This is a genomic window from Streptomyces deserti, from assembly GCF_054782695.1.
In genome coordinates, this window is the sequence record NZ_BAAGRZ010000024.1 from 56285 (window position 1) to 112286 (window position 56002).

Sequence of the window (56002 nt, forward strand, 5' to 3'; positions counted from 1 at the left end):
CCTGGGACAGGTGCTCCATGAGGTCCTCGATCTTCGCCGTGGCGATCGGGTCCAGGGCCGAGCAGGGCTCGTCCATCAGGATCACCTCGGGCTTGACCGCGATGGTGCGGGCGATGCACAGCCGCTGCTGCTGACCGCCGGACAGTGCCAGCGCGGAGGTCTTCAGCTTGTCCTTGACCTCGTCCCACAGCGCCGCATGGGTGAGGGTCTCCTCGACCAGGTCATCGAGGTTGCCCTTGAAACCGCCCACCCGAGGCCCGTAGGCGATGTTGTCGTAGATCGACTTGGGGAACGGGTTGGGCTTCTGGAAGACCATGCCGATCCGGCGCCGCACCTCGATGGGGTCGACGTCCTTCCCGTAGAGGTCCTCGTCGTGGTAGCTGATCTTGCCGGCCACGCGGGCGTGCGGGATGAGGTCGTTCATGCGGTTGAAGCAGCGCAGCACGGTGGACTTGCCGCAGCCGGACGGGCCGATCATCGCGGTGATCTGCCGGTGGCCGATGGTCATGTTGACGTCGCGGACGGCCTCGTGGTCGCCGTAGAAGACCGACAGGCCGCTGACCTCGAAGACCGGGGAGACCAGGGAAGGAGCGTTGCGGAAGGTGACGTCGGGGGTCCTGGTGCCGCCGGTGGCGTCGGAGGGAGGGGTCATGGCGGTCTCCTGCGGAGAGGTTATGGCGGTGACGGGGCTGCTGGTCGTGTCGGTCATGGCGGTCACCAGCGGCGGGAGTAGCGGTTGCGGAGCCAGATCGCGGCGGCGTTCATCAGCAGCAGGATCGCCAGCAGGAGGATGATCGCGGCGGCGGCCAGGTGGTGGAACTCCTCGCGGGACTGGCTGATCCAGTTGTAGATCTGGACGGGGAGCACGGTGTACTGGCTCTGCAGACCTTCGGGGTTGAACCTGACGAAGGTGACCGCACCGAGCATGATCACGGGCGCCGCTTCACCGATGGCGCGGGACAGGGCGAGGATCGACCCGGTCGCGATACCCGGCACAGCGGCAGGAAGCACCTGGCGCCAGATCGTCTGCCACTGGGTCGCGCCCAGCGCGAGCGACGCCTGCCGGATGGACCTCGGTACGGCCCTGATCGCCTCCCTCGACGAGATGATCACCACGGGCAGCACCAGCAGGGACAGCGTCAGCGAGGCCGTCAGCACCGTCGTACCGAGCGCGAGCTGCCGGGCCAGCAGGCCGAGCCCGAGGATGCCGTAGATGATCGAGGGCACCGCGGCCAGGTTCTGGATGTTGACCTCGATCAGCCGGTTGTACCAGCGGTCCTGGTCCGCGTACTCCTCCAGGTAGATCGCCGCCATGATGCCGGTGGGCAGGCAGAACAGCGCGGTGAAGGCGATGACCCAGATCGTGCCGAAGATCGCGGACTGGGCGCCGGCGTTCTCCGGGAGGCGGATGGAGGGGAAGTTGTTCCACAGCCGGGAGTCCAGGCGCGGCCACGCCTCGACCAGGACATAGGTCAGCAGCGAGACCAGGAAGATGATGCCGATGGCGAGGCAGGCGAGCAGCAGCCAGCGGAAGATGCTCTCGCCCGGCCGCCAGCGCGGTCCGGCCAGCGCTCCGCGGCCGACCGCCGCCGGCCTGGCGTCCTTGACGGGGGCGGTCATTCGTACACCTCACGGTACTTGCGCACCAGCCGGATGCTGATCAGGTTCATCACGAAGGTCGCCAGGAACAGCAGCGCGCCCACGGCGAAGATGGTGTTGTACGAGATCGAGCCGACGGGGACGTCACCGGAGGCGGCGCGCGCGATGAACGCGGTCATCGTCTCCATCTCGCCCAGCGGACTGATCTTGAACTCGGAGCTCACACCCGCCGCGATGAGCACGATCATGGTCTCGCCGACGGCCCGGGAGATGCCGAGAACGCAGGCGGCGACGATGCCGGACAGGGCGGCGGGGACGACGACGCGGACCGAGACCGTGCGCTTGCCAGAGCCCAGCGCGAAGGCGCCCTCGCGCAGCGAATGCGGCACCGCGGATAGGGCGTCCTCGGTGAGCGAGGCGATGGTCGGCACGATCATCACGCCCATCACCAGACCCGCCGCCAGGCCGTTGCGAACAGCGATATCCCAGCTGCTGGGCAGGATGTCCTTCAGCAGCGGCGTGATGAAGGCCAGCGCGAAGAAGCCGTAGACCACGGTGGGGATCCCGGCGAGAACCTCAAGGCTGGGCTTGAGCCACTGGCGGACCCGACGGTTGGCGTACTCGCTCAGGTAGATCGCCGCACCCAGGCCGACGGGCACGGCGATCAGCAGGGCGACGCCGGTGATCACGAGGGTGGCCATCACCAGGGGCAGCACGCCGAACTTCTTGTCGGCGAACAGCGGAGTCCACTCGGTTCCGGTGAGGAACTCGGACACGCTGACCGTCCGGAAGAAGTCCACGGCCGGGGGGATCAGCGAGACGACGATCCCCACGGTGGTGGCCACCGAGACCAGGGCCGCGGTCAGCAGCAGCCCCTTGATCACGGCCTCGCCGTAGCGCGGGCGAGTCCGCCGCAGGGACCGGGAGCCGGTCCCCGCGACGGACTGAGGGGTGGAGCCGGTCACTTAGCGGCTTCCTTCAGCTTGGCCAGGTCCGCCTCAAGCTCCTTTTCCTGCTCGGCGTTGAGCGGGATGAACTTGGCGTCCTCGGCGATCTTCTTGTTGTTCTCGACGTAGTACTCGACGAAGTCGACGACCTCGGGCTTCTTCAGCGACTTGGCCGAGGGGTAGATGAACAGCTGCCGGCCCAGCGGCTTGTACGTGCCGTCCTGCACCGTCTTCACACTCGGCTCGACACAGCCGTTACCGCCGTCGATCTTGAGGACCTTCAGCTTGTCGGCGTTCTCCTCGTAGTAGGAGAAGCCGAAGTAGCCCATGCCGCCCTTGGTCCCGGACACGCCGGTCACGGTGACGTTGTCGTCCTCGCTGCCGCTGTAGTCGGTGCGGGAGGCGCCCTCCTCACCGTTGATCGCCTCGGTGAAGTAGTCGAAGGTGCCCGAGTCGGTGCCCGCCCCGAACAGCTTCAGCGGCTCGTCCGGGAACTTGGCATCGACCTGATTCCAGTTGTTCACCTTCGAGCCGGGCTCCCAGATCTTCTTCAGCTGCTCGACGGTGAGGCACTCCGCCCAGTCGTTGTCCTTGCTCACCACGACGGAGAGACCGTCGTTGGCGACCGAGAACTCCTCGTACTTGACGCCCTCGTCCGCGCAGGTCTTGACCTCCTCGTCCTTGATCGGACGCGAGGCGTTGGAGATATCGGTCTCACCGACACAGAACTTCTTGAAACCGCCACCGGTGCCCGACGTGGCGACGGTGACCCGCACCTTCGGCTGCTCCTCGGCGTAGAACTCCGAGGCGGCGCTGGTCAGCGGAGCCACGGTGCTGGAACCGTCGATCTTCACCGTGCCCGACAGCTCATCGCCACTGCCACCCGAGCCGGCGTCGCCGCCGCCACACGCGCTCGCAGCCAGCATCACAGCAGCCGTCAGGGCCAGCGGAGCCTTGGCCCGGCGCAACGAAGTGGAAATGTTCACGACTCTCGACCCTCGTGATCTGCCGGGCGTGCCGGCGATGGGGACGGGCGCGCTGTGCGCTCCGCTCTGACACCTTGGATCGAAGTCCGACTATATGAACGCAGGGTGTACGGAAGGCCCCTGCCTCATGAATGATAGCTTCCCATCTATATAGATTGATCTTGTTCAAAGTGACGGCAAAGGGGGGGCGGGTGTCTTGAGGGATTCGGGGGCTCTCGTTGACCTTCCAGGGGCTCCCGTTGACCCAAAGGGGGCAGAGTTCGATCGGAGTTCACCGTTCAGCCGCTTCGGCGCGCACGGACGAAGCCTAGCGTCATCCATCGACATCCACCTATGCACCGGTGGCCGTCGCGCTCGCACCCGAATGCGTGGAGGAACTGTGCCCGATCAGCCCGGCGCCCGTACCGGCCGACTCGCCGACCTGCCCCTGCTGCCCGCCCATCACAACACCGCGCGCTCCGCGCTGACCTGCCGCTACCGGTGCGGCGACGCCTGCTCCCACGACGCGCCCAACCGCACGCTCAACCCGTACATCGGCGACGTCATCCAGCACGCCCTCTCCCGCAGAGGCGCCCTCAAAGGCGCCGCCGTGATAGCCCTCGCGACCGGAGCCACCGGGGCGGCAACCACGTCCGCGGCAGCCAAGGGACGCCCGTCCGGTGGACGCCCTCCGCGCGGTCTGGACTTCACCCCGGTCGCCCCGAACACCGCCGACGCCGTCGTCATCCCCGACGGCTACAGCCAGCAGGTCGTCATCCGCTGGGGCGACCCGGTCCTGGCAGGCGCCCCGCGCTTCGACGCGCGTAACCAGAGCGCCAAGGCACAGACGAAGCAGCTCGGCTACAACGCCGACTACATGGCGCTGCTGGACCTGCCGCACCGGCACGGCCAGAAGCTGCTCGTGGTCAACCACGAGTACACCAGCGAGCAGATCATGTTCTACGGCTACGACCCCGACAACCCCACCCGCGAGCAGGCCGAGATCGCCTGGGCTGCACACGGGCTGACCGTCCTCGTCGTACGGGAGGACCGCCGCTCGGGCCGTCTGTGGCCGGTGGTCGGGGATGTCCTCAACCGGCGCATCACCGCCACCACACCGTTCCTGTTCACGGGCCCGGCTGCGGGCAGTGACCTGCTGAAGACCAGCGCCGACCCGACCGGCCGCACGGTGCTGGGCACGCTCAACAACTGCGGCGGCGGCATCACCCCGTGGGGCACCGTGCTGTCCGGCGAGGAGAACTTCAACCAGTACTTCGCCAACGCCGCGGCCGTCACCGACCCGACGGCGAAGGCCCGCCTGGCCCGCTACGGCCTGCCCACCGGGGCCAGCGAGCGCAAGTGGGAGAGGTTCGACGACCGCTTCGACATCGCCAAGGAGCCCAACGAGCCCAACCGGCACGGCTGGGTCGTCGAGATCGACCCGCACGACCCCACGTCTATCCCGCGCAAGCGCACCGCGCTGGGCCGCTTCAAGCACGAGGCCGCCGAGCCGCGCATCACGGCCGACGGCCGCGTCGCGCTCTACATGGGCGATGACGAACGCTTCGACTACCTTTACAAGTTCGTCTCCACGCACGCCTACAAGAAGGGCCACAGCCGCGCCGCCCGCGAGCACAACATGCGGCTGCTCGACGAAGGCACCCTGTACGTCGCGAAGTTCACCGGCGACAGCCCGGCCGCCGAGATCAACGGCACCGGAAAGCTCCCGGCGGACGGGGAGTTCGACGGCAGCGGCGAGTGGATCCCGCTGGCCACCGGCAACAAGTCCCATGTGGAGGGGATGACGGCGGCGGAGGTGTACGTCTTCACCCGCCTGGCCGCCGACAAGGTGGGCGCCACCAAGATGGACCGCCCCGAGGACGTCGAGCCGAACCCGCACACCGGGCGGGTCTACGTCGCGCTGACCAACAACAAGGACCGCGGCGCCGCCGGCAAGGCCGGCCCGGACGAGGCCAACCCGCGCACCGGAAACAAGCACGGCCACGTCCTGGAACTGGAGGAGCGCCGCTCGGACGGCGCCGCGAAGACCTTCCGCTGGAAGCTGCTGCTGGTCTGCGGCGACCCGGACGACCCCTCCACGTACTTCGCCGGCTTCGACAAGAACAAGGTCAGCCCCATCTCCTGCCCGGACAACGTCGCCTTCGACGAGCACGGCAATCTGTGGATCGCCACCGACGGCGCGGCGCTGGGCTACCACGACGGCCTCTTCGCCGTCCCACTCAAGGGCGCGCACCGCGGCCACGTGATGCAGTTCCTGACCATGCCCACGGGCGCCGAGTGCTGCGGCCCCATCATCACCCGCGACCGCATCCTCGTCGCCCCCCAGCACCCGGGCGAGATCGACGGCGCCACCGCCGAGAACCCCGGTTCCGTCTGGCCCGACGGGCCTGGCAACCTGGCCCGCCCTTCGGTCGTCACCGTGTGGGATAACCAGCGCCACGGCTGAGTCACGAACACCACTCTGCCCGACCGTCACACCAGATGGTCGGGCGGGAGTTCTATAGAAATAGAAGCAGGGGCTTTCTGCCAGCAGCGCCTTAAGACGCTTCTGATCTCCATCGCCGCGTGCTAACTCCATAACACCCGGGGCAGGGCATTTAGACGGGTTCCAATAGCCGACGCTACCGTTAAACCTACCGGAATTTTAGTTTGCCAAAAGAGCCCACATCAAAAGGGCGGACGGCTTCGGTGTCATTGGTACGTGCCGTAAACGTGCACCTCCCTGTCGTTGCTATTGCGGGGAAGCCTCACTTGGCCCTGCCGGGCACTCCAAAAGGGGCAGTCATGCTGCGACGCCGAAGCGACTCACCTCGAACTCTTCGATACGCCACTCGTAGCCGGAGTCGAAAATCTCTCCGTGCGCTTCCACGAATCCCGCCACCGCCCACTCCGCAGGCGGCCTGCCAAGGTGATGACTGAGCAGGATGTAGGAAATAAAGGTGTGCATTTGGGTGTCGCCCCAATCCACGCTGTGGCCTACGCATATCGGCGACTCGTCACCTTCACCGCTGCCATAATTGATGCGGCCGAAGCTGTTGCACCCCCGTGTCCTGGCGAAACAGAGATCCGCATAGTCTCCCGCGTAGTATCCGTTCCCGGACGGTTCGGGGAACTGCTCCCACCTTTCCTCAAAGGGAAGAGTGGTGCACTGGATTCCCGCCTTGTTTGCTCGAAGTAAGGCGGTTCGCGTGAAGCCGCTGTGACTGAATACTCGGCAGCCTTTGGCATCAACGTCGAGCATGGCCCCCAGAAGGGCGTCGACGGCGCCGACGGTTACGGGGCGCGCATGGTGCTTACATTCAACAATCTCGCCAGTATTAGGTAGCCAGATGTCTATCTGTCGCGAATACGTATCCGAACTATCCGCGATGCGTCTGTCTAATTCGAAGACTATGCCCTGGTCGCCTGACGTCAGATGGTGCATAACTTGCCACTCGTAAGTCTTTCCGCTCCGAGCTTCCACATGCTCTCCTGTACGTGCATTTGCGCCAGCACCCACTGCGCTGCGGGGTGCCGCTCGAACCCTCGGTTGAATTTTCGGCGATACCTGGCAGCGAGGATGTTCGTGAGATCGCTCGAAGGCCAACCCTGGCCGCGGCGTGTGCGGAAGGCGTCGGTGATCCGGTCCTCGTCGCTGTCACGAGCCAGAATCGCTCTCAGTCTCGCGAGATCCGCTTCCCGGTTGCGACGCAGGCGCCCACGGCTGTCCGCGTCGAGATCGGCGGGTCGGATCACCACCAGGCGCAGCCCGTGAGCGGGGATCTCGGTGTCGCGCCGGGCGTCGTACAGGGCCCGCTGTTCGCCGCGGTGGACGCCGCTGACGGTCAGCCTATCGGGCTTATCGAAGTGCGGCACCGGATGGTCGTGCTGCAATTCCCGGTACTCGACTACGAGTTGGCGCCCAGGCCAGTACGCATCGACCGGCAGCCTGGCCCGCCGCCCGGCCGCCCCCCGGCCTCCCAGCAGCCAGTCGACCTTGTGCTGTGTCAGGGCCGGCTCACCAAGCACCTGATTGCACAGATCGACGACGTACGCCTCGTCGCTCTCGTCTCTCCTGCCCATGGCCGGGCATCATGCCAGCCCTCACTGACAACGAGGGATGAGGTCGATGGCATCCTCGCCAATCGGGTAGCGTACGGTCGAACTTCGCAGGCCATGTACCACCTGGCTCAGGACTACAGGCCCGACCGAATCGCTGATCTCTATTTAAGGCGGTGTCGTGGTGGGTGCTGTAGCCCCGTCCTCCTCCTCGACGGCCCCGCTGTTCCTCGTCGACGGCTTCAACGTGCTGTGGCGCGGCCACTTCGGCTTCCCAGCTCCGATCTTTTCACGGGACAAGTAGCGGAACCTGACCGGGCTCTCCGCCTTCTTCGCCCTCTTGCGGGCGTCCCTGAGAGACGACTTGGACACGGCTCCTGCCGAGGTCTGCGTCGTCCTTGACGGCGAACACGGCAGCGCCGAGCGCAAGGGCGCTCACGCCGACTACAAGGCCAATTCGGAGAACACCCCGGCCGCACGTGAGCCCCTCCAGTTCCTTGCGCCGATGAAGGAAGCCCTCGACGCGTACGGAATTACCTGGGCGGAGATCGACGACGCTGAGGCCGACGACATCGTGGGCACGCTGGTGCACCGCTACACGGACCGCGCGATCCGCATCATGAGCGCCGACCAGGACTACTACCAGCTCCTGGTCGGCAAACGTGTCCGGATCATCAACCGCTCCCGCAAGGCGTCCAAGCGGATCATTACCGACATCGAGGGTCCGTGAGCGATACGGTGTCTCTCCTGACCAGAGGCCCGACTACCGGGCCCTGATCGGCGAAAAGTCGGACAACCTGCCCGGTGTCAAGGGCATCGGCGCCAAGACCGCCGCCCACCTGTTGGCCGGCGGCCTCACGCTCGACGATCTCCGCTCCAGCGGTCGTCTGAGGGGGCCCAAGGGCGAGGCGATCGAGGCGGCGTGGACGGATGTGCTGCGCTGGCGCGACCTGAGCCGAATGCGGCGCGACGTGCCCGTCGCATGGAAGGCGCTCGGTCAGGCGAGCCCGGCCCTCCCGAGGCCCGCGGAAGTCATTGAGATGCTGGGGCTGTGGTGACCATCTCGTCAGTAGCCGTTCCTTCGGCCACGTCGCCAGGCCCAGAGTGCACCGATGGCTGCTATGCCAAGGGCTTGGAGTGCAGCGCCTGTGCCGCCGGGTGCGCCTGCGACCTTTGACGCGGCGAGGACCCCGCAGACCATGAGGAGATACGGCAGCAGGAAGATGATGGTGCGGCCGATACGAACGGGATTCATGGGTCAAATATCCGCATTAGTCCGCCAGTTGGCCAGGGCGATTCCTTGCGTCCGCCGATTGACGGCCTGAGCCGCCAAATCGGCGTTTGGGATGGTGATGTCCTGAAGGAGCTTGACTACGTGCGGGGCGAACGCCTTGGCGTCCTCGGGCTGAAGTCGACCCCAGCAGCCGAGAGCGTTGCCGACAGCGCGGACGGTCGTGCTGTGCTGTGGCCCGAGGTGGAGGTGCCACGACCGAGCCATGAAGATCCAGATCTGCAGGCCGTAGAGGTAGTCCCGGCTGAGCCAGGCGATGTCACCGCGCACGAGGGCGACCGCCAGGGTGTACAGGTGACTGGGACCGTACTGGGTGGCCAACTCGGCGAGTAGCCGATCGGCCTCGTGGGCTGCTTCAGCGAAGCGGTTCTGGATGGCGGTTGCGCATGTGGAAGCGAGCCGTTCGCGGTAGGGCTCTGGCAGTGGCTCGTAGGGCCGGTCGGCTGGTACCGGATCCGTGGTGTGTGGCGACACGGCAGGCGCAGGCGGGGCGATCGACTGAGGCAGGTTGGGGTTGTGGGAGGCCTGCGTCTCGTCGTCCAGGGGGTGGCTAGTGCCGTCGGTATTGACCTGGATCCATGTCGTGTACTGGGCTTGCTCGTCTTGGATCACTGCGCGGATCGGTATCTCCAGCGCGGCAGCCTCCAACTGGAGGTGGGCCAAGACGGCTTCGTTGAGGGTGACGCCGGGCGGTGGGGTGAAAAACTCCTCGTCAATGAAGCAGATCCCATCAGGGGTGATCCGAACGCATACTGCATCGGGAGGTATTGCGTTCACTGCTGGCCCACCTTCTTGTCCGGGAGGAGCGGGATGGTGCTGATGCCGCCGGCGCTCGGGAAGCTCGGCTCAGCCCATCCGCGGTACCGCAGCCGCCAGGCGCCGTTCGTGAGCTCTTTCCGCGGGACGATCGCGATCTTGCCTTGGCGTGGATAGTCGTCTCCGACGTCGTTACTGGCGACCTGGTCATTGCCCAGGTAGAGGGCGACGTGCCCCGCCGATTCGCCGGTGTCGTAGAAGAGCAGCGCTCCCGGGGGCGGTGACATGTTGCCGGGGTGAGCGAGCCCTGCGTCCACGAGCCGGTTCCAGTGAACGTTGGCCGTTGCGGAACCGGAGGAGCCCCAACCATATGCCTGAGCCACGAAGTTGTCGCACATCCGATACCAGCCCGTCTTGCCCGCCTCGTTCCGGGCGCTGGCAATCGCCTGGGCAACGGTGCGCGGATTCTTGACCTTGAACTTGGTGTTGGGGTCCTTGCCGCCGGAGGCGGCTGGGTCATCGCAGCCCGCGCTGATCGAGGTGACAGCATGCGTTCCCCAGGTCTTGGCCACGAGTGCGCCGGCCGCCGACTCCCATTTGGCGTACTCGTTCTGGTACCTCTCGTCTGGGTGTTGGATGCTCGCCGCAACCTTGGTCAAGGACTTCTTCTGCCAGTTGTCGATCTTGACGAGTCGGTCGTAAAACTTCCCGGCCGCGTACACGGGGTCGGTGAGGTCACTGACTGTGCCCCATCCCTGTGATGGCCGCTGCTGGAAGAGCCCCACGCTGTCCAGGTGACCGTGGTGGACGTTGTCGAGCGTGCTCTCCTGCATGGCGACCGCCACGGCGATGACCGCCGCGCGAGGCGAAAGGTGCCGTGTGCGGGCGACGTTGGTGATCGTGCCTGCGTTGCGTACCTGTCGAGCGCTCCACTTCGCGCTGTTCTGCTTGCCTTCCGGGTGTAGAGGCACGGTCACCTGGGATTCGCTGACTTCCTGTGTGCCGTCGAACTTTGGGGCTTCCCCACCGGCGCCCGCTCCGCTTTGCCCGTCTCCCACTGGCTGGAGGCCTGTCTGGCAGGTGTTGGCGTTGGCTTCGGTTGTGGCGCCGCTGACCGTGAGAACGCAGAGCGAGAGCACCGAGACGCCTGCCGCAGCGACACCTATGGCCGTCTTCCCTAGCCCATTCATCCGATCCTCAGTCATAAACGTGTGTTGATGACATGAGGTCAGTGAACAGCACTCGCGAGGCGGGAGCTACCCGCATTGGGTTCAGAGGGTTACCCAGAGGCAGGCCTGTCGAGGGTGGACAGGAGTCACCCACTGGCGCTTGCGGCGGCCGGAAGGGGGCCACTTGAGCATGAGTCGCTCATGCGCAGATCAAGCCGAAGAGTGCCTCTAGCTGCACATTTAAGCGTCGCGGAGGGCTGTTAGGTCGGACTGAAGAGGGAGCTGGCCCCTGGAGTGCCCCCCAGTTCGGTGGCGCCATCAGGGTGCGCTCCCGGCGTCGCGCGGCAGTCTCTCAATCTGTAAACGCTTGTTGTCAAGTTTACGTGTATGTACCTTTCACCGTCACGGCCCGAGTTCGGGCCTGCCTCCGAATCGAGGGTGGAAGGGGAGTCGGGGGATGCCGCAACACCTGGTGGATCTTGCTGCGAGTGGTGACATCGGCACCCTCGTGAACGGGCTGTCCCCGGACTGGGGCCCATTCGGGCAGCTGGGGACGACCGGACGGACGGTGATCCAAGCCCTCATGGCTGGCGTCGTCCTCGTGCTGCTGGGGCGCGCGATTCTCGGCGCAGTGCACCTGAAGGTCGGTGAAGGCCAGCACGACGTGGCCCAGGTCAGCAAGGGCAAGAAGGAGATCGCCGGCAGCCTCGTCGGGGCCTTCGTTGTCGCCTCAATCGGAACAATCTTCACGATCGTCTACGGGATGGGCATATGACCCGCCAGAGCACCCCTGGCAGGGGCACCCGAGTCCTGGTCGACGAGACCCCGATGGACGCGACGGGCGGGAAGCCCTGGTGGCGGGGGATGGCCATTACTGGAGTGATCTTCCTCGCCCTGGTCATCCTCGCCGTGTTCGTGAGCCTGACCGGCGGTAGTGGCGGATCGACGTCCGGCGGCACGTCCGATGGCCAGAGCCAGACTGCACCGGCGGAGCGGAACAACACCGGAGGAGACACCAAGAGCACAGCCAAGAAGCTGGTCAGCGGTGTCCCAGTCGGCTACACCCACAACCAGGCCGGTGCTGTTCAGGCCGCGGTGAACTACCAGGTGGCACGATCGTCTGCCGCGTACTTCACCGACGAGAAGGTCCGGCACGCGACCCTCGCCGCGATGATGACCCGCCAGGCGCTCGACCGGCAGATCCGCAACGACGACAACGCGATGCAGCAGGTCCTCACTTCACTTGGCGTCACCAGTGGTAACGAGGACGAACTGGTCGCTCGGGGCGCAGCGATGGGCACACGGGTCACCACGTACACCGATCAGGTGGCCACCGTCGAGGTGTGGATGGCCGGACTCGTCGGTGTCACGGACAAGAACGCGCCGATGCCCGTGTCCGCGTCCTGGACCACCTACACCCTGACGCTGCAGTGGCAGTCCGGTGACTGGAAGTTGGCGTCGATCACATCCGCCAACGGTCCGACTCCGCTGGATGCAGGCAGCGACGATCCCACGAGCGTCGACGAGTTCCGCACGGCAGATCGGGAGTTCAATGCGCCCCCGTATGCAGGCTGAGACTCGTTATCGGGTGCGTACCCGGCTGACCTGGATCATCGGCCTCACGGCCACGATCTCGATAATGCTTGCCCCGAGCCAGGCTCAAGCGAATGACTTCAGTGACTGGTCATGCAAGAACATTCCGTTTGCGGACAAGGTCTGCAACGTCGTCGAGAAGACGAATCAAGCGATTGATTTCGCGAGCGATCCCCTGGGGTACATCGCCCAGTTCTTCAACAATGCCGTGACCAGCATCTTCACCCAGATGATGAAGGCATTGGGCTCCACCACGCGAATCGACTGGCAGGACCCAGGATTCCTGCGGACCTACACCATGGCCTTCGCCGCATCCACCGTGCTGACCGTGATCTATTGGCTAATCGCCGTGGCCAAAAGGGCGATTCAGGGAGTGCCACCGCTTCAGGCGCTGGGCGAGTCGATCGGCTTTCTCCTCATGTCGGTGCTGGTCTCCGCCTTCGCGCCGCTGGCCATTGCCTACACCGTGCGCATCGTCGATGAGGCTGCCGAAGCCATGTTCAAGCCCGTGGCCGGAGACGCCGCCGACATGGTGGTCACCGTCACGACGGCGATGCTCGCGCTGATGACGATCCCCGGCGGCGCCATCATCGTGATCTTCTTCGCCCTGGCGCTACTGGCGGCGGTCGCCGGCGTGTGGCTGGAGCTCATCGTCCGCAACGCACTGATCCTGTCCGGACTCGTTTTCGGTCCGACTGTTTTCAGCGGGCTTGTAGATCGCGACCTGTGGGGGCACACCAAACGATGGTTCGGCGTCATGGCCGCGATCATCGCCTCGAAATACGTGACATTCACGGTCATCGCACTGGCCTCCGGCACGCTGGCTTCCGACAGCCCCAACAAGAGCCTGGCGCAGTCCTTTGCGACCGTCTTCACTGCTCTGGCGCTGTTGTTCCTTGCCTTCTACATGCCCTTCCAGCTCTCGAAGTTCATCCCCGGATTCGGCGACGAGCTGCGCGACATGTACTCCGCCCGCGACGACCTCAAAGGCCGAGCCAAGAACGTCGGAAGCCAGGCGGGCGACTCCTACGGAGAACTCAAGTCGCGTATGGGCGGAGGCGACGGCGGAGGATCCGGCGAGGACGACGACGGAGAAGATGCCGACGCGGCCGACGGCGACGCAATGACCGGCGGCGAAACCGAGGGAGCCACCGAAGCCGGAGCGGCCGAAGGAGCAGCTGCCGCGACCGGTGTCGGCACGGCGGCCGTGGCCGCGAAGAAGGGCGTCGACAAGGCCAAGAACGAGACGGAAGCCGCAGTCGAACGCGGCGTCGACGGGGCGACCGCCGGTCTCGACTCCGGCGGCTCAGCGGCCCCGTCGTCTGACAGCAGTGACTCCGCCGGCAGCGGTGGCCCCACCGCCGGCGGGGAAGTACCGCCTGCCACCAGCGCTCCCGAAGCCGGAGGACCCGACAGCGCGACGGCCGGCGAGGAGCCCATGGACCCAGGGCCGCAGTCCTCGCCGCCGCCAGAGCCGCTCGACGAGCAGCCGGAACCACCTCCGCCGCCGGACGAGGAGATGCGCTGATGTCCGTCCCGTCGCACGACCAGGAGTAGTTGTGGCACGCACCTTCACATACCCCCGGCCGAGGCCTCGCGGACTGCTCGGCCGGAAGCTCGAAGCCGATGAGCAGCTCGTCTTGGGAGCGGGGCTCGTCGGCGGCCTCCTCGCGGCCTGGATCCTCGCGGGCATCGCGCTGAAGATGGTCAGCTTCGTGCTGATCGCGGGAACCTGCGCCTGGGCGACTCTGGCACCGTACAAGGGGCGGACCTACGTCCGGTGGTTCGAGATCAACCGGACCTACAAGAAGCTGCTCCATGACGGCTCGCTGCTGTACAAGTCGAAGGCGCCGTACGCAGGCCGATTCGCCGACGGCCGCCGCGTCCCCGTCGACGTACCCGTCGGCGTCCCCCGGAACATGCAGTGGATCACGGCACGCACCGCCTTCGGCGAGATCGCGATCGTGCTGCAACCGGACGAGCTGATGTTCACGGCCGTCGTCGAGGTAGAAGGCCAACGCGACTTCGGCAGCCTCGACACCGCGGACAAAGAGGCACTCATCCGGGCCTACGAACACCTGCTCAAGACCACGGCCGACAGCGGCGGACGGATCCGCCGCCTCCAGTGGATCAGCAGGGTCATCCCCACCGACCCCAACGCCCACGCCCGGGACGCTGCCGAGCGCCGCGATGCCGACAGCCCGTCGTGGCTCCAGCAGTCGTACGACGACTTGATCCGACGTGTCGCGGTCACGGCAGAAGACCGCCGACTGCTGCTCGTCGTGGGCATCCCCTACACCTCCGACCTGGTCGCCGAGGCCCGCCGCTACAACACCCTCCACGAGGGATACGCGATCACCCTCGGGCAGGAGATCGAGAGCCTCATCCGGACGCTGGGACGCGGACAGCTGCGCCACGTGCGCAATCTCGACGAAGCCGGCCTGGCCTCCTACCTGCACCATTCTTACGACCCCAGCCACTGGATCGACGACACCACCGGGATGGACCGGGTCACCTGCTGGCCGGCCGTACTGGACGCCCGGAACAAGAAGTACATGGCCTCCCGCAGCTGGGAGGCGTCCGAGGACAACTGGTACTCGATGACCGCCTGGGTGAAGGAACTGCCCGTACTCCCGGTCGGCATCAACTTCCTCGCGCCCGTCCTGCTCTACATCCAGGACATCATCCTGTCGGTCTCCGTGGTCATGGACCTCGTCAGCACCGACCAGGCCATCACCGAGGCAATGGCGGACGCCACCAACGAACTCGGCCAGGCGGACAAAAAGGCCGGACGCATCGAGGACCCCCGAGAACAGAAAGCCCAGCGCGCCTCGCTCAGCACCATGCGGGACATCGCCGACGGCGCGGCGGGCACACGGCTCGCAGCCTGGATCACCGTCACCTCACCCACCCTCGATGCCCTGCGCCGGGATGCCGACACGGTCCGCGCCGGCGCCACCCGCGCCGGACTGCGCCTGGAGTGGTGCGACGGCGAGCACTACCGGGCCTTCGCCAACACCCTGCCCTTCACCGCCGGCCTCCTGAAGGAAGGGCTGTAGCGATGCTGGAGATGCTGCGGCGGCAGTCACAGACCCGTCGACGGGCCATGCGCTCGACCACCAGCCACGCCTGCGGTCTCTACCCGGCGGTCGGCGCGGCCAGCATGGACCCCCGTGGCGTGATCATCGGCCGGGAGGCCTACAGCGGCAAGGCGTACATCTACGACCCGTTCATCCTGTACAACCCCTCGGCACGCGTCCGGCTCGCCAGCGGGCACGCGCTGATCCTGGGCAAGTCGGGCTACGGCAAGTCCGCGCTGGAGAAGACCTACGTCCTGCGCCAATTGCGGTTCCGCGACCGGAGCTTCGCAATCCTGGATGCACAGGGCGAGGACGGCGCCGGGGAATGGGACGGCATCGCACGGCAGTTGGGCATCACGCCGATCCGGCTTGTCTACGGAGCGGGCGACGTCGGCGAAGGGGTGCGGATCAACCCGCTCGACGGCCGTATCCCTGCCGAGCACCAGTTCAAGGTGCTCGTTTCCATGATGGAGATCCTCACCGGCACCCTCACCTCGCAGACCAAGTTCGCCCTGGCAGAGGCCCACAAGATGGCCACCGCCACAGCCCGCGAGCAGCAACGCGTGGCGATCCTCTCCGATGTCCTGGACGCGCTGACCGCTCCACAGCCGACCCTTCTTGGGCAACAGCCGGTCACCCCCGAAGAGTTGGTGGAATGGGGTCAGCCGGCCGCGCTGGCCCTGGACTCGCTGTGCAACCCCAGCCGTGACTTGGCGGGCATGTTCGACGGGCCGACGACCGAAGGGATCGATCTCGACGCCCGTTTGATCGTCTTCGATTTGACGAAGCTGCCGCGCGAGGGCGAAGCCATGCCGCTGCTGATGGCGGTCATCGGCCCCTGGCTGAGGTTCGGATGGATCAAGCCGAATGACCGGATCAAAAGAACTTTGATCGTCGAGGAGGCCTGGCACATCCTCTCCCACCGCCCGGTGGCAAGGTTGTTCGAGGAGCTGGTCCGCTACGGCAGGCGCCTGGGGTTGTCCTTCTGGGCGGTCCTGCATCACCTCGGAGATCTGCTTCTGGAGCAGGCCCCGGAGGCGGCGGCGATCCTGAAATTGACGGCAACCCGGGTCCTATATCACATGGACCGGGACGAGGCCGAGACCACTGCCAACTACCTGGGACTTCCCGACTGGGCGCGTAAGGCGCTGGCGGACGGATCCAACGTGTGCGCGCCAGGACGGGCCATCTGGCAGGTGGGATCGCGGATCAACCTGGTGGAGCATATCCGGACCCCGCTGGAGATCCGGCTGACGGACACCAACCGCCGGATGTCGGAGGGGCAGCGGGAGCACGCAGACCGCCGCGGCGCACAGGCGTCGGCGCCGATGATACGCCTCCACAAGGGGGCGGCATGATGCCGAAAGCCGCCACCCCGAAGACCGCGGCACGCCTGCGCCTCGGCCGCGACGCCGTATGGATCATCCCGCTGATCGCGGCTTTCGTGCTCACCGCGCTGTTGTGGCTGACCGCGATCCTGTCCGGCCTCCTGGCACACGGACGGCCGGCGGCCATCAGCTGGGACTCCGCGGGCCACGCGGTCGTCGCGGTCTTCCGCCACCCCGGCGACCCCGCAGATGCCTGGCCGCCCAGCGCGGGTGTGGCCGGCCCGTTCGTGTTCTGGCCCACCTTCCTCCTCCTGCTCACCGGGGCGATCTGGGGGACATGGAAGACGTACTGGTGGTGGAAGCACCGCGGCGCCGACGGCGCCGACGGGATGGCAACCCGGGCCCAGCTGGAAAAGGCCATGGGCGAGCAACAGGCTCTGTCCCGTGCCGGATCATTGCGTCCCACGCTGGCCGAGCAAAAGCCCAAAGCCCTCACCATCCGTGACGTCGCCGTCTACATCGGCAGCGCAGACCCCTCGGAAATCCCGCTCTGGATCACGATCGAGGAGTCGATGATCCTGGTCGCCCCGCCGCGCGAGGGAAAAACCTCCCAGATCATCCTCCCCGAAATCCTCGAATTCCGAGGAACGGTCCTCGCGACCAGCAGCAAGACAGACGTCCTCTACAACACCGCACTTCTGCGGCAAGAACACGGGCCTGTTTGGGTTCTGGACCCAACAGGGCTGTCCGGCTGGCCGAATCAGCTCCGCTGGCCACTGACCGCAGGCTGCGAGGAATACCAGGTAGCGCGCAAGCGGGCCGAGACCCTCGCGGCGACCACGAAATCTGAGGAAGGGACAAAGAATGGCGGTTATTTCGCGCTCAACGCGAAAACCCTTATTACCTGCTGGCTGCACGCTGCAGCCCTCCACAAGCGTCCGGTCCTCGACGTGCTGGCCTGGGCGACGGACCCCGACAACCGCGAGGCCGTCGACCTTCTGGCAGCCAAGGGCAAGCATCTGCTCGCCGCCGCGCTCGCCGGCCAGCACGCCGCGGCCGAGGAGGAACGTTCCGCCACCTGGAGGACCGCGGAGCAGAGCTTCATCGCACTCTATGACGAGAAGGTCGCTGAGATCTTCGCCCCCCAGGGTGACGTCGAGGTCTTCGACATCGAAACGTACCTCAGGGAGTCCGGGACACTATTTCTGATTGGTGAGGACGAAGAGGGAAGCGCCTTGGCGCCGCTGAATGCAGCGTTCGCCAAAGCGATGTTCGACACCGCCAAGAGGGTCGCGGCCCGCAGCCCTAACGGTCGCCTTCCGATTCCGCTCGGCTGCTTCCTGGACGAGCTGGCCAACGTGGCGCCCCTACCGGAAATTCCGAGTCTGATGAGCGTCAGCGGATCGCAGAACATTTTCATCATGGCCGTGCTTCAGGGCTATGCCCAAGCAGAGGAGCGCTGGGGCGCCCTGGGCGTGAGGAAAATGTTCGCCAGCGGCACTGTGAAGGTCTTCCTGGGCGGTATCAGCGACCCCGAAGAGCTGAAGTCCTATAGCTCTCTCGCGGGTGAATTCGACGAGGACGTAGAGACCGTATCCGACGACGGGGACCGGGTCTCGGTGTCCACCTCAGTCCGCCGCCGCGCCGTCGTCGAGCCAGCCACGATCCGGATGATCCCGGAGCGCGGCGGAATGGTGTTCCATCGCCGCACCCCCGCCACGCTCGTCAAGTTCGTCCGTGCCCACGAGGGGCCACGGGCGGCGCAGATCAAGGAAGCCACCCGCAGGGCGCACGAGATGGTCGACGACCGCGTGAGGCTGGAGAAGGCGCGCGGCCATGGCTAACGGCTTCGATGACATCTTCGCGGAACTCACCAACATCAACGCCGAGCAGGTGCTCCTGAGCGAGCGCGTCAAGCTGCTGGAGGAGCAGCTGGCGGCAGGAGGATCCGGCAGCGGGGCGGCCGACGGCGAGCAGGAACGCCCGGTCGGCGCCCCGGTGAGGTGGGACGAACTCGACGCCGAGGAACGCGCCGTGCTCTGGCCGCAGTTCGTCCGCTGGGTGATCTGGGTCGCCGACCGGTACGAGATGACCACGGATCAGTTGCCCAGACAGTGCTGGTGGAAGCACGGCGCGGTCGTCGAGGAGCTCACTGCGCTCTGGACCTCCCACGAGTCGGCCTACGCAAGCGGTGAGGACGGGGGGTCTGCGCCGTACCTGTGGCAAGACGCCCTGGCCCGAGCCTTGGAGCGCATGGGCCGGTTCTGGCTCGGCTCATGCCGAAACGGCCAGCACCGGGCCCGTCACCGCGATGCCCCCTGGGGCGAAGACGCGGAGTACCTCGCTCTGCTCCTGGCCGCGGGAGGTCCCGAGCCCGACGGCGATGCGCCAGGCACGCCCGAGGAGGACCGGCCCGATTCGGACGAGGACGGCAGCGGATGACGACACCAGCCGGGAGCCAGGCATGGTCATGAACAGATACGGGCGCGCCGCTCTAGCCCACTGGCGTGAGCATCTGCCCGGCCAGTACGGGAAACGCGCGGAGTGTAGTGGTCACCGGACTCCAACCCGCCCTACGGCGTGGACTGGAAGAACATCGCCTCACCAGGGCGAGTTGTGCGATGAGGGCCTCGCCGTATGCCTCGGTTAGGCCGAACACCTTGTTCAACGACCTGTCGGAGTCTGCCGTCGCCGGACTGACCTTCGGTCAGCCGGTCGCGCTGGGCGAGCCAGCCATGAAGCGTGTACGCCGTCGTGTCGAGGTCGCCTTCGATGACCTTCGCCGCGCGTGAGGACGGGGCAAGAGGTATGAGCCGTCCGCCCCCGGCGGTCACCGCATCGCGTACAAGCTGCAAGGCAGTCGTCTTACCCGCGCCGGCCGGGCCGATGCCGCCGACAACGAGCCGGTCGGAGCAAGCGAACGCCTTCGCGAGCCGACGCTGCCCGGTGTCCAGCTCATGGCCCTGGAAACTGTCGGCGACCTGCGCGAACCGGTCCCCGGCGAGCGCGGGGACCACCTCGGTGCGCGCCGCGTTCAGGACCCGATCCTCAGCGGCCAGGACCTCCCGGGACGTGTACAGGAGGGACTCGCGGCGCCGGTAGATGCTCGTGCCGTCGGCTCGCAGAAGAGGGGCGAAGGGCCGATGCAGGTCGGGCGGCGTGATGCTCAGCGAACCATGCGACAGCACGCGTTCGGTGATCCGCTCGGCGAGCCCGTCGGCCGCGGTGCTGCGGCCCCGGCTGAGCCGTACGACGTGGCGTCGTGCCTCGGCCAGCACATGCCGCTCGCCCCACACGGCTCTCTGCTCGGACACCACGGCAAGGACGTCCTCAGCAGCCTGCGTCACGTCGATCTCAGTGAGACCACTGCTGCCGTCACCGGAGTGGGACGCGTGGGCCTGCGCCGTACGCAGCAGCGCATCGACTCGTTCCCGGCCGACCGCGGCGATGGCCTGCCTGCGCCACATCGCACGCAACTGGGCCAGGGACCGCCCCTTCGTCTTCGTCGGCCTCGTCTCCAGCGTCGCCTGCTGGATGAGCGCCATCCGGGCCGCCGTTCCCGGCTCCTTGCCGTGCTCCTGGCGGTAAGCGTGCAGCAGTTCCTCCAGCCGCCGGCCGATGTCGCGCGTCCGCTTTGAATGCGGCTGCAGCACCCCGCGGTCGAAGCCCTTGATTCCCATCACCGGGCGCTTGCCCGGCGTGACCTCGCGCTCCTCGGCCTCCAGCCCGAGCCGCGCGCATACCTTCTCGACCAGGAGCTGGTTGTAGTACTCGGAGGCGGCAACTGCCATCGCGTACAGGAGTTTCCCGTCGATCGACCGCCACTTGCCGTCGGCCCCGCGGACCTTGTTCGCCACGACCAGGTGGTGGTGGAGAAGGGGCTCGCCGAGCCGGTTGTCGTGGTGACGGAAGAGGGTGGCGACCAGTCCGCCCTTCACGTCCTCCTGGGCAATGCCGTTGATGCCGGTCCGGGTGGCGAGTGCGTGCTCCTCGATCCAGGCGACCGTCTCAAGGACCGCCTCCTCGTCGCACTCGATCGTGATCCGGCAGACGTCTTCGTCACCGTCGCCGAACAGGCCTTTGCTGATCTCTTCCGGTCCTCGTAGGACGAGGTCGTAGGCGGCAACCGCCTGTTGCTTCGAGGCGGTGTTGGCGCTGATGTACCGGGCGAGTTCCTCAGCGTCCTTGGGCGAGCGGCCGAAGTCCGCCCGGAAGGCGATGGCGCCAGCCTTGGCACGCAACTGTCTGCGCTCGTCGGCGGTGGCCTCCCGTCCCTTGCGGCTTTCGAAGGCCTCGATCTCATCTTGGATCTTCGCCGCGAGCGGGCCGGCGTTCTGGTCGTACCGGTAGTAGCGACGGCCCAGGCGGGCTCGGCGGGTGGCCTCGGCGGGCGAGAGGCCCTCGTCCACAGCTGCCTTGATGATCTCGTCCGCGTTCGGGTGCAGCCCCTCGCCGTACAAGGCCTCCATTTGCCGCTCGGTCACCGTCCCGGACATGCCCAGTTCAGCGATTCCACCGCCTACCCACACGCCCGGTGGATTTCCTTCTGCCGTGTAGTAATCGCCCAGGTCACGGTCTGCGGAACGGCGCACATCTCCGGTGACGGTCTCGCTCGTGTAATAGCGATAGCCATCCCCAGCTGAGAGCTTGTGGATGGTCATCATGCACTCAGATTACCTTGTGTCATTGTGAATGCAAGAGCTTTGACCGCGAAGAAGGGGGGTGCAAGGAAGGGGAGTTGGCGAGCGAGGGACGAGCCGAGCCAACGAGCCGACCTGCACCTTCCTTCTTCGCGGACCGCGAAGCGCCACGGTTTTCCGCAGGTCCGCTCTCCTGAGCGGACCTGCGGAAAACCGCGCAGTTCGCGTTATCCACAAGCAAGATCAACTCATTCTGATTGCCTCTGAATGCCTCTGAGTGCGTCATTTGAAGAAGGCCCCCAATTCCCCATGTGGCGGGGGCGGATTCATCGGCCACAATGGCCCAGAACCCATCGCTCAGGGGAGGCAAGTTCGATGGCTCAACGCAGGCCGAGGAAATCGGCGCGCGAGGTCGAGGCCCGCGAGAGAGTACGCGCGCGCCGGGCCGAGCACTGGGCACGTGAGCGTCAGCTGGAGGACCTTGCGACCGACTACGAAGTGGCGGCGCAGGAGATCACGGACGTCACCACGGAGGCCGAAGAGAAGATCGCCGCGTACGCCGCCCGGCTCCGTGGCGAAGCCGAGACCGCGAAGCAGAAGCTGCTGGACCGACAGGCCGAGAGCGTCGGTCAGATGCTCAAGCTCGACGGCGTTCGTTCAGTGGCCGATCGGCTCGGCGAGTCCGTGGATACCGTCCGCAAGGCCGCCGCCAGACCGGACAGAGCACCGGAAAGCGGGAAGCTGGATCACGGCCTCGCAGCGGCGCGGTCGACCGGACAGGAGGCGGCAGGAGCCCAGCCTGTTACCCGTCCGATCCCGCCAGCGAATGCGGCGGCCACGGCGTCTTCCGGACCGGCGACCGCAGGGCCGGCTGAGCAGAGCGCGGCCTCGGCATGAGAGGGGAAGGGATGACGCGTATCGGGCTGACTGAACGGCCGATCGAGGACCTGGATCCCGAGTGGATCGGCCTCAAGATGGAGGTGGAGGACGAACAGGGGGTGACGATCGGCTTCCGGCTTGGCCGGTACGAGAAGACGACCATGGACGGCAAGCCCATGTGGCGCCTCTTCAGCGACCAACCCGCGTGGAGCGTCACCGTGCACGGGGGAACCAAGCTGCGCTGCGTGTCCCAGCCTCCCACCGTAGGGAGCCAGGCCGGTCACTACGCACAACAGCCCGTGCCGGCCGCCCACCCTGCGCCGCAGGTGCCCCAGTACCCGGTCGCAGGGCCCCCGGGGCCGACTCCTCGAAACCCGCAGTCCTGGGTAACTCCTCCAACGCACCAACACGGACGGCAGCACTAGGCAGCGAACGCACGAAGCCGCGGCTCCCGGCACCGACGAAGAGGAAGTCGGTACCGGGAGCCGCGGCTTCGTGTGGACGATCTGCCGCTTCGCACCGCGGGACTGCGTCTGATCAGGAGCGGCGCGAAACCATGCACGGGCACTCGGTGAGGCGGTCCCAGGGGAGACGCGCGTGCCACGTGACCGAAGCCCCTTCTGTTAGTGCATGGAGGTCTCTGGGAGCGATCCAGGGGAGGTCCTGGAACGCCAACAGAGCAACGTCCAGGCCGCTGATGACGTCGTAGCCGAAAAGCAGGGAGCGGCGCTGCAGCGATGCCCTGTTTTCGTCTGTGTTCGGCATGAAGGCGGAGGACGTGAAGGTCCCCCGCACTTCGAGGAACTCGCGGTGGGTGAAGTCGTCCAGGCCCACGTGCTCGCTGAGTCTCGGCAAGATCATTTCGCGAGCGCGGGCTATGTCGGCGTTGACCTCCTGCAGGAGGACGGCGAACTCTTCGGCGGACATGATCGGCTTTGGCATTGGGTGCCTTTCTCGGAGCGATCGGTGGGGCGGAGAGCGCCGACTGTTTGGTTCAGCGGCGGCTCATCACGCCCCTGGACGCTCGCGGCACGCGAGCGATAGGGGTGGAGGCCGGGCGCGTTGCCGGTGCGGCAGGGGCGGCGGGGGCGTGCTCGTGCTCGGGGTGCTGCCGCGTGTCGCGACGTACAGGCTGGGCGTAGCGCTGGAGGATGCGGGCGACAGCGGCGGCGGCGTTCGCGTCGTCGGAGAACAGGTCGCGCTCCCAGAACTCCCATGGTCGGCCGCGGCGTCGTTCGAACGCGCCCATGTACCCGAGGTCTCCCCACTCGGCGCCGCCCGGGTCGCTCGCCCGGCACGTCCAGCCATAGCCGTTCAGGTTCTCGGGGTTGATCTCGGTGACGACCAGGTGGCCCCACGGGGAGTGGTAGACGATGCACGGCGATGCTTCCGGCTTGCGGCGCGGGTCGAGCGGTGCAAGGGAGCGCAGCACGCGCGCGCCCGGGTAGAAGTTGTGACCGCGCAGCGCGCGCTGTGTCTCGAACAGAGGCATGTCGGAGAGCGGATGGAATCGGGGAATGCGCAGTCCCATGGGGGTGCTCCGTTCGGTGGCGGGTGGCCCGGGGCGGTGGCGCCCCGGGCCGGCTGGTTGCTCTGCGTTCAGGCTTCGGCGGCGGCCTTGTCGTCCGGGATCGGGTATTCCGAGGCCGGGTTGGTCAGCAGCGCCTTGACGGCGCCCCGGAAGATGTCCAGGGCGGCGGTGTCGTCGGTGTGCGCGTGCGCCCGGTCGTGCGCCGTGTTCAGGACCTTCTCGATCTCGGCCATGGTGAACAGGGGCGGGCGCGGTGCGCCGTCCGCACGGCCGGACGTATATGCGGGCAGCAGCGTGTAGTGGTCGACGCGCGCCAGATCGGCGGCGGGACCCTCCGCGTGCCGGTCGCCGGTCGAGATCCGCCGGGCGTGGGTGTCCGTGGCGCGGTACCACTCGATGCCCCAAGGCCGGTCGAGAGCGACGATCAGGGCGCCGTCGTCGTCCCGGGCGAATGCGGGCTCGACGGCGATCGTCTCGGCCATCAACGCGATCTGCTCGGCCAGGTGCCTCTTCGCGGCGGCCTGGGTGGAACCGCGTCCGACGAGCGCGGCCAGCCTCAGGCGCCATCCGTCGCCGCGCCGGGCGGGGCGTTGCGTTGCGACGCCGGTCAGCGGGACGGCAACTGTCTTGGCGTCGGTGGCGGAAGCATCAGCGGGCATGAGGAATCCTCTCGGTTCTCGGGAGTTGGGGCCGGTCCGTGAGCTGGACACCGGCCCATGCGCGGCCCCGGGGACTGCACCAACCCGGGGCCACACCGCGTCACACGCGAGCGTGGCTCGGGTGGCGGAGCACGAACAGCGCCTTCTCCTGGTCGGTGGTGGAGCGAACGAGCCGGGTGAAGTTCTCCCCGCCCCACACCGTCCACCGGTCGCCGCCGATCTGCGGCGACCACGTGAGCGCGTACCGTTCACCGTCGGACGTGGTGACGTCCCACCATCCGCGCTGCGTGCGCGCCGTGACGGTGGCACCGTCGATAGCCGGAATCTCCGGACGCGGACCGTAGCGGCGCTCTACATACGACAGGTAGTCGGCCGTCGGCTCGATCGCGATACGCCACCGGCGCCGGGAGGCGTCCGTCCCTACCTCCGTCCACGTCCAGCCGGGCACGGGACGGAACCCTGCCTTTACCAGCGCACGGGATGCCGCTGCCTCCGCGTCGTCCTGGCGGACGTCGTGGCGGATGTCCAGCCGGATTACGTGCGCTGTGGCGCACAAAGTGCCGGACTCGTCGAGCAGCCACACCACCGTTTCCCGGGTGCCCCGGTTCCGTACCAGCTCCGCCGTCACCGGCCGCGTGCGCTCCTCCGCCCGCCGGTCGCGCTCCAGCGCCTCAGCATCCGGCCACTCCTGCCGGTCGGTGCCGTCCGTGGCGAGTCGGTGAGCCGCTGGGTGGTCGTCCTGCGTGGTCATGTCGTGGTGTTCCTCTCCGTGGAGTTGGGGCCGTACCCCGGATGGGGTGGCCCGGTGCTCCCCGGCCCGACTCGATCGGGCCGCACACCGTCTGTGGCGGGGGCTGCGGTGCCTAGAAGGGGGGTTCGTCATGGCGGCGGGCACGGGCGGTGTGAAGCCGGTTGTTCGCCTCGGCCAACCTCTCGCCGTCCGCGACCTCGAACGCGCTCCGGTCGACCGTGTGACCGCACTCCCACGCCGTGCACACGTAGACCGGTCCTGTGCTCGCGTTCAGGCCGGGCACGGGCGTGTAGCCGCCGTAGTGGCACTCGGAGCAGATGTGCGGCGTGAACACCTCATGCCGGATGAACAGCTCTCCCGTGTGGCGCTGTTCAGCGATCCGGGCCCGCGCCCGGCCGCGCTGGATGCATGCCTTGTCCTCACACGCCCGGCTGCCGATGACCCCGTCGGTGGAACCGTCGTACAGGGTCACGGTGCCGGTGTCCTCGCACGAGCCGCAGAACGGGGTGCCCTCGGTGGCGTGTCCGAGCATCGCGAGCGCCACCCGCTCAGCCGGTGAGAATTCGAGGTAGCGCACCAGGGCGCCCAGGGTGCCCGGCTCGACACCTTCGGGCCGTCCGTGGCAGGTGTGGCGGCCGGTCTTGTGATCGGTGACGACGTACCAGCGGATCCGGTCGCGCACCGGAAGGCCGTTGCCCTCCAGCCGGTGACCGGTCTCGATGAACAGGGACTGTCCGGCGGTCTGGCCGTCCACGCCCTCACGCGCCTTTCCGGCCGACTGGGGGCCGTCGAGTCCGAGGACGTCACCGGCCGCGTTGAATGCGTGCACCGTGTAGCCGTTGGGCTCGGTCTTGCTGGTCATCGTGCGGGTTCCTCTCTCTCGGGGGGACTGCCCGTTCTCCGGGCGGGTGGTGGAGCCGGGGCGCGGCAGCCGCGCCCCGGCTGGAAGGCAGCGGTCAGAGCCAGGAACGGACAACGCTCGGGCGCTCGCGGTAGCACTCCGCGACGACCTGCTCGAAGTCGGCGTCCGGGTCGTCGAGCAGAGTGAGCGACGCGTTCACCATGAAGTTGTCCAAGTCATCGGGGCAGGAGCGCCCGTTGTGCTCGGCAGCGAGATCGACGCCGTTGGTCACGGCCTGGGAGACCTGGTCACGGGTGAACAGCGGTGTGTCGTCGTCGGAGGGCGGGGTGGCCGGGGTCGCCTTGTAGTGGTCGTTCTTCACTTCGGCCCACTGTGCGCCCGGCTTTTCCAGGAGCGTCATGGCGGCGGCGCGGGCCCAGGTGAACGGGTCGGCAGAGCTGGGGACGCGGGCTTCGGCGGCGGCCATGGCCAAGCCCTTGGTGATGGCGTTGCGTACCTGGGCGCGGGAGTACAGGACGGTCATGTCGGGTGATGCCCTTCACTTCAGATTTGTGGCCCGGGAGTTCTCCGGGCGGCGGGCGCCCCGACCGGATCGTGGCCGGGGCGCGGTCGCGCGGGGCTCAGTCAGTCGCCCTTGCGGAGTTCGCGGATGGTGTCGGCGACGCGGGCGGCGATGTCGCCGAGACGGTCGCTGGACCACACGTCGACGACGTCGATGCGGCGTCCCTCGGGGAGGGTCACGACGTGCAGGACTCCGCTGTCGGAGACGGCGAGGGTGTAGCCGTGGTCCTCGTCATCCGCCTGGAGGTAGGCGCGCACGCCCCACGAGCCGGAGTCTGCGGACCACTCTTCACCGAGGAGATCGGCGGCGGCGCGGCCGATGTCGGAGACGGCGAACGGGAACTCAGTGCCGGGCTCGGGGTGGTAGTAGCCCGCTGCGTCGCGCGAGAGGGAGTTGGCGTAGGCCTTCTCGTACGCCACGATGGCGTCCAGTGCGACGCGGCTGGCGATGCGGCGGTACTTGCGGCGACGGCCGACCTGGGCGAAGCACACGGCGGCGATGGCCTCGTGAACCTGCTTGGCGGTGTCGGCCCAGACCGCGAGGTGGTTACGGGATGCCGCGTACTCCCGCATCACGGTGAGGCGCATGGCGAGCAGAGGGGCCACGCGGACGGGGAAGGCGGAGTATCCGCCGAGCGCGGCGCGCGCCTCGGGGGCGTGCGGGGCGATGGTGATACGCATGATTGAGTCCTTTCGAGCAGGCCGGTTGCTCCCCGGCCGGAAGCTGCGGGGCGCGCGGCGGGCGCCCTGGAGAGCGGAAGGGATGGGTGCCGGGCGCGGCGGTCCGGCCGGCTCGTGCGTCCGACGACGTTCACGAGCGAGCTCGCGCGTGGGCGCATCCGCGCATCCCGGCGATTCGGTGGATCCCGGCTCGCTGCTGGCAGCTGGAGCCGGGCGGCGCCCTCAGGCCACGCTCAGCGGCTTGTCGGGCTCGTTCCATCCCCAGTCGTCCGTGACGTCCCGGCCGTCCTGCATGACCTTGATCGAGTAGCCGTACGGGTGCCACAGACCCGACTCCCGGGCCGTCTCCTCGCCGTGCTTCTCAACGTCACGCTTGACGGCGGACGTCAGCGCCTCGTAGGCGTCGTCGTAGTTGTCGAACGGCTCGATGTCGCCGGTCTCGCACACCATCCAGAACTCGGTCTGCTGGGTGTCCTCGGCCAAGGTGATCTCCTCGGTGGATCGTGGGTTCCGGAGGCTTTGCCCTGCCCCCTCTCGACATAGGTAAATCTACCTTTCTGGGGTGGGGTGGTCAACGTGAAATCCCGGCCCAACAGGGGTCAATCTCTGCGGATTTCGCCCTGGCCGCAGGGCGGTGGAGACGCGCATACGCTCGCGATGCCGCACACGGCCACGGCGCCGAGCCGCCCCCCGGTCCGGTGCCGGTGGATGCCCCCCTCCCCGTCCCGGCAAAGAAAAGAGCGGGGCCCGAACGGACGGAGCGCAAGGACGCGGCGTAGCCCGGCCTTGCGCTCCGTCCGCCGAGGGCCCCACACTCGATCGCCGGGATGCGAAGGTGAGAGTGTCGACCGAGGCCTGTCCGTTCGGGTCGCTCCATGGTCAGCGGGGTCACGCGGGGGGCGCGAGGAGTGCGGCGATGGCCGTCTCGTTGTAGTACGGCGTGTCCGCCACTGTGATGACTGGCGTGGGGGCGTTCTTGCGCTTGAGCAGGGTCTTCACCCGCTCTCGGCGTTGCTCGGGCGTGAGTGCGGCGGCCGTCTTGGGCAGTCGCTCGGCGATCTGGCTGCGGGAGATCAGACCGCGCTCGGGGAGAACAGCCTCGGCTGCCTGCCGCAGGTAGCGGGCCGCAACGTCGGCGCTCACACCGAGTTCCTGGGCCAGCACTTGGGTGGTCAGGTCTTCGCCCTTGTCGATTGCCGTGTTCAGGCGCCTGGTCACCTCCTTGCGGCGGGTCTCCTTCGTGCCGGACTCGGCTGCGATCTCGGCGGGCCGGGGGCCGGTGTATCCCGGACGGGTGGTGTCGTACCACCGGAACCAGGCGGAGACTTCGCTGGCGTCGAACTTGCGGTCGTACTCGTCGCGTGGTGGGAACGGGCGCTCGGGATGGTCCCGGTAGTCGGCGGCGAGCAGCCGGACGGCGGTCGGCGTCACGCCGCGAAGACGCGCCATGTCAACCCAGCGCCACCGCTCGCCGGGCGTGTGGGGCATGTGATGGGGTTCCGCGGCGAGCCGGGGCCCAGGGCTCACTTCCGGGGCCCTCTCGTCGGGGCCGAAGAGCTTCTTGCGCACCCACTGAGCGCCCTCGTCGAAGGGGAAGAGCTGGACTCGCCGGGGGCCGGTCCGGGCTTTGGAAGCGAAGTCCGGGTCGGCGTCCAGCCAGTTTCGGACCGTCTTCTCGGCGACGCCGGCGAGGTGCGCGAAGTCCTTGCGGGTGAGCTCTTGGGCGTCGCGCCGTAGCTCCGCGAGCCGCTGTTCGAACTGTGTTCTGGTCGTGGTCATCGTGGCTCATCCTGTCTTATGCAAGGCCCTACACTGTCTGGTACTGCAACGGGCTCTCCATGGAGATTTCCGATTGTGGGTTCCAGGGGCCGGCGGCTTTGCCCAAGTCAGCACACTCCGGTGGTGCTGGTACGGACTTCGTCCGTGTCGTCGGCCCCGCTTTCGTCTCCGGACGCCTCGCCGCTCGTCCGGCGCGAGGCAAACCACTCGGCGACGGCCTCCGCGCACGCGGCGGCGTGGGCCATGAGGTCCCAGCCGGGCTCTGCCTCGTAGACCAACTCGATATCGCAGTAGTCCGAGCCGTCGTAGCCCTCGTATGCCCTGGCGTACAAGCCGCCCGTGTACTGGGCAACGGGGATGCTGACATAGCGGGGGGTGCAGAGAACGATGTGCTCGCGGTCCAGGGCCTTGTCCTGGGAAAGGTGCGGCGGGTGGGCGATGACGAAGTCCTCATCGAGTTCCAGGAACCCAGGGACTTCACGGACGGCCAGGGCGTGCAGCAGCACGGCGGCGACGGGAATCGCGGCAAGGTTGTTCATGGGAGGCATGCCTTTCAACGTGGTCGGGCTTGCGTTGCCGGAGGCGTGGGCGAGGGAGAAGACGGTGGCCAAGCCGCCCAGCGTGACCAGCCAGGACTGGTCAGCGGGGCCCGGCGTCTACGGGGCTTAGGACGCCGACGCTGATCGCGAGAGCCTCCACGTCGGCGTCTGTGGAGGGGGCTGCGTTGGCTGTGGGCCGGTGCCGGGAGGAGACCAGGCGCAACCTGGCCGGGGCGATCAGGCGCAGGGCCTGGCGTGCCGCCCGCTCGAAGCCCGCGCCGGGGTCGGCTGGGGTGCTCGCGGTGGTGGTCATGGGAAGACTCCGCTCGGGGGCCGTTCCTGGCGGGCGGGAGGTTCGCCCGCCCGCCAGGAACGGCGTGGGTTCCGGTCCGCCGCTCGGCTTGCCCTGCCGGACGGTGGACGAGATTGCGTCGGTCAGCGCGGCAAGGAATCGCTCCGGGCGCTTCCGGGGTTGTCCGGGCGCGGCCGGAGAAGCGTGCGGCGTCGCTCGGCGTAGGCGGCGACCTCCTCGGTGGGCAGGACCGTACGGTCGAGCGGGTTCTCCTGGACGTGCCACATGCCGCTGCCTTCGTCGCCGTGCGGCCGGAAGTCAACGATGAGCTTCAGGTCCGCCAGGGTGGCCAGGGCGATGTGCGCCTGCTGGTCAGCGCGCGGGAGCCGTTCGAACTTCACCTGGTTCAGGTCCGCCACGAAGAACCGCAATCCGTTCTTGAAGAGGTCCTCGGAGCTGAGGTTCAGCCGCTCGGCGCACAGCAGCAGATCGGCCAGAAAGCGGGCGATGACCTCGGTCACGTCGGAGGGGGCCAGGGCCGCGAGTTCCTCTTCGTCGGCGAACCTGCCGAAGTCGAGAATCTCGAATTCCCCGCGCAGTTCCCAGATGCGGCGCTGAAGCAGGTCGAAGTTGTTGAGGTTCCGGCGGGCCCAGTAGTGCAGGACGTCGCCGAACAGGGTGGTGATGGCGTTCTCCGCCTCGCTGCGGAAGTAGGGGCTGGTGCGGAGTACCTCCCATCCGGCAGCCCACCGGTCTCGGCCGTAGGTAAGGACGGCGCGCATGCCGCGGACGGCGGGGTCCTGGTTGAAGACGGCGCCGACACAAGAGGTGTCGAGGTACTCCCACACGGCGGCTTCGCCGCGTTCGGTGCGGGTCTGGATGCGGGAGGGGGTGTCCATGCTCGGTTGCCTTTCGAGTAGGGCCGGACGCAAGTTCGCCGGCTGGAGAAGGGGACGGGCCGAGTCCGGGACGCGGGCGACCGTGCGCATGTCCGCGTCCCGGACGCAGGGGGTGGGTCAGATCCTGGGGAGGTGGACGTGCGCGTTGTCGCGGATCCATGAGGCGACGAACTTCGCGCAGTCGGCGGACTCCTCGGCGATGCCCCCGGGCACGTGGGATCTGCTGTACAGCGTTTCGATCAGGTCGCCGTCGGCGTCGTGCAGGGTGATCGTCCACGGCTCGTCGTGGGCATCGACCGGCCGGTCGGCGCTTTCGTCGGACTTGACGAACAGGCGCGGGCCGGTGTGGACGTCGTCCCCGGTGGCGGCGATGTCGAGCGGGATCACGCGGTATGTGATGCCGCACTCCCACATGGGGTACGACGGCACGCCGTACGCGCTGAGGGCGGCGTGCAGCACGTCGCCCTCGGTCGGCGCGGGCTCGTCGACGGGGCGCAGCTCGATGTAGCTGCCGGGCAGGGCCACGGTGTACGTGCACGACGCATCGAGGAGGATCCGTGCGTACGGGACCTTCTGCCACTGGCCGAGGATGAACTCAACGCGGTCGGCCGACAGGGAAGCGGGGTGCTCGACCTCGTCACCGTCGTGGGAACTGGCGTAAGCAGCCGTGTAGTTGACGGCGTGCGCGACCGGGTTCGCCGGAGCGATCACGGTGCCGTGCTCGGGCACGGGGTGCACCTCGCGGTGAGCCGTGCCGAGAGCCAGCCGACGAGCGGCGGCAACGACCTCATAGGCGGCCGTGAGGGCTGTCTCTTTGCGGAGGGACTGCTCGCGGTCCCTCCGCTGCGCGTCCGCGGCTTCGATCCATTTACTGCTGTAGTCGCCGGGGAGGAGCCGCTGTTCGGAACGCCACTGGGAGAGGCGGCCGTCTGTCCTGCTGATCTGTCGCTGTTGCCTCCATGCCGCGCTCCGGTGGAGGGCCAGCACGGCCAAGGTCTGATCCAGCTGATGCCGCGCGGCCGTGAGCCGTTCGCGGGCGGCGGTGCGCCGGGCATGTGTCTGCATGGGGTGCTCTTTCCGTTGGTGGGTTCGGCTCCGGTGCGCGGCTTTGCCCTGCCGCGCACCGGAGAGATGTGGATCTGTGCTGCTAGTCGAGGGCCTCGGCCAGGGCGCCGAGCAGCTCTCGCAGGGAGCGCTTCAGGCCGTTGGATCCGGCGGCCTCCAGCACGTAGATGAGGAGGTTGGTGCAGATCTGTCCGGCCAGCTCGGGGGCACAGGAGGTGTTGAACGTCGCCCAGCCGTCGGGCGCGGAAGCCCAGCCCGGCGTGACGACGTTGCCCTCACCGTCGATCTTGGTGCCGTCCTCGCCGACCCAGCGAAGGGCGTAGGTCAGGTGAGCGAGTCCAATCTCTGCCTGCGTCGACTTGATGAGAGTGGAGTAGTCGGTGGGCGGTTCGATGGGGAGAGGCCCCTTGAAATTCATGGCTGGTTGCCTTTCACGGTTGTGGGTTCGGTGCCGGTGCGCGGCTTTGCCCTGCCGGGCTCCGGCTGGGAATCGAGACGGTCGCCTCTGGCGGCCTGACGAAGGCGAGAAGTCACCCCGGAGGCCCCGTTTCGACATAGGTAAATCTATGCTTCCAGGCTCCAGGGGGTCAACGGTGTTTCGGCGCTTCGGACCCCCGAACTTCGGGCGCCTTGGGGGACTCCGGGCATCCGTACTGATGCCGCGCGGAATCCGGGGCGCGACCTTATGGCCGCTGGGTTTTCTGTTGCCCTGGTCCGGTCAGCTGCGAGCGAGTTCGATGATCCGCCGCAAGGGGAGGTTCTTTTTGAACGGCTTGCCCATGCGCTCCTCGGCCCCCGCGTACTCGTCGAAGATCTCCGGATTGGCCCGCGCGGACTCGATCAGGTCCTCCCTCTTCGCCAGGGGGCACGCCCTGCAGCTGAGCCGTCCCACCCGCTCATAGGCGGGGTGCCAGGGGATTCCGTTGTCTCGGTGGAGCTTCCAGACCTCGGAGGTGTTGAGGTGATGGACTGGCAGCCAGGTCGTAACGACGCGCAACGTCTTCGCGGTCATCCGGTGCTGCTCGACAACCGGCTTCTTCGCGCGGGCCCGGGACTCCTCGGCCCGCATGCCCATCGCGTATCCGGCCCGGATGGGGCGGCCGAGTCGCAGTTTGGCGCCGAGCTCGTCGACGAAGTCGCGCCCGACGGCCGTCTTTGTGTCACTTGTGCAAAATCTTGCGAAATATCCCGGCCAGTTGCCGTGGTCCATGATGCGGTCCCACAGGGACGGCCATTGCTTGCTGCGGCGGACGGCGAGCGGCACGCCGTACAGGGCGGCATGGCCACGGGCTACCTCAAGCGCGCCCGGCCACTCGATCAGGTGCCCGTTCGGCGTACGACCGAGGTCGCAGTGCAGCAGCTTGACCTTGTGCAGCTGGCCCGCCTTGTCGGCCTGTGTGCACACCGTGTGCACGAGGGCTCCGCTGTCCTTCCCCCCGCTGTCGCCGACGACCACGACGTCGTGGGTCCCAGTCCCACTCGACGGGAGCCGCGGGTGCGGCCGGCGGGGTGAAAAGTTCGAGTTGGGCGCCGCACGGGCTGCCACAGGGTGGAGGGGGGAGGGTGTTCTTCGACATGGGTTTCTCCCAGAGTGGGGTTGTTGAGTGGGGCCGCCCGGGACCGGGCAGCAAGGGCGGTCAGTCCGGCTGCCCTGGCTGGGCGGAGGCGGCGTCTGCCAGGACAGCCGGCTGGATCAGCGCGGCGAGATCAGGTGCACGTACGTGGTGATGACGGCGTGCGCTGCCGCCTCGCTGAGGCGCAGAATCTCCAGGTTGCACACGGCGGTCATGTCGGGGCCGGACAACTCCACGAGTGCGACCTCGACTTGCCAGCGCGCGGACAACTCGGAGGTGTAGGTCGGAGTGTCGGACGCCTCCTCGTCGTAGCCGGGGAGGGGACGGCTGTCGACCACGCCCAGAAGACCGGCGGTGCGCTGGTCCAGCCACCGGGCGGCGTCGCCTTCGTAGTCCGTCGGGTCGTGATAGGCGGCCTCCTCCCTGTCGGGGGTACCGCCGACAGCGGTGAGGATGGCGGGTACCAGGTCGAGCGGCAGGAGTGTGAAGCGGACGTTGTGCCCGTTGCGTGTGTAGGTGTTGGACCACCGGCCGGAGGTGGACGAGTGGGTGAACGACACGTCCACCCACGGCGACTCGCTAGGTCGGGACCGCGTCACCTGGGGCCGGATGCCTCGAGTGAGCAGGAGCCGGATCGCGGCGCGTCCGGTGCGGGTGTGCTGGATGGTGCGGGCGACTTCTTCGCGGGCTACGTGCCGGGGGTCGGGGCAGGGCATGGGCGCTCCATCAATGTGTGGGCGCCGGGCCCGGTTTGCCCTCCGGGCCCGGCTGGATGGGACGGACGTGGAGCCGCCCTGCGGCGGCTCCACCGGGAGTTACAGAACGGCGGCCACGCGTTCGCCGAGCCACTGCGCGACGTTGCAGCTCACGGCGTTACCGGCCTGGACGGTCTTGGCTGCGTCGCTGCTGCCCGTGACGATGTAGCCGGGCGGAAACCTTTGGGCGTTCATCTGCTCGCGCCACTTGAGCATCCGGAAATGGCAGTCCTCGATGCGCGCCGCCTGGCGCAGGAGCCCGGCCGAGTCGTGCGTGGACACGGTGTGCAGCGGCTCGGACGTGCGCTTGGGCTTCGCACCCCGCCGGTACGGGATGACCAGCCCATGGTGGTTGCCGCCCGCGGTGACCGCGGACAGCGGCCGGTTGATCCGGCGCGCCTTGCCGTGGTTGCGAAGCTCGACGACGAACGGCGGAGCCGCCAGGTCCGGGGACGATGTGGCGTACGGGAAGTGGCCGTCCGGGATGAGCAGACCTTCCCCGATCTTCGCGCACCGGGACGGAAGCGGGGCCATGTCGGGCCGGAATGCCCTGCCGTCGTGTCCGCTGTGGTTCAGGGTCACCACCGAGGGGTCCTCGGGGAACATCTCCAGCCCTGCCGCGATGCGAGCCATGGTGTTCTCGACCAGCGGCGGAAGCCCGTGCTCGGCACGGTCGCCGATCCGAACGCCCTCGTCGTCCCAGTTGATGATGGAGGACGCGGGCCGGACGTACGGCTCCACGATCCCGTGGCCGCACGGGCACGTGTAGTCGTACTGCTTGCCGTACTTGCCGATGCCGCTCTTCTGGCCCTTCCGCGGCTTGCGCCAGGTCTGCACCGCGTGAACGTCCTCGTCGCAGACCTCGCAGAAAGCGAGCGGGGACGGCTTCACGTCCGGAAGCCGGATCCCGACCCGCGTGAACACGATGTACAGCCTGTCGCGCCACTGCGGAGCGGGAAGGTTGAACTCGTCCCCGATGTGTGCGGACGAGACACAGACGATCTGGTATTCGTAGCCCAGCTGCGCCATTCCGGCCAGCCACCAGTCGAACAATTCCCAGTCGGTCGCGAACTCGATGACGTTCTCGACCAGTACGGCCTTGTAGCGGTGGAGTTGCACGGCGCGGATGACTTCGAACGCAGTGGCCCGTGTCCGCTGGAAGGCCTTGTCCGGGAGGGCTTTCCATTCCTCGTCGTCCAACTGCCCTTTGAGGCGTGGGCGGCCCCCTGCGGGACTTATCTCCGTGCAGATGGGGCTCGCCCAAAGAATGTCCGTCTTCGGGAGCCGCCTCATGTCGTAGTACTCCATCTCAGCGCAGAGATGCTCTGCGTCGGGATGATTGGCCGTGTGCGTGTCGACCGCGACCTGCCAATGATTGGCCGCGAGTTTGAGTTCAAGTCCTGCGTTGACGAGGCCCGTACTGGAGCCGCCAGCGCCCGCATACATGTCGGTGAAAGTGAGACTCAAATTATCTTCCTGCGATTGTGGGTTCCTGGGCGCGTCAGGCCCGGTTTGCCCTCCGGGCCTGACGCGGTGAAAGAGTTCGGAAGCCGCTACTTGCCGACGGTCCGGGACGTGAGCCAGACCGCGGTCTCGATGACGTTCTCGACCTCGACCACCTGGAAACCGCGGGTCTCCGCCGCGCGGATCAGGTCATGGGTGGAACGGGTGCCGAGTTCGGCCGCCAGGAGGCGGGCGATGCGCAAGCGGGGGTCCTCGGCTTTGAAGGCGGGCCGTCGGCCTGCCGGACTCCAGCTCGTCACCCAGGGCGGGGACGCCCACAGCAGCGGGACCGTCTGAAGCTGGTCAGGAAGCATGGCCGCTTCCGGGCCGCTGGTGTAGTCGGTCAGCGCCAGGTGCCAGTGGTTGGGGGCCGGGGGAATGCGGGGGGTCATGTGTCCATCCGTGGTTGTGGGTTCGCGCGTGCCGGGCCCGGTTGCCCTCCGGGCCCGGCACGCTGTGTGTGCGTCGACTGCTAGCCGCCGTAGATCTTGATGACCTGCAGCTCGACGGAGAGGAGGCGGCTGATGCGGGTCACGATCTCGGCCGGGACGGCGATGGTGGCGCCGTTGTGGCCGTCGGCGTCGAAGATCGTCATCAGGGCGCCGCCGGGGGCCGCGCGGTCGACGCGACGCAGGCCGGACAGATCGGAGATGAGGCTGTAGAGCTTGTCCGGCCCGTCCTCCTGCTCTTCGGGAGCCGGGGCCCCGAGCGGGTGACGGCCGCCGTAGCGGATGCCCGTAGCCTGGAGGTAGCGCTTGGTGTCGTTGATCATCTGGTGGAGTTCAGGGCTGCCGTGGTGGACGACGGCGATGTGTTCGTCTACGCCCTCGTGCTGCACGTGCCACTGCTCGACCTGGTCGGCACGACTGGGAAGGCCCTCGGGTCCGCCGATGATCAGGTGCGTGGAGTCCGGGAGGTCGACTCGGATGAGGAAGCCGATGCCCTGAACGGGGACGATGTACCCCCTGATGCCGTGCTCGTGCAGCGTGGTGAGGACGGCTGCGTACTGGGGGCCGATCTCGTCGGCCGAGTAGGCCATGCCGATCGCCCAGTTCACGAACGGTTTGGCGTCGCTGGTCCAGGGCAGTTCGCCGCGGTCGACGACCCTGTCCTGCGGAGTGCGGCGCATCCAGAGCAGCTTCAAGATCGGGCGGGACGACGGCTTGGGCGGCGCGGGCCACAGCGTCACCTGGTCCCCGGAGCTGGGGAGGGTGAATACGACCTGCTTGTTGTAGAGGCCGTGCGCCTCTAGCTCTGCGCCTTCCCGGATGGCGGTCGCGAGGTCGGTCATGGAAATGGGGTTTTCAGTCACGTAGGTGACTCCATTCCGTAGCGTGGGTTCCTGGGGGCTTGCCCTGCCCCCTTTGGACTTGCGGTACTTGAAATCACGTCAATGTGCTGCGGATTTACATTAGGCGCTCTGTGGAGTTTTCAAGGATCAGCAACTGGGGTTCGTCTATTTGTCGTTGAGGTAGGTGGCCGGGTCTTTGGCTTTATCGCCGCCCCCTTTCGACATAGGTAAATCTACGCCCTATTGGGGTATGGGTCAACCTGAGAACCGAGGTATGGGGAGGGGAATTGGGCTCGAATTCCGTCTCGGTCGAGTCGCGGCCCGAGGGTTGTTTCCGGGCGTGCGGCCTGCACTCGGCCACGGCGTGGTACCGACTGCGGTGTTGTGCCGTTGAGTGCCCCCTCCCCTTCCCGGCGAAAAGAAAGAGGGGCCCGAACGGGAGGGGTGCAAGGAAGCGGCGAAGCCCGTCCTTGCACCCCTCCCGCCGAGGGCCCCACACTCGGAAGGCCGGGAAGAGGGAATGCCCCGGCCGGCTCGCTGCGAAGCCGGGCAGTGCCGTCTGCGTGATCAGACCGGGAGCCTGAGCTGTCGGCAGGTCTCCCGCCACAGCTTCTCGAAGTTCTCCTTCTGTTTCTCGATCACGCCGCTAGGGGCGATTGTGTGGAACTCCTCGACGGTGGGGAAGCGTGAACCGCGTGAGATGGCCTGACTGCGGACATGGCCGAGCGGGTGCAGAAAGCCTTCCTCGACGTGCTCGCCGTTGCCCTGGGCGCGACTGCGTATGAGGCGGGCAACCTGAGCGCGCGTCCCCCTGAAAACGACCTCGACTGACCGGCTCGCCTGCCCCTTCCGGGACGCGTCGCGGCAAGCCGGCTGAGGATCACGGCAAACGGGTCCGTGCCATTGCGCGCACGGGTGTGTCCGCTCGCCCGTGTGGGGGTCGAAGCAGCCCGGCCACGGGGAGCGGCAAGAGTCGCCGTGCCGCTCCCGGCAGCTGTCGGTGCGGGCGGCCGGGAACACGCGGCGGATCCGGTACAGAGCCCACTCCGCGGAAGCCAAATGGTCCTCCAGGGCCCGGAGCGCCGCGGTGTTGCCGTCCTCGGCAACCCGGTCGTACAGGGTCTCCTTCGGATAGAACGAGCCGTTCTCGTTCAGCGCCATCGACGTGTACTCCAGTGCCAGCACCTCGACGGCCTGGGGCAGGTGGTCGCGCAAACGTGCCATATGGGCTGATCGGGAGGCGCACGAGCCTGAATAGACACAAAATGTGCAGTACGACTTGGGCCACAGGAAGCCGAATTCGGTGAACAGCCGGGCCTCGACAACGTCGCGGTCCCAGCCGTGCTCGATGAGCGGGTACTCGACAGTGCAGATGGTCCTGCGTGCCTTGGCGTTCTCCCTTTTCTGGCAAGCGTCGTACGTCGCAGCACGCTTCCGCTCACGGGTCGAGGCGTCGTAGCCGACGATCTTCCTGAAGGGCCTGGTGGGGAATTCGGCTTCAGCCCACCGATCCAAAGGCCAGCCCTTGTACTTCAGCGAGCACGTGTTCCCGCCGGCGGCTTGGACGACGGTGCCGTTGAGCGAGAGCTCGTCCATGAGGGTCCAGCGACCCCGCGGGATGAACTTGTACGGCGTGCGGGAGTCGGCAAGGACTTCCCAGCCGTCCGCCTCGTACGGGCCGCACCGCGCGACCTGGATATACCGCACTCGATGCCGCCGCAGGAGGGGAAATATGTGCTCCTCGACGAGCCTGATGGTGTCCTTCCATTCCGAGCCGACCGTGGCAGTGATCACGATCAGGTCGGAGAGGTCCGGCTCCAGGCCGTAGCTGAGCGGGTCGCGCAGCATTTCAATCAAGACCAGTGTCGAGTCTGCCCCCAGACCATAGGACAGAACGGTCATCGGCTTGGCGCCGACCGCAGTGGGGGGATGCTCGTCCCAGAGGTCGAGCTGGAGCAGTTCGGGGCTGTGGGCACCCATGTGATGTCTACCTCTTGCCGAAGGTGGGTTTCGGGGGCCTCGCCCTGCCCCCGTTCCGACGTAGGTGAATCTGCGTTTCGTCCGCCGCGGATTCTGCGCGTCCTGGTGCTGTCGCTGGACGCCGTCAGCAGGGTTCGGGCGCGAACGGCTCAGGCGTTGGGCAGGGATGCCGCCCACACAGGAGGCGGGCGGCATCCGGCAGCGATCACGGCCGGTGTCAGGCAGTCGGCCGACTGGCTGCTTCGGCCCGACCAGCAGGCTGTTCCGACGGCCTCACGTCGTGGGCTGGTCGTTGGTGAACCGCACGCTGCGGATCGTGGTGCCGTCCCAGGCGCTTGTGTTGCCGTGGGACTTGATGTCGGCTTCGAAGCGGGCTTGCGCGACGGCGCGGGCAGCTGCCTCGGTCGGGGCCTCGTCGGCTGGGATCGAGTACTCCCATACCCCGTCGTCTCCGCCGTCGTCGGGGTGCTGGAACTGGATCACCCACCATCCGGTGGAGGCGAACACGACTCCGCCGTCGAGCGTGATCTGCATGGGAACGGAGTCCTCGCCCCAGAGCCGGATGCCGATCTCGGTGAGCGAGTCCAGGTGGACGGAGAGCCGCAGGACTCCGGCTTCGTCGATGTAGAAGAAGCCGGTGGCTCCTGCGATGGTGACGTTCGGATGGCAGGGCATCTCCGGGTCGCTGTAGTCCGCAGCGGAGAAGTGGGCGTCCAGGTTCAGTTCCCGGTACACGGGCGGCTCGTCGTCGTCCTTGGCCAGGTGCTGGCGGATGGCCTCGGCGACGTCCTGGGCGACGGCGTCGGCACCGTCCTCGGTGGTCGGCTCGGGGAATCGGGCGATCTCGCCGAAGCGGTCGTAGACGGCTTCCAGGCACAGGTGACCGTGATCGTCGACGTGGAGGGTGAAGGTGTCGGTCTCGGGCGCTGCCAGGCTGCCGTGGACACCCCAGGGGCGACGCTCGGCCGTCCAGTTGCCGCCGAGGATCTCGGCGGCGCGCTGCGCGATGGCTGCGGGAGTACGCAAGGTCTGGCTGATCCCTTCGTTTCCGGTGGGAACTCATGAGGGCGCGCGGTCGGCATGGGCGTCTCGCTGGGAGGCGCCGGGCCCGACGGGCGCGGTCCGCCGCCGGGGGCTGGGCGTGGTGACGGCCCTGGCCCCCGGGCGGGGCGTGCTCAGTCGAGGACGATGACGTTCTCGGGGTGCTCGATTGCCATCCGGAGGATTTCGGCGTCAGGGCCGCCCTTCGCCATGATCAGCATGCCGCCGAAGCGGGCCATCTGCTCCTCTGTCAGCTCGCTCTCGTCGTGCTCGGTCAGGAACTCATCGACCGCGTCGAGCACGTCGTCGGGGTGGGTGAACTCGCCAGCCATCCCGAGGAGTCCAGCCGGTGAGCCGTCCTTCCACAGCTGCGCCGAGAACGAGCGGAAGACCGGGTCGAAGACCGCCTTGAGTTCGGTCGTCTCGTCCAGCCGGAGCGGCGACTTCAAGTCCTTCAAGTCCACGAAGACTCCTGGTTGAGAGTGGGTTCCTGGGGCCTTGCCCTGCCCCGTCCTTACATAGGTAAATCTATCTCTCTGGCGGAAGGTGGTCAACCTGAAATGGTGCCCTGGCCTGGGAAAATGCGACCGCTGAGGTGGTTCCCTACTCGCTTCCGTCCTGTGTCCCGCAGCCGGGTGACGGGCTCGGCCCAGTGCGGCCGTTGCCGGGGAGATCGGCCCCCGGCCCCTCCCGGCGAGGAGAGATTTTGGGGGGCCGCCGGACGGAGCGCAGGGGAGGACGGTCAGTTTTTCTCCGTGACGTAGGAGCGGAGAAAAAGTGGGCGCCCGACCTTGCGCGCAGTCCGCCGCGGTCTCCCACAATCGACAGCCGGGAGGGACACCACCCGCACCCGGCCATGCGGGCCAACCATCCACCGTTCGGACCCCGGACCCATCACGCATTGAGGTCCGTACGGCGTCGGATATCGGCCGGCGTCACTTACGAGGCGGTCAATTGGTGGTGGTCGAACGATTCCTGGTTGGCCTGATCGGGCAGCATGTATCACACGCTCCACCGTCGGCCAACTCAGATGCGTGGAAACGCCAAGAAGGCTCATACTCCCTTCCCATGATGACCGCAGAGCCGGCTCGCCGGTTTGGCCCTGACTTCGTGGCTGAACAAAGGCGCCGATACGGCCACCGCCGTCCCGAGGGCCGACCCTTGTCCTACGACCTCGCCGTCGAAGACGAATACGAGCCCTGGCGGACGTGGCTGGACGCCCAGCTGGCGCTCCTACCGGAGAAGGACGCCGAGACGTACGCAAGGAACCTCTGGCGGGACCAGAACTTCTGGAGCGATCACATCGAACTCGCCGCTGGCGAGGCACTTCGAGTGTCGGGCCTCCGGGTGGAGTACGAACGACTCTGGGGCAAGCAGACTCCAGACTGGACCGTGCTTGACGACGGTGGCGAGCCGCTCGCCCTGGTCGAGGTCCTGACGCACAGCCCGTCGAAGGAGATGTACGGGAGAATGCGGGCCTGGCACAACCTGGTCGAGCGAGTCAAAGAGATCCCCGTCCCGGTGGTGCTGACCGTGGCCGGGCCTCAAGACCGCCCTTTGGAGCCGCCGGACCCGCGCACGGCGAAGAGGATTGCCCAAGACCTGCGCAGATACCTGCTGTCCCCACTGCACCTGACGGAGTTCCCGAGCCAGGGCTACACCTTTCTCTTGCAGGCCGATCGGCAGACGGGGATGACGATGCGTGCGCCGGCGATGCGCACGATCCTGGTGCCGCCCAGCAGCATGGCCGGAGTCGTCTCCGCTCAGCCACTGGCCGCGGGAATCGATGAGAAGGTGCGCAAGTACCGTGCCCTGGCTGCGGAGACCGGTCTGCCTCTGATCGTCGCTGCAGGCGCCGACAAGTTCACGGGTCTCGGAATCGAACAGCTCGACTGTCTCCTCAAGGGCGAGCACACGGTCACCGTGCAGTTCAACTACGGCGACACCTTCATCCATGCCCCTATCGAGCTTCAGCCTGGCAACCCGCCCCGGTGGGCTATGCCTCCGGAGCTGGCCGGCGTCCTCTGGGTGGACAACGAGTTCCCGTTCACGGCCACATGGCGGCCGAACTCGGCAACCCTGAGACCTACGCCAGAGCGCCTCACCAAAACCTGGGAGCAGTAGAGGGAGGTCGGGCCTCGGACTCGTTCTGAATGGGAGGACGGGCAGTGCCGGGGTCAAGGCTCCCCGGAAGCTCCGGCTAGTCCAGCAAGATGGGTCTGAAGCTCATCGAGCAACGCGACGGCATCGTCCACCGTTACGTACGACATGCAGAATCGAGGCTGTGTCATCGGGCTCAACCTGGATTTCGAACTCGGCGTAGGTCGAGTCGTCGTCCCAGGAATACGTTCCGGGCGGCGCGGCGGCAATTCCATCGGGTCCTTCGTCGAACCAGTCGCACCCGAAGAGCACTTCGAGCGTCCTGCCGAGAGCGCTTTGCGGAATCCCCTTGAAGTCCACCGTGGCCCTCCCGTGATCGTCGAAACACACGAAGCCTGTCGCCTCGCCCGGCCGTTCCACTTTCATCCGCGGATCACAACAACCCGTTGGGGGATCCATGCGCCCGAGACCGGGGAACGCGGCGGCAAAGGCGACCAGGGCGGCATCCTGTTGGGCGGTCCAGGCGGCGTGCCAGTCCTCAAGGGCACGGCGGGCATGCGGCTGCATGGGCTCTCCGATCCATCACGATCGAGAAGGCCAAGGAGTATGACGATCCGACTCGTTGCGGGTCGGCCCGGTCTGCCGGAACCGCAGCACTCGCCGCGGGGCCCGGCGAGTGCTGCGGGGCCCGGGCCTGTCCTCTTACCCGGAGCCGTCTCCAGAACCGCTAGGTGCTTCCCGCGGCCCGTACTTGGCAGGGCCACGAGGGTGCTGGGCGCTGCCTCGGTGCCGTCGTCGTGGATTAGTCGGCTCGGACACGAACCGCAGTGTCATCTCCGTGTCGGGACCGAGCTGGATGGACAACGGGCCAGCAGGAGCTGGCTGTTGACGGTCTTGGTGCATGTGCGTTCACCTCAAAGGCGTGCTGACGCCGCGGCAGTGGAGTCGGATCCGCGTAGAGCCGCCTCGGCCATCCGGCTCAGGACCTCGGTCACAGCGGCGTGGCCGACTCTGTCGGAGGGCAGCCTGTGCCCGGCGCCCAAGACGGGCGGGTGCAAGTGGGCGTTGGGCAGTTGCCGAGCCAGTTCACGTGTCTGGGACAGAGGGATCCAGTCGTCCAACTCGCCGGTGAGGATTTCGACTTGGTCAGCCAGTTCGTCGAGCGCGTGGAGCCTTTCTGCCGTGGTGTAGGTGCGCAGTGACTTCCACAGTTGGGCGATCTGCTCAGTTTGCGTGCGTCGGATGGCCTGCCGACTCGGAGGCGGTGCGGCGTCGTGGTGCTGCACATCGGAGCGAAGGGCCCACGGGTGACGGCTCGGGAGCCGACGCCGCACGACGTCGGCGGCCGGCGGCCGGCGGCAGCCAGCAGACGGGATACGAGTAGCTGGCACGAGCCGCCGCCTTGGCCCAGTGGAGCGGGTGGTTGCCCGGCACCAGCTGGGCCCTGCTGCATGCCGTCGAGATCAGCGCTACGTGTGGACGGCGGCTTCTGATGAGCTCCGGCCTGTGGCCGGCCATGGTGAGGGTGGCCATGCCGCCCATGCTGTGCCCGGCAAGGACGATCGGGCCCCGAGGAGCTGTCGCGTTGATGACTGCGGCAAGGTCGGCGCCGAGCCGATCGACGGTGGGGGCAGCTTCACCGGCGGCGGAAGCACCGTGTGCCCGCTGGTCGTAGCGGACTACTCGCAGCCCACGAGCGGACAGCTCGCGGGCCTGGATACGCCACGCGTCCGCAGTCATCAGGAACCCGTGGCTGAGGATCAACGTGACGCCAGCTCGCGACGAACCGTCCGTGTACACCGCCAGCCTGGCGCCGTCGTCGGTCACGACGGTGGACCGCTTCGTGCCGGACACGGCGACCGCCCTCATATCGCGATCCGGAGTTCGAGCTGGTCGGCGACGTCCAGGCCGGAGTTCGGCAGCAAACCGAGCAGCGCCATGTTGCGCACGTACGAGGTCTGGGGAAGGACCGGGCCGCCAAGGTGCTCGACGATGAGCAGCATGCGCCAGTTCGTCCACAGCGTCGTCACGGCGAGGAACTTGAACCGCATGTCGCGGGCGAGGTCGGCGACGAGATCGGCCAGTCGCGTGCCGAGCCCACGCGACTGGTAGGCATCCGGAGGACGGTCGGCGACCAGCATCGCGACGTCGCAAACCTCCGGTGCGTCGGAGCGCTCGACCATCGACGCCATGGCCACGACGTGATCAGACTGGTCCGGGCTCACGAGGAGCACGCGACTGCGCGGGCTGTCCGCCATGCGCCGCCACTCTTCGACGGAGAATCCGGGCCGGCGGGCTCCGTACCGTCCGACGAGGCTCGCGGGACTGCAACGGCCGTGCAGGTCCTCGACGAGCTGGTAGTCCTCGACGCTCGCCGCGCGGCTGTGCGCGACCGCGCCGTCGTCCAGGATGAAGGACGTGTCGTTTCTGGCATCAGTGAGGAGCGGGGGCACTGAGGAGATCTCCAATTCAGTCTCGGATACCTTCAGGCGGCTGGTCAGGAACAGTCGGCGGTGTTGTGCGAGGTCAGCCCCCGAGATGACCGGTCGCACTCCGAACCCGATCTGTCCTGTGGACCCCGCCGAGCCGTGGTGCCACGCCCTTGCCGTCTCCTGCCCCGGTGATGACGGAACGCTATGGCCCGTGTGTGAGGCCCGCGATCTCGGTGCCGTCCGGCCCTGGTGGGCCCGACACCCCGAGTTGTAAGAGCCTGCTGGATGGCCTGGTGCATGGGCCTACGCCTCCACGCGGATCAAGGCGTCCACGGTGGGCCCGGTCACCTGCTCCACTCGGGCGCCAAGCCCACGCAGGATGGACAGCATCCGCTGGTTGTCGCTTCCTGTCATGGCTGTGATCGCCTGGCAGTCGAGGGTGTGGGTGCGAGCGAGCTCCACCATGTAGCCCGTGAGGGCGGTGCCCAGCCCTTCTCCCTGCCACGAGTCCTCGACGAGGATGCCGAGTTCTCGGACGTGCGGTGCCGACGTCCGCATCAGATTGGTGACGGCGATGACGCGCGTCGGGTCATCCTCCGGGACGGTGATCAAGGTGGTGCCTTTCGCCCGGTCGCAGAGGTGCCACCACTCGCGCGCCGTCACGGCCCGTCGACCGGCGTGGTAGCGGGCATAACGAGAATCCAACGAGCACCTGGCGTGCATCTCGTTGACCGCGTCGAGATCAACGACGAGCGCCGTCCGAGTCAGCGTGACGCGATTCGCATGCGTGATCATCTGCAACGGAGGAGGATCGAGCAGCAGCGAGGAAGTCGGCAGCTGAGACACGGCAGACGGCTCACGTGGAGGTTCCGGGTCCCACAGTGGAAGGTGGTTTCCCTGACCAGCGACTTCCGAGCTCAAGCCCTTTTTCGTCATCCGGTCATCCCCCTGACCCAGCGTCGATTCCCTCGGAGGTTCTTGCGCGGACGTGCGGTCAGCTCTTTACGGGCCATTCCAGGGGCTCCTTGTAGTAGCCCTGCATGAGCTCCACTGCCTCGACCTTCTGACCAGCCGGGATGAGGAAGGCGCTGCAGATCTGCTCCGACTGCCCTGCCGCGAGCTTCTTGTCGCTGTCGAAACCTGGGCAGTTGGGCCACCGTGCCTGGCCCAGAAGCACGATGAGAGCGCGCGTGCGCTGGCCGCTGCTGGTCCTGACGACGAGGTCGTCATCCATGTCGCGCAGCCTCAGGGCCTTCCCGCTCTTGTGGGTGAGCGTGGACCAGACATACACAGGGACCTGTGGGCCGTCCGTCGGGTCCTTCTTCAACCCCGAGTGGTCCACGTCGGCCGCAGTGCCGGTCACCACTCGGGTAGGAGTGACGGTGTAGGTGGCGCCGGCAGAGTCCCGCATGTCACTCTCCTGCACCGGACTGGCCTGCCCGAGACGGAACGTCGTCCGCTCCTGCGCTGTACTGGAGGCGGAGTCCGGAGGGCTCCCTGCTGACTCCGCCTCGTTGCAGCTGGTCAGTACTACGGCCAGGGCTACGGCACCGATCGCTGCCTGAACAGCGCGAGGCCACCTACACATCTTTTCCTCACTTTCGTCATTGCGGGACTGGCCGGTGCCGTTTACCGGCAGGGGGCGTGGGTTGCTCTTCGCGGTGGCGGCGCCAACCTGGGCAGAGCTGCTACGACGTACGGCGAGGCCGCCGCTGGCCGCAGAGGCGTCCCGGGGCCCCAGTAACCGCGTCTTCTTCTTGGGATTCGGAGTCAGTCGAGCTGCATCGGCACGCAGTCGTACGCCAGACGCTTGGCCACCCAGCCGGTGGAGTTCTTGGGCAGCCCGGTCCTGGACTTCTGCCCGAGCCGCAACTTGATCCACGAGCCCTTGGTGGCGATCTTCTTGCCCCAGTCACCGCGGTACAACAGCCCCTTGGATGCGTACCCGGTTCCGGGTCCGGTCCTGAAGTTGGTGGCGTTGGTGTTGATCGTGTAGTAGACGCGCGGCACGCAGGGCGCCTCGGCCGCGCTTGCGGTCGGGGCCGCAGTGACCGCCACCCCAGCGGTCAGGGACAGCGCAAGAGCCACCGAGGCGGAGAGACGAGCAGGCATGCGGGTACGGAGCTTCATGGGAATCCTTTGTCGAGAGGAAGTTGAAGAGGGAGGGAGTTAGCGGGCGCAGGAACGTGATCGGACAGCGCCGCCGACGTGGCCTATGACGACAGCCGCCGGGGAGATTGCTTGCTGCACCCCCAGCGACCCCGCCGGCATGTTCGGGCGCGGACAGAGCCACCTGCTGGGCTTGGATATGGGTTCCGTGTCCGGGTATCGCGGTCATCGGTCTGACCAGCGCGTCCCGGCTCATCGCGGCGACGCGTGTGCGGCTCGCGTGTCACTTTCCTCGGGCCGTATCCGCGACCGGCGGCGGTTCGCTTGCGGACTTCCGGCTCGGTGTCCAGTCGGACACCGCTACGGCGTCGACGCCGCGGCACGGAGACATGCGTGAGGGGCTTCCACAGGTCAGCAGCCCTGGGTGCCCTTGGGGACGTTCTTGTGTACGTAGACCCAGCTGACCCATCCCGTTGTGCCCTTCGGGAGGCCGTTGCGTGACTTGGCCCTCAGCGTGGCCTTGTACCAGGTGCAGTTCCCGAAACCGCCGGGGTTTGTCGCGGTGACCCTGATCTTGTCACCGCTGGCCAGCAGCCCCTTGGTTGTCGAGCTGTAGCCCGGGTCGGTTCGGAAGCGCACCCCGTTGCTGCCCTCGATGGTGGTGTTGTAGTCGCGCACGTTGTGAACGCTGTACGCCGAGGCGGGGCTGGCCGCCAGGGTGCCAACGGCGAGGGCAGCGGCTATCAGTGTGGCGGCGGCGCTGATGCGCTTCTTCACATGGTCCTCCCTTGAACGGGGTGTCTGGTGCTCGTGATGTTCAGGGCCTGGCAGTCGTGCCCGCTGACGGACTCGTTGGTTGTGAGCGCAAGTTGAGCCAGCCGGTGCCTCGAATGGCGCGGTGCTGAAACCGTCAGTCGGCGTGTCTAGGGCGGGGCCGCGCCAGCGGCCAGGCTGGGGCGCTCAGCCAGCCAGCTGGTAGAGCATGTCGCTGCGGATCCAGCCGGTGGTCCCCTTGGCCAGGCCCCCCTTCGAGCGCTTGGCCAGCGAGCTGTAGTACCAGTTGCCCTTACCGCAGTAGATGCGCAGGCGGTCACCGTCATAGAGCCGACCCTTGGCCGTGTAGCGGGTGCTCGGGCCGGTCCTGTAGTTGACGCCGTCCCCGTCCACCGTCCCGGTGAAGTCGGTCAGGTTGTACGTGCACGTGCCGGAACCGACCGCGGACGCGGTCGGCGCCAGGGCCATCGCCCCTCCAGCGAGGAGAGCGGTGGACACAGCCAGGGCGGCCGTTCGACGGAGCACGGTCATGATCCAGGACCCCTTCTCTGAGGCATACGACCTCCGGCAGCCCGAAGCCACCGGCCACCAACAGGTGTTTATATTAGGTCGTCAAATGCGCTCGATCGGGGCCTCCAGGGAAGCCATGTCTATCAACATGTGTTCAGATACGGCCGGGTTGAGCGGAGTGCTTCGAAGGCGACGGCGAGGATCCAGGGGGTCATGTGGAGAACCGCGGTTGGCGACATGACCCGACATGCGGCATGTTCGCTCCTACACTCCGGCGCCCTAACTCCAGGCGGGCGGAGGCTTCAGAGTGCGGCCTGGGCCCAGTGCGCGCACGCGGGGCGCTGGTGACGCCGTAGGCTGGTGGTGCTCGGGGCTGTCGCGGAGGTCAAATCATGCCGGCGATCAGGTCCCTCGCCATCTCATTTGGCCTGGTCACGGTTCCCGTAGCCGTGGTCACCGCCACCGAAAGCCACAATGTCAACTTCCATCGCATCCACCTCGCGGACAACGGACGGGTCCGCAACCGGTACATCTGCGAGGCCGAGAACCGCGAGGTGACGTACCAGGACATCGGCCAGGGCTACGAGATGCCCGACGGCCGGATCATTCCCATCACAGACGAAGAGCTTGAGAACCTCCCACTGCCAACAGTCAAGGCCATCGAGCTCGTCGCCTTCATGCCGACCGCCAGCATCGACCCCATCCGCATCGGCCGGGGCTACTACCTCCGGCCTGAGGGCGACGTTGCCGCCCGCCCGTACGTGCTGCTACGCAAGGCCCTCGAACGCCAAAGCAAGGTCGGCGTAGCGAAGTTCGCATTGTCAGGCAGGGAGAGGCTCGGGCTGCTACGCGTTCGAGGTAGCGCCATCGTTCTGCACTCGATGCACTGGCCGGACGAGATCCGCAACCCCACCGAGGTGATGCCGCCTTCGGTCGAGGTGAGCGAGGAGGAGATCGACGGCGCGATGGCGCTCATGGAGGCCATGGCCATCGACAGCCTAGAGGCCGCAGAGTTTCGGGACACGTACACGGACGCCCTCAGTGAGGTGATCGCGGCCAAGCAGGAGCACCGTGAACTGCCCGAAGTGCCGCAGCTGGCTGCAGAGCCGGGCCGGGTCATGGACCTCATGGCCGCACTGCGGGAATCCGTTACCCGGGCGCAGGCCGCACGCAGCGAAGACGCCGAGGCCAAGGTGCCCGAGCTTCCCATGAAGAAGGCGGCCAAGAAGGCACCGACCAAGAAGCAGCCGCCCACGGAGGACACGGCGAAGAAAGCGTCAAGGGTGCCGGCCGCGCCGCGCTTAACCAGGGATCACTCGGAGCGCCGTATCCGGGTTGCAGTGCGGACACGCCAACTCGATGTCCGCGTACAGCGCCCGCTTCGCGGCCTCCTCCGTGATCGGCTTCACGCGGACGCCCTTTGCCATATGGCAGCCGCCTTGATGGATACGAGTTACGGGCGCGCCCTGGCCGATGCCCCGTTCCATCAGCCACTCGGGCGAGGGCGGCCGTGCTTGGATGCCGCGCTGCCGCTCGGCTTCGCGGCGCTCTTCGTCGGCGATCCACCGGTCGATGAGGGCGAGCTGCCGTACGGCCTGCTGTTCCACGACGCGACGGGTGAATCGCAGCATGTCGAGCCGGGTCAGCGGACGGGATTCGTTCACAAGTTCGAGTCTAGATCTGTCCGGCTGCGGCGCCGACAGGTCGGAGCGTGCGCGGGTCCCAGCGGTACCGCTGGCGACCACCTGGCGACCCAAGGCGCCCTATCGCTGATGCCGCGGGCGCACCGAGGTTTGACGAGGCTGTTGCCGCTGGTCTTCCCGGGCCCGCCGGCTGCGCTCCCCAGCGCGCTGCCCGCGGCGTTGAGGAATGGGGCGAGCTGGCTGCACTGTGCGCTCCCCAGCTACCTCGGGGCGAGCGAGCCTGGAGACGGCTCGCTCGTACGCCTCAGCCTGGAAACGCGGTCCGACCGCGAGGACCTGCAGTCGCGGCCGCCGGTCGCGATCCGCTGGGTCGGGTACGGGGTCGAGGAACCGGTAGACGATGCGATAGCGCGGGGCCCGACGGTTGAGACGTCGTCCGACGTCATACTCCTGCTCGTCGAAGTACAGCTTCCAGCAGTCCCTCAGTTCCGCGGGCCAGGCGTCTGACATGCGTTCCAGGCGAGTGCCCTTGCGCTCTCCGCTGGTCAGCTGAGCAATGCGGATGAGCGCCAGCTTCTGCAACTGGACGCTCTTCAACTTGAGGATGTCGTCGCCGACCTCCAGCAGGTGGTCGCCCCGATAGGGATCGGACGCCGCCACGAATCCTCCGTCCTGCTGTCATCAGTCCTCAGGCGCCGCCGCGCCGCCAGCCTGGAGGAGATCGTCGGCATGGTCAGGTTGCGCCTCGGCGACCAGACGGGCCAGGGCCGCAGTGTCCAGCCCCTCCCCAGGAGCGGGAGCGCCGGCCGACCGACTCGCTGCGAGATCGCTGATGTCGAGGTCTTCGGCACGCTCCAATGCCCGACAAAGGATCACGAACAGGTCGTAGGGCAGGAGGACGCCCTCCGGCTCGCCCCCCTCCCGCTCGCCGACAAGCAGGGGGAGGGCTCGCTCGCCGCCTTCACGGAACCCCGCCAGGACCGTCCGGAGAGTGGCGGCCACCCTGGCGGCGGAGTGAACTTCCTGATGTTCGCTCATGCGTTTCACCCTAGCGACGGGCGCTACCGGTCGGCGCTTCGATTTCTGCCGCCGGACCACCCAGCTTTTCCTGCATGAAGGCCCTTACCGGGAGCCGGTCCACCGTCATGATCCGAGCATCATGGCCATGGGCTCCGACAGGTGGCTCAGTTTGGCGCTGAGCTTGGAAGCAGCCGTTTTGGTGGCCTCGATCACTGATTCTGGCGCTTCGGGCATGACCGTTGCGGGCTTGAGCAAGAGGACAGCTCCCATGATCGCCTCGCCCCAGACGATGGGAGCCGCGCACGAATTCCACAGAGGCATGCACTCTTCGTAGCCGAGAGCGTAGCCGCGGTCACGAATCTCTTCGAGCGAGGCGAGCAGCTCCTTGTCGTCACGGTAGACGCCCGGGCCGGCCTCGGCCGGAATCGGTTCCGCCAGAACCAGTTCCTGGAGCGCCGCGGGGAGGTAGGCCAGGATAGTCCGGCCGCTGGCTCCGGTGCGGAGCGAGCGTGTGACGGACAGAATTTCAAGGGCTGTCATACCGAGTTCAACCAGGTCTGAATCGCCCACCTCCATGTCGATGCACTGACGCTGGACGCCTCCGATGGTTGCCAGCATGTATTGGAAGACGAGGCCTCCGTCGGTCGCCTCGCGCAGTTCCTCAAGGATCGCGTGCGTGCTGTCGTCCTTGGCTGGCGCGTGGGCGAGCGCGTGCATACCGACGTGCGCAACGCCCACACCGAGTCGGTACTTGCCGTGGCCGATGCGCTCGAAGAAGCCGCCGTACACGCCCGACTGCAGAATGCGGGAGGTGGTGGCGTCGTCAAGACCGGCTGCCTTGGCTATCTCACCGGTTCCGTGCACCTCGCCTCCCAGTTGAGCGAAGGCCTTCTGGACACGGATGAATCGGTCGACGAGGCGTGACCTCGTCTCTGAGGTGTTCGAGATTTCGTTGCCGGTCATGCAGCGCTACCTCCCGTCGGGTGGGCCGCGCCCCCGCCGGAGAGCGGCCCACCGAGTCCCTCACATGGACGACTAGTTGAACGACGTCGCACGTCGCACTCTTGTTCCAGTCTAGGGACATTTTGAGGGAAACTTGAGCTTTTAACTACCCGGCGGTATCCAGGGAGAGCTTCCCGGTGTGCGTGCGGGCCGCCAGAGCGGCGTGGGCGGCACTTGCCTCGCTGAGCGGGTAGACCTGTCCGAGGACCGGGCGAAGGGAGCCTGCGCGTACGGCGTCGAACAGAGCGTTCATGCTCGTGGGCAGGGCGTTGCGGTCGCTGTACAACGACGGAAGCCAGAAGCCGGAAACGGTGATCGACCGCTCCATCAGCACCCTGGTCGACACGTCTGTCATCTCGCCCGATGCGTATCCGTACACGGCAAGCCGGCCGCGCGGGGCGAGGGCGGCCACGATGGAGTGGAACGTCGGTCCACCGGTCATCTCCAGTGCCACCTGGACCGGTCCACCCGCAGCCTCCTTGATCTCCTCGGTGAGGTTCTCGCTCGTGGAGTCGACGACGGCGTCCGCACCGAGTTCTTCCGCAAGTTGGCGCTTTTCCTTGCTGCTCGCCAGCGCGATCACCTTGGCGTCGATGGCCTTGGCCAGCTGGACGGCTATGGAGCCCAAGCCGCCTGCGGCGGCCGGAATGACCACTGTCTGGCCCTCCTGCACACCGGCGACGGTGTGGAGCAGGTGGTAGGCCGAGTTGCCCTGCAGGCACAGTGCCACGGCCTGCTCATCGCTCACGCCGTCGGGCACTTCCCAAGAGGTGCGGCGGTGGACGTGGGCCTGCTCGGCGTAGCCGCCGCCCTGAGTGAGCCCGACGAAGCGCTTGCCTTCTGCCGTGCGGCCGACCACTTCGTTGCCGGGAATGTAGGGCAGCGTCACCGGCGCGAGATAGGTGTCTCCCCGTACGTGCATGTCCGCGTAGTTCACACCTGCCCGACTCACCTGCAACAGGTGATGGCCGCCCCGTGGTTCAAGGTCGGGAACCTCGACCACCTGTAGCACCTCCGGGCCACCGAACTGGTCCATCCTGATGGCGCGCACACTTCTCCCTGGGGTTGTGGGTCTGGGATGCCTTCCTTGCCAGGTTATGCGATGGAGTTGACGCCTCCGCAAAGGACCCGTAAAGCCCTTTCGCTTCTCATGGAGTGAGAAATGAAACCGCATTCTCATCACATGAGAAGCGCTCGGTACGCCCGTTTCTCACCTGGTGAGAAACGCGGTGCCCTGCGCGACTCTCTGTGTTTCGTCGTTGACGTCGGCATATTTGCAAGGGTAGGAATCAAGGCGCGGGGAGGGCGATCCTCCGCATCGGCCGGGACGCCGCGTGCCGGATGGCTCGATGGTGCTGTGCCTGGGATCCTGTGCCGGGACGGGCAGATGACCCCGGACCGAGCGAGGTTTCGCCCCGTTATGACAGGGAGACGAAACGCGTGTACTTATCGGGGAATGAGCCGCAGTCACGCAATGCACAGAAGGTAAAAATAGACCGCGGGGGCGATAACGATGACGGTGCCGGGCGGGAGCCGGCGGGAAAATCGGAACGGAGTGCCGGGCAGGGATCCGCACGGCGCGGAACCCTCTCTGGCTAGTTCCTACGAATTCGTAGATACTGCCGGAAATGACGAGGTCCGTCGTAATGGCAAACGGGGAGACGGCCTCGTTCACGGCGGCGAAGCGAGCGAGCACGATGCTCCGAGTGGGGTATGGCTCTCCGCAGAGGACGGGACCGTACTCTTCCATCCGGTCTCCGCAGGTACAGAACCGGTTTCCGCAGGTACGGAGGGGCTCCAACGCTGGTCGGCGCCCGAGGCTGGCTCCGTCGAAGAAGCGGATGAGATGACACTCGATGCAGCAAGCCGGCTGATGCCCCTGCTTCCGCGTGAACTGATCGCGGAATACCTTCAGTTGGGCCCGTACCGCGATGGCGGCGGCGCTTCTTAGTTCGTGTCGGAGTGTTGGGCCGTCCCTGCAGGGAACGGCCCAACTCCTACGCCTTGCCGCTTTCCAGGCGTCCGAGCTGCGCAATCATTGACAGGACGGCCCGCCTGCTCGACGGCAGCAATTCGCGGCACTGCCGCGCGATCTCCAACACGCCCTCGTCCTGGAGCACTTCGAGAACATCGGGCTGACCGAGGGCGCGGGTGGTCGAAGCGATCTGCTCGTCATTGAGCCCAGCCGCCGCTTCGAGAAGGCCGACTGCTCGGGGAAGAGCGTCGAGCAGCGAGGGCTTGCCGATGAGGCTGCTGAGAGCCTCCCGCTGCTCGGCCGCCAAGTGGGTCACCTGTAGGGCGATGTCCCGGACGTCTGCGTCACGCAGAATGTCGAGTGTCTGCAGCCGCCCGAGAAGGTCCGTGACCGTCTCCTGGCTGGCGTCACCTTCCATGTTCTGCAGTCGGATCTGCTTGATGCCCAGACGACGCAGCTCACGCAGGAGAGCCATCTGTGCCTGCTCGTCGTCCTCGAAGGCCACCTCGTCGTCGACGAAGTAGGAGATGCGGCGGCCGAAGAACTCCTTGAAGGCCTTCAGGTGCTTCAGGGTTACGTTGGTTCCCGGCTTGCCGGTTCCCAGCTCCCAGAGGTACGCGCCCGAGACTGCAACTCCGGTCTTGTCGGAGATCTGCTTTGCGAGCGCGTCCCAGGACGGCGGCCTCCCGCCTACAGGCGCGCGTGCTTCACGGAGCCATGACAGCTTCTCCGCGAGCGTACGCGGCGGCTTGTCCGCGCCGTCACCGCCGGTTCCCGGCATCGTCGGCCCCTCCTCCTCTCCTATGCGGCTTGATCATTATGGGATACGCGAACCCTGTCGCCATCCACGCACGTGAATATCACTTCGCGGGCAGGTCACGTCAAGCACTCTTGCGATGCAGCTCCAGCCTGCGGATAGGTCTAGTCCACAGACCGCTGCTCCAGTTCCCCGGCAGCCTCTCACACCTTGAGAAGTCGCGGGCTGACCTTGCCCTTTTGTCTACAGGTGTTTATTTGAATTTAGCACATATCGGGCTAATGGGTAGCTCGCCCGTCTGGCGCTCGTGGGGTGTCGGAGCGTCTCGCTTGCCTTGGTTAGTAAGTGCCCTGCTTCTCGTTCGCCTGCAAATCTCGTCACGTGTTTATGAAATGGGGGTCGACCCGTCGAGGATCACCAGCTATGGTCGGGGCCCGGCATCTACAGGTGTTTATGGATGCAGGGCTGGGGTGCCCACGTGCCCCCGACCGCCATGCGAGCGGGGCTGGAGCGTGCCCTGAGGACTCCTCATCCACGAATGCCGCCCGAGCAGCAGTGAGGGGATCACCTTGACCGTCCTGAACCGCCGCAGGATCGCGGCAGGAGCACTCGGCCTCGCGCTCGCCGGTGGAGCCCTGGCCGCTGCGCCGGCAGCGCAGGCCTACGACACCGCGACCATGAAGGTGTCGTGCAGCGCCGTGAAGTTCCACAAGAGCCCGAGCAAGACCAGCACGGTCGTCGGCATCGGATACAGGGGAGACAAGGTCCGCGTCGACCAGTTCGCATACAAGGTCAAGGAGAAAACCTGGTACTCGCGCGGGACCGTGACACGCCGCTCGGACGGCAAGCGCGTGCGGGGGTACGCGATCTACTACTGCGTCAACCCTTACGAGGTCTCCCCGCCTCCGGCCTACCCGAAGCGGCCGTAGCCCCCGCGGTGCCGCCCGATCGGCCTGGTGCACCGCTTGGCGGGAGCTGAAGACCCGCCGGGCGCACAGACCAGTCGAGGTCCCATCCCCCGTACGGTCCTCGACTCCTAGAGGGGCGCCACCGCAGCTGCGGTGGCGCCCCTCCGCCGTCCTGCTCGTCGCCTGGCCTCGGCACACGGTGCACGGCGCCGGGGATGCGTCCGCCGAGCCGAGCCGCGGACTGCCGCACCAGCCCAGCTAGCAGCCACCAAGACGCTGCGCTTCCTCATTTATACGGAGACCACCGTGGACATCCTTCGACACCGGCGCGCCACTCGGCTGAAGGCGTTCGCACGACTTCGGCAGCGGCGGCCCCAACTCTTTCGCGAACTACCCAGCGTCCCGCTGCAGGCGCTGTCCGATCGCCGAGAGCGGGTGCGGTCGGAGAGTGGGTTGTCGGGGACCACGGGATTCGACTGTGTGGTGCCCGGCTGCGGTGACCGCCCCGGACCAGCAGACAGCATTCCCGGAAGTCAGTCGCCCGTGCGCGACCTGGCCGAAGCCGAGCACCGAAGTGTGATCTCCAGGGCAACTCCGGGCGCTGATGCAGGAGTTCAGCTGCATGCGAGCTCTGCTCGCGACGACGGGGGCTGACGGCCGGGCCCATTCCGATTCCCGCCCCGGTGCCGAGAGGCGCCGCAGC

General features: G+C 67.1%; 58 protein-coding genes and 1 pseudogene (1 of these 59 only partly in view). 15 read left to right on the forward strand and 44 right to left on the reverse strand.

The window, feature by feature from the left end; genetic code table 11:
* The 4 genes from pstB to ACYVMZ_RS29685 all read right to left on the reverse strand — a co-directional run.
* Positions 1-652 carry the 5' portion of a phosphate ABC transporter ATP-binding protein PstB gene (gene pstB / locus ACYVMZ_RS29670; RefSeq protein ID WP_461085166.1) on the reverse strand. The gene continues 197 nt to the left of window position 1, outside the view, so the window shows 652 of its 849 coding nt (coding positions 1-652); its start codon is at positions 650-652; the stop codon falls past the left edge of the window.
* Between the two features lie 62 nt (positions 653-714).
* Positions 715-1620, reverse strand: a complete 906-nt coding sequence (gene pstA, locus ACYVMZ_RS29675; protein ID WP_461085050.1) for a phosphate ABC transporter permease PstA — start codon at positions 1618-1620, stop codon at positions 715-717.
* Positions 1617-2564, reverse strand: coding sequence for a phosphate ABC transporter permease subunit PstC (gene pstC / locus ACYVMZ_RS29680; RefSeq protein WP_461085052.1), 948 nt, complete (start codon positions 2562-2564; stop codon positions 1617-1619). Before pstC ends, pstA begins: the two co-directional genes overlap by 4 nt.
* On the reverse strand, positions 2561-3532 hold the full coding sequence (locus ACYVMZ_RS29685) for a PstS family phosphate ABC transporter substrate-binding protein (RefSeq protein WP_461085054.1): 972 nt from the start codon (positions 3530-3532) through the stop codon (positions 2561-2563). The genes pstC and ACYVMZ_RS29685 overlap by 4 nt, the downstream gene beginning before the upstream one ends.
* A gap of 379 nt (positions 3533-3911) precedes the next feature.
* On the opposite strand from ACYVMZ_RS29685, the gene ACYVMZ_RS29690 reads away from it, so the two are divergent.
* A complete protein-coding gene (locus tag ACYVMZ_RS29690) occupies positions 3912-5978 on the forward strand; it encodes a PhoX family protein (protein ID WP_461085056.1) in 2067 nt (688 codons plus the stop codon).
* Positions 5979-6314: 336 nt separating this feature from the next.
* On the opposite strand, the gene ACYVMZ_RS29695 is transcribed toward ACYVMZ_RS29690, so the two are convergent.
* Positions 6315-6956: a restriction endonuclease gene (locus ACYVMZ_RS29695; RefSeq protein ID WP_461085058.1), complete on the reverse strand. Its 642-nt coding sequence runs from the start codon at positions 6954-6956 to the stop codon at positions 6315-6317.
* The gene (locus ACYVMZ_RS29700; protein ID WP_461085060.1) at positions 6944-7594 is read right to left on the reverse strand and encodes a hypothetical protein; all 651 of its coding nucleotides are present in this window, start codon (positions 7592-7594) and stop codon (positions 6944-6946) included. The genes ACYVMZ_RS29695 and ACYVMZ_RS29700 overlap by 13 nt, the downstream gene beginning before the upstream one ends.
* A 157-nt stretch (positions 7595-7751) precedes the next feature.
* Here ACYVMZ_RS29700 and ACYVMZ_RS29705 point away from each other — a divergent pair, with 157 nt between their 5' ends.
* The 3 genes from ACYVMZ_RS29705 to ACYVMZ_RS29715 are packed head-to-tail and all read left to right on the forward strand — an operon-like array spanning position 7752 to position 8628.
* The gene (locus ACYVMZ_RS29705; RefSeq protein ID WP_461085062.1) at positions 7752-7874 is read left to right on the forward strand and encodes a hypothetical protein; all 123 of its coding nucleotides are present in this window, start codon (positions 7752-7754) and stop codon (positions 7872-7874) included.
* A 60-nt stretch (positions 7875-7934) separates the two neighbouring features.
* Positions 7935-8300, forward strand: coding sequence for a hypothetical protein (locus tag ACYVMZ_RS29710; protein ID WP_461085064.1), 366 nt, complete (start codon positions 7935-7937; stop codon positions 8298-8300).
* Complete coding sequence (locus ACYVMZ_RS29715) at positions 8233-8628, forward strand: 5'-3' exonuclease H3TH domain-containing protein (RefSeq protein ID WP_461085066.1); 396 nt, start codon at positions 8233-8235, stop codon at positions 8626-8628. The genes ACYVMZ_RS29710 and ACYVMZ_RS29715 overlap by 68 nt, the downstream gene beginning before the upstream one ends.
* A 200-nt stretch (positions 8629-8828) precedes the next feature.
* Here ACYVMZ_RS29715 and ACYVMZ_RS29720 read toward each other — a convergent pair whose 3' ends face one another.
* On the reverse strand, positions 8829-9638 hold the full coding sequence (locus ACYVMZ_RS29720; RefSeq protein ID WP_461085068.1) for a hypothetical protein: 810 nt from the start codon (positions 9636-9638) through the stop codon (positions 8829-8831).
* Positions 9635-10822, reverse strand: a complete 1188-nt coding sequence (locus ACYVMZ_RS29725; protein WP_461085070.1) for a hypothetical protein — start codon at positions 10820-10822, stop codon at positions 9635-9637. Before ACYVMZ_RS29725 ends, ACYVMZ_RS29720 begins: the two co-directional genes overlap by 4 nt.
* Positions 10823-11243: 421 nt before the next feature.
* Here ACYVMZ_RS29725 and ACYVMZ_RS29730 point away from each other — a divergent pair, with 421 nt between their 5' ends.
* Genes ACYVMZ_RS29730 through ACYVMZ_RS29760 form a run of 7 tightly spaced genes read left to right on the forward strand, consistent with a single transcriptional unit; the run spans position 11244 to position 19229 of the window.
* A complete protein-coding gene (locus ACYVMZ_RS29730; RefSeq protein ID WP_031112459.1) occupies positions 11244-11561 on the forward strand; it encodes a hypothetical protein in 318 nt (105 codons plus the stop codon).
* A gap of 53 nt (positions 11562-11614) precedes the next feature.
* On the forward strand, positions 11615-12361 hold the full coding sequence (locus tag ACYVMZ_RS29735) for a hypothetical protein (RefSeq protein ID WP_461085072.1): 747 nt from the start codon (positions 11615-11617) through the stop codon (positions 12359-12361).
* A complete protein-coding gene (locus tag ACYVMZ_RS29740; protein WP_461085074.1) occupies positions 12351-13907 on the forward strand; it encodes a hypothetical protein in 1557 nt (518 codons plus the stop codon). Before ACYVMZ_RS29735 ends, ACYVMZ_RS29740 begins: the two co-directional genes overlap by 11 nt.
* A gap of 31 nt (positions 13908-13938) precedes the next feature.
* Positions 13939-15438 carry an SCO6880 family protein gene (locus ACYVMZ_RS29745; RefSeq protein ID WP_461085076.1) on the forward strand — a complete coding sequence of 500 codons (1500 nt, stop codon included), beginning with the start codon at positions 13939-13941 and terminating at the stop codon, positions 15436-15438.
* A 2-nt stretch (positions 15439-15440) separates the two neighbouring features.
* A complete protein-coding gene (locus ACYVMZ_RS29750) occupies positions 15441-16817 on the forward strand; it encodes an ATP/GTP-binding protein (RefSeq protein ID WP_461085078.1) in 1377 nt (458 codons plus the stop codon).
* Positions 16814-18631 (forward strand): type IV secretory system conjugative DNA transfer family protein, encoded by a 1818-nt coding sequence (locus tag ACYVMZ_RS29755; RefSeq protein WP_461085080.1) that lies wholly within the window; start codon positions 16814-16816, stop codon positions 18629-18631. The genes ACYVMZ_RS29750 and ACYVMZ_RS29755 overlap by 4 nt, the downstream gene beginning before the upstream one ends.
* On the forward strand, positions 18624-19229 hold the full coding sequence (locus ACYVMZ_RS29760) for a hypothetical protein (RefSeq protein ID WP_461085082.1): 606 nt from the start codon (positions 18624-18626) through the stop codon (positions 19227-19229). Before ACYVMZ_RS29755 ends, ACYVMZ_RS29760 begins: the two co-directional genes overlap by 8 nt.
* 131 nt (positions 19230-19360) lie before the next feature.
* Here the strand turns inward: ACYVMZ_RS29760 and mobF are convergent, their stop codons facing one another.
* Positions 19361-21451: a MobF family relaxase gene (mobF, locus tag ACYVMZ_RS29765; RefSeq protein ID WP_461085084.1), complete on the reverse strand. Its 2091-nt coding sequence runs from the start codon at positions 21449-21451 to the stop codon at positions 19361-19363.
* 351 nt (positions 21452-21802) lie between these two features.
* Between mobF and ACYVMZ_RS29770 the strand changes: the two genes are divergently transcribed.
* Positions 21803-22324 (forward strand): hypothetical protein, encoded by a 522-nt coding sequence (locus tag ACYVMZ_RS29770; RefSeq protein WP_461085086.1) that lies wholly within the window; start codon positions 21803-21805, stop codon positions 22322-22324.
* 519 nt (positions 22325-22843) lie between these two features.
* Here ACYVMZ_RS29770 and ACYVMZ_RS29775 read toward each other — a convergent pair.
* From ACYVMZ_RS29775 to ACYVMZ_RS29880, 22 genes are all read right to left on the reverse strand, one after another.
* Entirely contained in the window at positions 22844-23248 is a 405-nt protein-coding gene (locus ACYVMZ_RS29775) for a hypothetical protein (protein ID WP_461085088.1), read from the reverse strand.
* Positions 23249-23300: 52 nt separating this feature from the next.
* Positions 23301-23837, reverse strand: a complete 537-nt coding sequence (locus tag ACYVMZ_RS29780) for a hypothetical protein (protein ID WP_461085090.1) — start codon at positions 23835-23837, stop codon at positions 23301-23303.
* A gap of 68 nt (positions 23838-23905) precedes the next feature.
* Positions 23906-24496: a hypothetical protein gene (locus ACYVMZ_RS29785; RefSeq protein WP_461085092.1), complete on the reverse strand. Its 591-nt coding sequence runs from the start codon at positions 24494-24496 to the stop codon at positions 23906-23908.
* A gap of 100 nt (positions 24497-24596) precedes the next feature.
* The gene (locus ACYVMZ_RS29790; protein WP_461085094.1) at positions 24597-25247 is read right to left on the reverse strand and encodes a hypothetical protein; all 651 of its coding nucleotides are present in this window, start codon (positions 25245-25247) and stop codon (positions 24597-24599) included.
* 112 nt (positions 25248-25359) lie between these two features.
* The gene (locus tag ACYVMZ_RS29795; RefSeq protein ID WP_461085096.1) at positions 25360-26109 is read right to left on the reverse strand and encodes a hypothetical protein; all 750 of its coding nucleotides are present in this window, start codon (positions 26107-26109) and stop codon (positions 25360-25362) included.
* Positions 26110-26203: 94 nt separating this feature from the next.
* Positions 26204-26632 (reverse strand): hypothetical protein, encoded by a 429-nt coding sequence (locus ACYVMZ_RS29800; protein ID WP_461085098.1) that lies wholly within the window; start codon positions 26630-26632, stop codon positions 26204-26206.
* A gap of 101 nt (positions 26633-26733) precedes the next feature.
* Complete coding sequence (locus tag ACYVMZ_RS29805) at positions 26734-27351, reverse strand: hypothetical protein (RefSeq protein ID WP_461085100.1); 618 nt, start codon at positions 27349-27351, stop codon at positions 26734-26736.
* 222 nt (positions 27352-27573) lie between these two features.
* Positions 27574-27834 (reverse strand): hypothetical protein, encoded by a 261-nt coding sequence (locus ACYVMZ_RS29810; protein WP_461085102.1) that lies wholly within the window; start codon positions 27832-27834, stop codon positions 27574-27576.
* 405 nt (positions 27835-28239) lie between these two features.
* Positions 28240-29130: a hypothetical protein gene (locus ACYVMZ_RS29815; protein ID WP_461085104.1), complete on the reverse strand. Its 891-nt coding sequence runs from the start codon at positions 29128-29130 to the stop codon at positions 28240-28242.
* Between the two features lie 107 nt (positions 29131-29237).
* On the reverse strand, positions 29238-29741 hold the full coding sequence (locus tag ACYVMZ_RS29820; protein ID WP_461085106.1) for a hypothetical protein: 504 nt from the start codon (positions 29739-29741) through the stop codon (positions 29238-29240).
* A gap of 28 nt (positions 29742-29769) precedes the next feature.
* Positions 29770-29982: a hypothetical protein gene (locus ACYVMZ_RS29825; protein WP_461085108.1), complete on the reverse strand. Its 213-nt coding sequence runs from the start codon at positions 29980-29982 to the stop codon at positions 29770-29772.
* 122 nt (positions 29983-30104) lie between these two features.
* Positions 30105-30860, reverse strand: a complete 756-nt coding sequence (locus tag ACYVMZ_RS29830) for a hypothetical protein (protein ID WP_461085110.1) — start codon at positions 30858-30860, stop codon at positions 30105-30107.
* Between the two features lie 117 nt (positions 30861-30977).
* Complete coding sequence (locus ACYVMZ_RS29835) at positions 30978-31925, reverse strand: hypothetical protein (RefSeq protein WP_461085112.1); 948 nt, start codon at positions 31923-31925, stop codon at positions 30978-30980.
* 82 nt (positions 31926-32007) lie between these two features.
* On the reverse strand, positions 32008-32343 hold the full coding sequence (locus tag ACYVMZ_RS29840; protein WP_461085114.1) for a hypothetical protein: 336 nt from the start codon (positions 32341-32343) through the stop codon (positions 32008-32010).
* Positions 32344-32643: 300 nt separating this feature from the next.
* Positions 32644-33381: a phosphoadenosine phosphosulfate reductase domain-containing protein gene (locus ACYVMZ_RS29845; RefSeq protein WP_461085116.1), complete on the reverse strand. Its 738-nt coding sequence runs from the start codon at positions 33379-33381 to the stop codon at positions 32644-32646.
* Positions 33382-33618: 237 nt separating this feature from the next.
* Positions 33619-34215: a hypothetical protein gene (locus ACYVMZ_RS29850; RefSeq protein WP_461085118.1), complete on the reverse strand. Its 597-nt coding sequence runs from the start codon at positions 34213-34215 to the stop codon at positions 33619-33621.
* A 99-nt stretch (positions 34216-34314) separates the two neighbouring features.
* Positions 34315-35700, reverse strand: a complete 1386-nt coding sequence (locus tag ACYVMZ_RS29855) for a DNA cytosine methyltransferase (RefSeq protein ID WP_461085168.1) — start codon at positions 35698-35700, stop codon at positions 34315-34317.
* Positions 35701-35807: 107 nt separating this feature from the next.
* Positions 35808-36149 (reverse strand): hypothetical protein, encoded by a 342-nt coding sequence (locus ACYVMZ_RS29860; RefSeq protein ID WP_461085120.1) that lies wholly within the window; start codon positions 36147-36149, stop codon positions 35808-35810.
* A gap of 80 nt (positions 36150-36229) precedes the next feature.
* Positions 36230-37069, reverse strand: coding sequence for a hypothetical protein (locus ACYVMZ_RS29865; protein ID WP_461085122.1), 840 nt, complete (start codon positions 37067-37069; stop codon positions 36230-36232).
* 546 nt (positions 37070-37615) lie between these two features.
* A complete protein-coding gene (locus tag ACYVMZ_RS29870; protein ID WP_461085124.1) occupies positions 37616-39028 on the reverse strand; it encodes a hypothetical protein in 1413 nt (470 codons plus the stop codon).
* A gap of 273 nt (positions 39029-39301) precedes the next feature.
* Positions 39302-40054 (reverse strand): hypothetical protein, encoded by a 753-nt coding sequence (locus ACYVMZ_RS29875; RefSeq protein ID WP_461085126.1) that lies wholly within the window; start codon positions 40052-40054, stop codon positions 39302-39304.
* Between the two features lie 149 nt (positions 40055-40203).
* Positions 40204-40533: a hypothetical protein gene (locus ACYVMZ_RS29880; RefSeq protein ID WP_461085128.1), complete on the reverse strand. Its 330-nt coding sequence runs from the start codon at positions 40531-40533 to the stop codon at positions 40204-40206.
* 697 nt (positions 40534-41230) lie between these two features.
* Between ACYVMZ_RS29880 and ACYVMZ_RS29885 the strand changes: the two genes are divergently transcribed.
* Entirely contained in the window at positions 41231-42193 is a 963-nt protein-coding gene (locus tag ACYVMZ_RS29885; protein ID WP_461085130.1) for a hypothetical protein, read from the forward strand.
* A 102-nt stretch (positions 42194-42295) separates the two neighbouring features.
* Here ACYVMZ_RS29885 and ACYVMZ_RS29890 read toward each other — a convergent pair whose 3' ends face one another.
* From ACYVMZ_RS29890 to ACYVMZ_RS29925, 8 genes are all read right to left on the reverse strand, one after another.
* Positions 42296-42736 carry a hypothetical protein gene (locus tag ACYVMZ_RS29890; protein ID WP_461085132.1) on the reverse strand — a complete coding sequence of 147 codons (441 nt, stop codon included), beginning with the start codon at positions 42734-42736 and terminating at the stop codon, positions 42296-42298.
* Between the two features lie 657 nt (positions 42737-43393).
* Positions 43394-44038 carry an alpha/beta fold hydrolase gene (locus ACYVMZ_RS29895; protein ID WP_461085134.1) on the reverse strand — a complete coding sequence of 215 codons (645 nt, stop codon included), beginning with the start codon at positions 44036-44038 and terminating at the stop codon, positions 43394-43396.
* Positions 44035-44721, reverse strand: a complete 687-nt coding sequence (locus ACYVMZ_RS29900) for a GNAT family N-acetyltransferase (RefSeq protein WP_461085136.1) — start codon at positions 44719-44721, stop codon at positions 44035-44037. Before ACYVMZ_RS29900 ends, ACYVMZ_RS29895 begins: the two co-directional genes overlap by 4 nt.
* 183 nt (positions 44722-44904) lie before the next feature.
* Positions 44905-45447 carry a GNAT family N-acetyltransferase gene (locus tag ACYVMZ_RS29905; protein ID WP_461085138.1) on the reverse strand — a complete coding sequence of 181 codons (543 nt, stop codon included), beginning with the start codon at positions 45445-45447 and terminating at the stop codon, positions 44905-44907.
* Positions 45448-45595: 148 nt separating this feature from the next.
* A complete protein-coding gene (locus ACYVMZ_RS29910; protein ID WP_461085140.1) occupies positions 45596-46012 on the reverse strand; it encodes a hypothetical protein in 417 nt (138 codons plus the stop codon).
* A 359-nt stretch (positions 46013-46371) separates the two neighbouring features.
* Complete coding sequence (locus ACYVMZ_RS29915) at positions 46372-46731, reverse strand: SH3 domain-containing protein (protein ID WP_461085142.1); 360 nt, start codon at positions 46729-46731, stop codon at positions 46372-46374.
* Positions 46732-47121: 390 nt separating this feature from the next.
* Positions 47122-47487, reverse strand: a complete 366-nt coding sequence (locus tag ACYVMZ_RS29920; protein WP_461085144.1) for an SH3 domain-containing protein — start codon at positions 47485-47487, stop codon at positions 47122-47124.
* A gap of 183 nt (positions 47488-47670) precedes the next feature.
* Positions 47671-48015, reverse strand: a complete 345-nt coding sequence (locus ACYVMZ_RS29925; protein ID WP_461085146.1) for an SH3 domain-containing protein — start codon at positions 48013-48015, stop codon at positions 47671-47673.
* Between the two features lie 371 nt (positions 48016-48386).
* On the opposite strand from ACYVMZ_RS29925, the pseudogene ku reads away from it, so the two are divergent.
* Positions 48387-49133 (forward strand): annotated as a pseudogene (gene ku / locus ACYVMZ_RS29930) (non-homologous end joining protein Ku); the annotation flags it as partial.
* A 162-nt stretch (positions 49134-49295) separates the two neighbouring features.
* On the opposite strand, the gene ACYVMZ_RS29935 reads toward ku, so the two are convergent.
* The 5 genes from ACYVMZ_RS29935 to ACYVMZ_RS29955 form a co-directional block, all read right to left on the reverse strand.
* The gene (locus ACYVMZ_RS29935; protein WP_461085170.1) at positions 49296-49625 is read right to left on the reverse strand and encodes a DUF6233 domain-containing protein; all 330 of its coding nucleotides are present in this window, start codon (positions 49623-49625) and stop codon (positions 49296-49298) included.
* Between the two features lie 693 nt (positions 49626-50318).
* Positions 50319-50675, reverse strand: coding sequence for a hypothetical protein (locus tag ACYVMZ_RS29940; RefSeq protein WP_461085148.1), 357 nt, complete (start codon positions 50673-50675; stop codon positions 50319-50321).
* A 105-nt stretch (positions 50676-50780) separates the two neighbouring features.
* Positions 50781-51620 (reverse strand): IclR family transcriptional regulator, encoded by an 840-nt coding sequence (locus ACYVMZ_RS29945; protein WP_461085150.1) that lies wholly within the window; start codon positions 51618-51620, stop codon positions 50781-50783.
* A 145-nt stretch (positions 51621-51765) separates the two neighbouring features.
* The gene (locus ACYVMZ_RS29950; RefSeq protein ID WP_461085152.1) at positions 51766-52710 is read right to left on the reverse strand and encodes a quinone oxidoreductase family protein; all 945 of its coding nucleotides are present in this window, start codon (positions 52708-52710) and stop codon (positions 51766-51768) included.
* Between the two features lie 946 nt (positions 52711-53656).
* On the reverse strand, positions 53657-54415 hold the full coding sequence (locus tag ACYVMZ_RS29955; protein ID WP_461085154.1) for a hypothetical protein: 759 nt from the start codon (positions 54413-54415) through the stop codon (positions 53657-53659).
* Between the two features lie 545 nt (positions 54416-54960).
* Between ACYVMZ_RS29955 and ACYVMZ_RS29960 the strand changes: the two genes are divergently transcribed.
* Entirely contained in the window at positions 54961-55320 is a 360-nt protein-coding gene (locus tag ACYVMZ_RS29960) for a hypothetical protein (RefSeq protein ID WP_306967420.1), read from the forward strand.
* The last annotated feature ends 682 nt before the right edge of the window (positions 55321-56002 follow it).

Bases quoted from the DNA above. Each gene is read 5' to 3' on its own strand.
- pstA (WP_461085050.1), bottom strand. From the start codon at position 1,620: ATGACCGCCCCCGTCAAGGACGCCAGGCCGGCGGCGGTCGGCCGCGGA.
- ACYVMZ_RS29695 (WP_461085058.1), bottom strand. From the start codon at position 6,956: ATGCACCATCTGACGTCAGGCGACCAGGGCATAGTCTTCGAATTAGAC.
- ACYVMZ_RS29700 (WP_461085060.1), bottom strand. From the start codon at position 7,594: ATGGGCAGGAGAGACGAGAGCGACGAGGCGTACGTCGTCGATCTGTGC.
- ACYVMZ_RS29725 (WP_461085070.1), bottom strand. From the start codon at position 10,822: ATGACTGAGGATCGGATGAATGGGCTAGGGAAGACGGCCATAGGTGTC.
- ACYVMZ_RS29730 (WP_031112459.1), top strand. From the start codon at position 11,244: ATGCCGCAACACCTGGTGGATCTTGCTGCGAGTGGTGACATCGGCACC.
- ACYVMZ_RS29735 (WP_461085072.1), top strand. From the start codon at position 11,615: ATGGACGCGACGGGCGGGAAGCCCTGGTGGCGGGGGATGGCCATTACT.
- ACYVMZ_RS29740 (WP_461085074.1), top strand. From the start codon at position 12,351: ATGCAGGCTGAGACTCGTTATCGGGTGCGTACCCGGCTGACCTGGATC.
- ACYVMZ_RS29750 (WP_461085078.1), top strand. From the start codon at position 15,441: ATGCTGGAGATGCTGCGGCGGCAGTCACAGACCCGTCGACGGGCCATG.
- ACYVMZ_RS29755 (WP_461085080.1), top strand. From the start codon at position 16,814: ATGATGCCGAAAGCCGCCACCCCGAAGACCGCGGCACGCCTGCGCCTC.
- ACYVMZ_RS29760 (WP_461085082.1), top strand. From the start codon at position 18,624: ATGGCTAACGGCTTCGATGACATCTTCGCGGAACTCACCAACATCAAC.
- mobF (WP_461085084.1), bottom strand. From the start codon at position 21,451: ATGATGACCATCCACAAGCTCTCAGCTGGGGATGGCTATCGCTATTAC.
- ACYVMZ_RS29770 (WP_461085086.1), top strand. From the start codon at position 21,803: ATGGCTCAACGCAGGCCGAGGAAATCGGCGCGCGAGGTCGAGGCCCGC.
- ACYVMZ_RS29775 (WP_461085088.1), bottom strand. From the start codon at position 23,248: ATGCCAAAGCCGATCATGTCCGCCGAAGAGTTCGCCGTCCTCCTGCAG.
- ACYVMZ_RS29780 (WP_461085090.1), bottom strand. From the start codon at position 23,837: ATGGGACTGCGCATTCCCCGATTCCATCCGCTCTCCGACATGCCTCTG.
- ACYVMZ_RS29785 (WP_461085092.1), bottom strand. From the start codon at position 24,496: ATGCCCGCTGATGCTTCCGCCACCGACGCCAAGACAGTTGCCGTCCCG.
- ACYVMZ_RS29790 (WP_461085094.1), bottom strand. From the start codon at position 25,247: ATGACCACGCAGGACGACCACCCAGCGGCTCACCGACTCGCCACGGAC.
- ACYVMZ_RS29795 (WP_461085096.1), bottom strand. From the start codon at position 26,109: ATGACCAGCAAGACCGAGCCCAACGGCTACACGGTGCACGCATTCAAC.
- ACYVMZ_RS29800 (WP_461085098.1), bottom strand. From the start codon at position 26,632: ATGACCGTCCTGTACTCCCGCGCCCAGGTACGCAACGCCATCACCAAG.
- ACYVMZ_RS29805 (WP_461085100.1), bottom strand. From the start codon at position 27,351: ATGCGTATCACCATCGCCCCGCACGCCCCCGAGGCGCGCGCCGCGCTC.
- ACYVMZ_RS29815 (WP_461085104.1), bottom strand. From the start codon at position 29,130: ATGACCACGACCAGAACACAGTTCGAACAGCGGCTCGCGGAGCTACGG.
- ACYVMZ_RS29825 (WP_461085108.1), bottom strand. From the start codon at position 29,982: ATGACCACCACCGCGAGCACCCCAGCCGACCCCGGCGCGGGCTTCGAG.
- ACYVMZ_RS29830 (WP_461085110.1), bottom strand. From the start codon at position 30,860: ATGGACACCCCCTCCCGCATCCAGACCCGCACCGAACGCGGCGAAGCC.
- ACYVMZ_RS29835 (WP_461085112.1), bottom strand. From the start codon at position 31,925: ATGCAGACACATGCCCGGCGCACCGCCGCCCGCGAACGGCTCACGGCC.
- ACYVMZ_RS29840 (WP_461085114.1), bottom strand. From the start codon at position 32,343: ATGAATTTCAAGGGGCCTCTCCCCATCGAACCGCCCACCGACTACTCC.
- ACYVMZ_RS29850 (WP_461085118.1), bottom strand. From the start codon at position 34,215: ATGCCCTGCCCCGACCCCCGGCACGTAGCCCGCGAAGAAGTCGCCCGC.
- ACYVMZ_RS29855 (WP_461085168.1), bottom strand. From the start codon at position 35,700: ATGTATGCGGGCGCTGGCGGCTCCAGTACGGGCCTCGTCAACGCAGGA.
- ACYVMZ_RS29860 (WP_461085120.1), bottom strand. From the start codon at position 36,149: ATGACCCCCCGCATTCCCCCGGCCCCCAACCACTGGCACCTGGCGCTG.
- ACYVMZ_RS29870 (WP_461085124.1), bottom strand. From the start codon at position 39,028: ATGGGTGCCCACAGCCCCGAACTGCTCCAGCTCGACCTCTGGGACGAG.
- ACYVMZ_RS29890 (WP_461085132.1), bottom strand. From the start codon at position 42,736: ATGCAGCCGCATGCCCGCCGTGCCCTTGAGGACTGGCACGCCGCCTGG.
- ACYVMZ_RS29895 (WP_461085134.1), bottom strand. From the start codon at position 44,038: ATGAGGGCGGTCGCCGTGTCCGGCACGAAGCGGTCCACCGTCGTGACC.
- ACYVMZ_RS29910 (WP_461085140.1), bottom strand. From the start codon at position 46,012: ATGCGGGACTCTGCCGGCGCCACCTACACCGTCACTCCTACCCGAGTG.
- ACYVMZ_RS29915 (WP_461085142.1), bottom strand. From the start codon at position 46,731: ATGAAGCTCCGTACCCGCATGCCTGCTCGTCTCTCCGCCTCGGTGGCT.
- ACYVMZ_RS29925 (WP_461085146.1), bottom strand. From the start codon at position 48,015: ATGACCGTGCTCCGTCGAACGGCCGCCCTGGCTGTGTCCACCGCTCTC.
- ACYVMZ_RS29935 (WP_461085170.1), bottom strand. From the start codon at position 49,625: ATGCTGCGATTCACCCGTCGCGTCGTGGAACAGCAGGCCGTACGGCAG.
- ACYVMZ_RS29940 (WP_461085148.1), bottom strand. From the start codon at position 50,675: ATGAGCGAACATCAGGAAGTTCACTCCGCCGCCAGGGTGGCCGCCACT.
- ACYVMZ_RS29945 (WP_461085150.1), bottom strand. From the start codon at position 51,620: ATGACCGGCAACGAAATCTCGAACACCTCAGAGACGAGGTCACGCCTC.
- ACYVMZ_RS29955 (WP_461085154.1), bottom strand. From the start codon at position 54,415: ATGCCGGGAACCGGCGGTGACGGCGCGGACAAGCCGCCGCGTACGCTC.